The organism is Streptomyces sp. NPDC005648, assembly GCF_040605395.1.
Taxonomy (GTDB): Bacteria; Actinomycetota; Actinomycetes; order Streptomycetales; family Streptomycetaceae; genus Streptomyces.
The window spans coordinates 1-46,713 of the sequence record NZ_JBEXCS010000080.1 but is presented as its reverse complement, the minus strand read 5'-3'; the positions used below and the strand labels follow the sequence as shown (position 1 = coordinate 46,713).

The 46,713-nt window shown below is 71.6% G+C and carries 42 protein-coding genes and 2 pseudogenes; 21 read left to right on the top strand and 23 right to left on the bottom strand.

Annotated features, from left to right (window positions below; translation table 11 throughout):
• Positions 1-168 precede the first annotated feature (168 nt).
• The 3 genes from ABZT17_RS34235 to ABZT17_RS34225 all read right to left on the bottom strand — a co-directional run bounded on the left by ABZT17_RS34235 (position 169) and on the right by ABZT17_RS34225 (position 3,557).
• Positions 169-1,416 (bottom strand): aminotransferase class I/II-fold pyridoxal phosphate-dependent enzyme, encoded by a 1,248-nt coding sequence (locus ABZT17_RS34235; RefSeq protein WP_356354788.1) that lies wholly within the window; start codon positions 1,414-1,416, stop codon positions 169-171.
• Between the two features lie 120 nt (positions 1,417-1,536).
• A complete protein-coding gene (locus ABZT17_RS34230; RefSeq protein ID WP_356354786.1) occupies positions 1,537-2,541 on the bottom strand; it encodes a hypothetical protein in 1,005 nt (334 codons plus the stop codon).
• 221 nt (positions 2,542-2,762) lie between these two features.
• Complete coding sequence (locus ABZT17_RS34225) at positions 2,763-3,557, bottom strand: RNA polymerase sigma factor SigF (protein ID WP_356354784.1); 795 nt, start codon at positions 3,555-3,557, stop codon at positions 2,763-2,765.
• Between the two features lie 304 nt (positions 3,558-3,861).
• On the opposite strand from ABZT17_RS34225, the gene ABZT17_RS34220 reads away from it, so the two are divergent.
• From ABZT17_RS34220 to ABZT17_RS34205, 4 genes are all read left to right on the top strand, one after another.
• Positions 3,862-5,655, top strand: a complete 1,794-nt coding sequence (locus ABZT17_RS34220) for a thiamine pyrophosphate-requiring protein (protein WP_356354782.1) — start codon at positions 3,862-3,864, stop codon at positions 5,653-5,655.
• Positions 5,656-6,013: 358 nt separating this feature from the next.
• Positions 6,014-9,784 carry a hypothetical protein gene (locus tag ABZT17_RS34215; RefSeq protein WP_356354780.1) on the top strand — a complete coding sequence of 1,257 codons (3,771 nt, stop codon included), beginning with the start codon at positions 6,014-6,016 and terminating at the stop codon, positions 9,782-9,784.
• A gap of 416 nt (positions 9,785-10,200) precedes the next feature.
• Positions 10,201-11,067 (top strand): hypothetical protein, encoded by an 867-nt coding sequence (locus ABZT17_RS34210; protein WP_356354778.1) that lies wholly within the window; start codon positions 10,201-10,203, stop codon positions 11,065-11,067.
• 181 nt (positions 11,068-11,248) lie between these two features.
• A complete protein-coding gene (locus ABZT17_RS34205) occupies positions 11,249-12,226 on the top strand; it encodes a ribosome-inactivating family protein (protein ID WP_356354776.1) in 978 nt (325 codons plus the stop codon).
• Between the two features lie 115 nt (positions 12,227-12,341).
• On the opposite strand, the gene ABZT17_RS34200 is transcribed toward ABZT17_RS34205, so the two are convergent.
• Positions 12,342-13,040: a hypothetical protein gene (locus ABZT17_RS34200; protein WP_356354774.1), complete on the bottom strand. Its 699-nt coding sequence runs from the start codon at positions 13,038-13,040 to the stop codon at positions 12,342-12,344.
• Between the two features lie 822 nt (positions 13,041-13,862).
• On the bottom strand, positions 13,863-15,578 hold the full coding sequence (gene sulP, locus ABZT17_RS34195) for a sulfate permease (protein ID WP_356354772.1): 1,716 nt from the start codon (positions 15,576-15,578) through the stop codon (positions 13,863-13,865).
• A gap of 238 nt (positions 15,579-15,816) precedes the next feature.
• Here sulP and ABZT17_RS34190 point away from each other — a divergent pair, with 238 nt between their 5' ends.
• The 4 genes from ABZT17_RS34190 to ABZT17_RS34175 all read left to right on the top strand — a co-directional run bounded on the left by ABZT17_RS34190 (position 15,817) and on the right by ABZT17_RS34175 (position 19,396).
• Complete coding sequence (locus ABZT17_RS34190) at positions 15,817-16,446, top strand: hypothetical protein (RefSeq protein ID WP_356354770.1); 630 nt, start codon at positions 15,817-15,819, stop codon at positions 16,444-16,446.
• 115 nt (positions 16,447-16,561) lie between these two features.
• Entirely contained in the window at positions 16,562-17,473 is a 912-nt protein-coding gene (locus ABZT17_RS34185) for a universal stress protein (protein WP_356354768.1), read from the top strand.
• A gap of 22 nt (positions 17,474-17,495) precedes the next feature.
• Positions 17,496-18,518 carry a zinc-dependent alcohol dehydrogenase gene (locus tag ABZT17_RS34180; protein WP_356354766.1) on the top strand — a complete coding sequence of 341 codons (1,023 nt, stop codon included), beginning with the start codon at positions 17,496-17,498 and terminating at the stop codon, positions 18,516-18,518.
• Positions 18,519-18,523: 5 nt separating this feature from the next.
• Positions 18,524-19,396 (top strand): universal stress protein, encoded by an 873-nt coding sequence (locus tag ABZT17_RS34175; RefSeq protein WP_356354765.1) that lies wholly within the window; start codon positions 18,524-18,526, stop codon positions 19,394-19,396.
• A 17-nt stretch (positions 19,397-19,413) separates the two neighbouring features.
• Here ABZT17_RS34175 and ppk2 read toward each other — a convergent pair whose 3' ends face one another.
• Complete coding sequence (gene ppk2 / locus ABZT17_RS34170; RefSeq protein ID WP_356354764.1) at positions 19,414-20,217, bottom strand: polyphosphate kinase 2; 804 nt, start codon at positions 20,215-20,217, stop codon at positions 19,414-19,416.
• A gap of 36 nt (positions 20,218-20,253) precedes the next feature.
• Here ppk2 and ABZT17_RS34165 point away from each other — a divergent pair, with 36 nt between their 5' ends.
• The 7 genes and pseudogenes from ABZT17_RS34165 to ABZT17_RS34135 all read left to right on the top strand — a co-directional run bounded on the left by ABZT17_RS34165 (position 20,254) and on the right by ABZT17_RS34135 (position 28,311).
• Positions 20,254-22,635 (top strand): phosphoketolase family protein, encoded by a 2,382-nt coding sequence (locus ABZT17_RS34165; protein ID WP_356354762.1) that lies wholly within the window; start codon positions 20,254-20,256, stop codon positions 22,633-22,635.
• A gap of 170 nt (positions 22,636-22,805) precedes the next feature.
• Entirely contained in the window at positions 22,806-23,456 is a 651-nt protein-coding gene (locus ABZT17_RS34160) for an isoprenylcysteine carboxylmethyltransferase family protein (RefSeq protein WP_356354760.1), read from the top strand.
• A gap of 401 nt (positions 23,457-23,857) precedes the next feature.
• Positions 23,858-24,250, top strand: coding sequence for a DUF2795 domain-containing protein (locus ABZT17_RS34155; protein WP_356354758.1), 393 nt, complete (start codon positions 23,858-23,860; stop codon positions 24,248-24,250).
• A 278-nt stretch (positions 24,251-24,528) separates the two neighbouring features.
• Entirely contained in the window at positions 24,529-24,960 is a 432-nt protein-coding gene (locus ABZT17_RS34150) for a CBS domain-containing protein (RefSeq protein ID WP_356354756.1), read from the top strand.
• On the top strand, positions 24,957-25,610 hold the full coding sequence (locus tag ABZT17_RS34145) for a diguanylate cyclase (protein ID WP_356354754.1): 654 nt from the start codon (positions 24,957-24,959) through the stop codon (positions 25,608-25,610). Before ABZT17_RS34150 ends, ABZT17_RS34145 begins: the two co-directional genes overlap by 4 nt.
• A 6-nt stretch (positions 25,611-25,616) precedes the next feature.
• Positions 25,617-26,159, top strand: a complete 543-nt coding sequence (locus ABZT17_RS34140; protein ID WP_356354752.1) for a type 1 glutamine amidotransferase domain-containing protein — start codon at positions 25,617-25,619, stop codon at positions 26,157-26,159.
• Positions 26,159-28,311: pseudogene (locus tag ABZT17_RS34135) on the top strand (catalase). Before ABZT17_RS34140 ends, ABZT17_RS34135 begins: the two are co-directional and overlap by 1 nt.
• Positions 28,312-28,356: 45 nt before the next feature.
• On the opposite strand, the gene ABZT17_RS34130 reads toward ABZT17_RS34135, so the two are convergent.
• Positions 28,357-28,605 carry a DUF6158 family protein gene (locus tag ABZT17_RS34130; protein ID WP_356354751.1) on the bottom strand — a complete coding sequence of 83 codons (249 nt, stop codon included), beginning with the start codon at positions 28,603-28,605 and terminating at the stop codon, positions 28,357-28,359.
• 87 nt (positions 28,606-28,692) lie between these two features.
• Between ABZT17_RS34130 and ABZT17_RS34125 the strand changes: the two genes are divergently transcribed.
• Positions 28,693-29,808, top strand: a complete 1,116-nt coding sequence (locus tag ABZT17_RS34125) for a Vms1/Ankzf1 family peptidyl-tRNA hydrolase (RefSeq protein ID WP_356354749.1) — start codon at positions 28,693-28,695, stop codon at positions 29,806-29,808.
• Between the two features lie 91 nt (positions 29,809-29,899).
• Here ABZT17_RS34125 and ABZT17_RS34120 read toward each other — a convergent pair whose 3' ends face one another.
• Both ABZT17_RS34120 and ABZT17_RS34115 read right to left on the bottom strand, forming a co-directional pair.
• Positions 29,900-31,519, bottom strand: a complete 1,620-nt coding sequence (locus ABZT17_RS34120) for an ATP-binding cassette domain-containing protein (protein ID WP_356354747.1) — start codon at positions 31,517-31,519, stop codon at positions 29,900-29,902.
• A 46-nt stretch (positions 31,520-31,565) separates the two neighbouring features.
• Complete coding sequence (locus ABZT17_RS34115; protein ID WP_356354745.1) at positions 31,566-32,210, bottom strand: histidine phosphatase family protein; 645 nt, start codon at positions 32,208-32,210, stop codon at positions 31,566-31,568.
• 71 nt (positions 32,211-32,281) lie between these two features.
• Here ABZT17_RS34115 and ABZT17_RS34110 point away from each other — a divergent pair, with 71 nt between their 5' ends.
• From ABZT17_RS34110 to ABZT17_RS34100, 3 genes are all read left to right on the top strand, one after another.
• Positions 32,282-33,784, top strand: coding sequence for a phosphatase PAP2 family protein (locus tag ABZT17_RS34110; RefSeq protein WP_356354743.1), 1,503 nt, complete (start codon positions 32,282-32,284; stop codon positions 33,782-33,784).
• A 99-nt stretch (positions 33,785-33,883) separates the two neighbouring features.
• Positions 33,884-34,705, top strand: coding sequence for a methyltransferase domain-containing protein (locus ABZT17_RS34105; RefSeq protein WP_356354742.1), 822 nt, complete (start codon positions 33,884-33,886; stop codon positions 34,703-34,705).
• 42 nt (positions 34,706-34,747) lie between these two features.
• On the top strand, positions 34,748-34,918 hold the full coding sequence (locus ABZT17_RS34100; protein WP_356354740.1) for a hydrophobic protein: 171 nt from the start codon (positions 34,748-34,750) through the stop codon (positions 34,916-34,918).
• Between the two features lie 37 nt (positions 34,919-34,955).
• Here the strand turns inward: ABZT17_RS34100 and ABZT17_RS34095 are convergent, their stop codons facing one another.
• From ABZT17_RS34095 to ABZT17_RS34040, 12 genes are read right to left on the bottom strand one after another with little or no spacing between them, the layout of a single operon-like run.
• Positions 34,956-35,240 carry a gas vesicle protein K gene (locus ABZT17_RS34095; protein ID WP_356354738.1) on the bottom strand — a complete coding sequence of 95 codons (285 nt, stop codon included), beginning with the start codon at positions 35,238-35,240 and terminating at the stop codon, positions 34,956-34,958.
• Positions 35,237-35,425, bottom strand: coding sequence for a gas vesicle protein (locus ABZT17_RS34090; protein ID WP_356354736.1), 189 nt, complete (start codon positions 35,423-35,425; stop codon positions 35,237-35,239). The genes ABZT17_RS34095 and ABZT17_RS34090 overlap by 4 nt, the downstream gene beginning before the upstream one ends.
• Positions 35,422-36,189, bottom strand: coding sequence for a GvpL/GvpF family gas vesicle protein (locus ABZT17_RS34085; protein WP_356354734.1), 768 nt, complete (start codon positions 36,187-36,189; stop codon positions 35,422-35,424). The genes ABZT17_RS34090 and ABZT17_RS34085 overlap by 4 nt, the downstream gene beginning before the upstream one ends.
• Positions 36,186-36,527 carry a gas vesicle protein gene (locus ABZT17_RS34080; RefSeq protein WP_356354733.1) on the bottom strand — a complete coding sequence of 114 codons (342 nt, stop codon included), beginning with the start codon at positions 36,525-36,527 and terminating at the stop codon, positions 36,186-36,188. Before ABZT17_RS34080 ends, ABZT17_RS34085 begins: the two co-directional genes overlap by 4 nt.
• A complete protein-coding gene (locus tag ABZT17_RS34075; RefSeq protein WP_356354731.1) occupies positions 36,524-37,669 on the bottom strand; it encodes an SRPBCC family protein in 1,146 nt (381 codons plus the stop codon). The genes ABZT17_RS34080 and ABZT17_RS34075 overlap by 4 nt, the downstream gene beginning before the upstream one ends.
• On the bottom strand, positions 37,669-38,433 hold the full coding sequence (locus ABZT17_RS34070) for a DNA primase (protein ID WP_356354729.1): 765 nt from the start codon (positions 38,431-38,433) through the stop codon (positions 37,669-37,671). The genes ABZT17_RS34075 and ABZT17_RS34070 overlap by 1 nt, the downstream gene beginning before the upstream one ends.
• The gene (locus tag ABZT17_RS34065; protein ID WP_356354727.1) at positions 38,430-38,693 is read right to left on the bottom strand and encodes a gas vesicle protein GvpG; all 264 of its coding nucleotides are present in this window, start codon (positions 38,691-38,693) and stop codon (positions 38,430-38,432) included. Before ABZT17_RS34065 ends, ABZT17_RS34070 begins: the two co-directional genes overlap by 4 nt.
• A 4-nt stretch (positions 38,694-38,697) precedes the next feature.
• The gene (locus ABZT17_RS34060; RefSeq protein ID WP_356354725.1) at positions 38,698-39,471 is read right to left on the bottom strand and encodes a GvpL/GvpF family gas vesicle protein; all 774 of its coding nucleotides are present in this window, start codon (positions 39,469-39,471) and stop codon (positions 38,698-38,700) included.
• The gene (locus ABZT17_RS34055; protein ID WP_356354723.1) at positions 39,468-39,905 is read right to left on the bottom strand and encodes a gas vesicle structural protein GvpA; all 438 of its coding nucleotides are present in this window, start codon (positions 39,903-39,905) and stop codon (positions 39,468-39,470) included. The genes ABZT17_RS34060 and ABZT17_RS34055 overlap by 4 nt, the downstream gene beginning before the upstream one ends.
• A gap of 43 nt (positions 39,906-39,948) precedes the next feature.
• Positions 39,949-40,353 (bottom strand): gas vesicle protein, encoded by a 405-nt coding sequence (locus tag ABZT17_RS34050; RefSeq protein WP_356354721.1) that lies wholly within the window; start codon positions 40,351-40,353, stop codon positions 39,949-39,951.
• Between the two features lie 45 nt (positions 40,354-40,398).
• A complete protein-coding gene (gene ligD / locus ABZT17_RS34045; RefSeq protein WP_356354719.1) occupies positions 40,399-41,331 on the bottom strand; it encodes a non-homologous end-joining DNA ligase in 933 nt (310 codons plus the stop codon).
• Positions 41,328-43,184 (bottom strand): transketolase, encoded by a 1,857-nt coding sequence (locus ABZT17_RS34040; RefSeq protein WP_356354717.1) that lies wholly within the window; start codon positions 43,182-43,184, stop codon positions 41,328-41,330. The genes ligD and ABZT17_RS34040 overlap by 4 nt, the downstream gene beginning before the upstream one ends.
• A 186-nt stretch (positions 43,185-43,370) precedes the next feature.
• Here ABZT17_RS34040 and ABZT17_RS34035 point away from each other — a divergent pair, with 186 nt between their 5' ends.
• Both ABZT17_RS34035 and ABZT17_RS34030 read left to right on the top strand, forming a co-directional pair.
• Complete coding sequence (locus ABZT17_RS34035; RefSeq protein ID WP_356354715.1) at positions 43,371-44,330, top strand: LLM class F420-dependent oxidoreductase; 960 nt, start codon at positions 43,371-43,373, stop codon at positions 44,328-44,330.
• Between the two features lie 10 nt (positions 44,331-44,340).
• On the top strand, positions 44,341-45,432 hold the full coding sequence (locus ABZT17_RS34030; RefSeq protein WP_356354713.1) for an enolase C-terminal domain-like protein: 1,092 nt from the start codon (positions 44,341-44,343) through the stop codon (positions 45,430-45,432).
• Between the two features lie 33 nt (positions 45,433-45,465).
• Here the strand turns inward: ABZT17_RS34030 and ABZT17_RS34025 are convergent, their stop codons facing one another.
• Both ABZT17_RS34025 and ABZT17_RS34020 read right to left on the bottom strand, forming a co-directional pair.
• On the bottom strand, positions 45,466-46,521 hold the full coding sequence (locus tag ABZT17_RS34025) for an SDR family oxidoreductase (RefSeq protein WP_356354790.1): 1,056 nt from the start codon (positions 46,519-46,521) through the stop codon (positions 45,466-45,468).
• A gap of 6 nt (positions 46,522-46,527) precedes the next feature.
• Positions 46,528-46,713: pseudogene (locus ABZT17_RS34020) on the bottom strand (hypothetical protein); the annotation flags it as partial.

Sequence of the window (46,713 nt, the reverse complement as noted above, 5' to 3'; positions counted from 1 at the left end):
GATGCTGATGCCCAGCGGGACCACGGCGGCCGCGAGACCCTGCAGCGTACGGCCGGGGCTCGGCGAGCGGCGGGAACGCGGTCGCGAACCCTGGCCCGGACGCCGGATCGTCGGTGTCCCTGGTGGTCGTGGCGCTGGTCGTGGTGGTGGTCGACTCGGACTGCTGCGTCATCGAGGAGGCTCCCATCGCTGAGCGTCGTCGCGGAGATCGTCGAAGACCGACTTCACATGGTTCAACGCGCGTTGCACATGTGGCAGTTCCAACGGCGAGGGTGACATGAGGCATTCCGCGCGTTCGTCGTCCGTACGGCCCAGCAGCGGGCCGGTGGACAGGCGTACGCGCAGGGCGCCCAGTTCGTCGCCGAAGCGGTGGCCGCCGGGCGCGGGCATACCGAGCCGGGCGGCGAGGAACTCCTCCAGTTCCTGGGCGTCGCCGACGCCGTGGGCGGTGAGGGCGGAGCGCAACGGGCCGAGATCGGCGTAGAGATGACGGCCCGTCCGCGGGGGCCGGGAGAGCGGGCCGGCCGCCACCACGCGGGAGTGCAGCGCGGTGGCCACGCGCGCGTGGAGGTGGACGGCGGCCGCCACGCGCGCGGTGACCGGCTCGGGCTCCTGGAGCGCGTACGCGGCGGGAGCGGCGACCGGGCCCGCGATCCGGGCGCCCATCGCGGTGAGCACGTCGAGCACGCGTGCGTGGAGCGCGCGGCCGGCCTGGTCCGCCGGGAAGCGGGCCACCGCGGCCGGCCAGCCGGGCGGCAGCAGCGCCCCGGCCAGGTCGGTGACTACTGTGACCCGGTCGGGCAGCATCTCCGCCGGGCTGAGCAGCACGGTGTCGAGCGGGGCGTGCAGGGTGTCGCGCCAGGTCTCGTCGCTCACCAGGTGCAGGCCCTCGCCCGCGGCGGCCTCCACGCACGCGTGCAGCGCCTCGGGCGGGGCGACGGTGGCGGTCGGGTCGTCGGCGACGGACAGCACCAGCAGACGCGGGTCCCCGCCCTCGGCACGCACCCTGCGGACGGTCTCCAGGAGCGCGTAGGGGTCCGGGACGCCCCCGCACTCGGCCGGCGTCGCCACATGGAAGACGGGTCTTCCCAACAGGCGTGCGTACGGCGCCCACCAGGCCGCGCAGGGCCGGGGCACCAGGACGTCACCGCCCAGTGCCGCGGTCAGGGCGAGCAGCAGCGCGGGGGCGCCGGGGCCGGCGGCGACGCGGTCGGGCAGGGCGGCGAGTCCACGGCGGTCCCAGTAGGCGCAGGCGGCCTCCAGCAGCGCGGGGCCGCCGCCGACCGGTTCCCCGTCGGCGCGGGCGGCGGCCGCGGCGAGGGCGGCCGTGAGCTCGGGCAGTACGGGCAGTCCGTCCTCGGGAAGAGGTGGCCCGTAACGGACGGGGCCGTGGCCTTCCGGGTCCGTCCGCGGCATCCCTCGCTCCTCGGTCCGTGCGGTGCGGTTCGTCTCCCTGCGCTCTGAGTACCCCGTGACCCGTCGGCCCATGGGGCCCTTCCGGGTTGCGCCCGTCACACGCGCGACGGGGAGTGAACATCAGCGGTGGGGCCCGGTGTTCCGGTGTCGCAGCCGGTACCCGGCGGCGCCGAGCGCGCCCGCGATCAGGATGCCTCCGGCGACCAGCGCGGGCACGGAGTCGGTGAACGCCCCGCCCTCGCCGGCCTCGACCCCGCGCTGGATGACGGCGCCACCACAGGCGTCCCCCCGGGACCGGTCGCACGGCGGGGTCGCGCAGCCGGTGGGCCCGTCGAGGCACGGCTCCTTGCCGCAGTCGCCGTGCGCATCCGCGCAGGACCGGTCGGGGCAGTCGGTACGGGTCTCAGCGCACGGCCGGCTCGCACAGTCCGTACGCGCCTGTTCACACGCCTGGCTCGCGCAGTCCGTACGCGCCTCTTCACACGCCTGGCTCGCACAGTCCGTACGCGCCTCTTCACACGCCTGGCTCGCACAGTCCGTACGCGCCTCTTCACACGCCTGGCTCGCGCATACGGTGCGATCCTCGGCGCACGGCTGGCCCGCGCAGTCCGTGCGCCCATCCGTGCACGGCCGGCTGCCGCATTCGGTGGTCGACTCGCCGCACGGCCCGTCGCCGTCCACCCCGGTGCCGCCGTTCGCGGCGTCACGGTCCACCTGGAGCGTCGTGCTCCAGGCCGCGCCCTGTGTGCCGGGGGCCGCCGGGCAGGTGCCGTCGACGGTCCAGGCGGAGGCCGGGGTCACCGCGTCCGTGGCGTCGGCGGCGAGGTCGGTGGCCTGGGCGATACGGGCCGTGCCCCGGTAGGCGGGGCCGGAGGCCCGGTCGTCGCCCGGTACCCGGCGCAGTTCGACCGTGTCCTCGTCGAAGGCCTGTGAGGTGGCGTCGATGGTGGCGGGCGCCTGGCCCGCGACGGCGCCGCAGGAGACCGAGACGGTGACGCTGCTGCCCGGCGACACGGTGCTGGGGCTGACCTCCGCGGCCGGGTCCGCGGAGGCGGCCGTACCGGTGACGCCGAACGCGGCACCGGCCAGGGCCACGGCGGACAGGACACGGGCGGTGCGACGCATGGGGTGGGCTCCTTCGAGCGACGGCTGCGGGGGCACGCAGGGCGTGCCTCGTAGCCATCAGAGCCCGCCCAGGGGCGGGGCGCGCGTGGTCGGGCCCCATTCGCGGGACGGCGAGGGCCATGTGGGTGAGGGAGCGGCGTCCGCCGGGGACCCGGTGCCGCCCTCAGGTCGGACGGCCTTCGGAGCGGACATGATGTCGCGGCATGTGGCGCCGGCGCCGGCTACCCGGCCTCGCGCATGACCTGTTCGCGGACGCGGCTGCAGCAGCGGCTGATCAGCCGGGACACATGCATCTGCGAGATACCCAGCTGCTCGGCGATGCGGCTCTGGGTCATGTCGCCGAAGAAGCGCATGTAGAGGATGGCGCGTTCCCGCTCGGGCAGCGCGGCCAGCCGGGGCGCCACGGCCGCGCGGTCGACGACCGTGTCGAGGGCGGGGTCGGGTGAGCCGAGGGCGTCGCTGAGGGAGTAGCCGTCCTCGCTGCCGGGCAGTTCGGCGTCGAGGGAGAGCGCGGTGAAGCTCTCCAGCGCCTCCAGGCCGACCAGGACGTCCTCCTCGCTCATGCCCGCCTTCTCCGCGATCTCCGCGACGGTGGGCCTGCGGCCGGAGATCGTCTGGGAGAGGTCCTGGCCGGCGAACCGGACGCGGTTGCGCAGGTCCTGGACCCGGCGGGGCACGTGCAGGGTCCACATGTGGTCCCGGAAGTGGCGTTTGATCTCGCCGGTGATGGTGGGTACGGCGTAGCTCTCGAAGGCGTTGCCGCGTGCGGGGTCGTACCGGTCGACGGCCTTGACCAGGCCGAGGGCCGCTACCTGGCGCAGGTCCTCGAAGCTCTCGCCGCGGCTGCGGAAGCGTCCGGCGAGCCGGTCGGCCATGGGCAGCCACGCCTCGACCACCTGGTCACGCAGCATGTCGCGCCGCGGTCCGTCGGGGAGGGCGGCGAGTTCACGGAAGGCTTCGGCGGTGTCGGGGGCGTCGTCGTGCGGGTGGTGCTTCGCGCTCACTTTGGTGGGCATGGTGCGTCGCAACTCCCTGGAGGGTGCTCTGGGTTGGACGGTCACCGTGGGGGGAGGGCCGCGTGTGGGGACAGGCGCGACCGGGACGGCGCGATCGGCCGCTCCCACGGACGTGCCTCCTGTCCGAAGCACTGACACTGCGCCTGCCCCGGCCCTCTCCCGGCAAACACCGGCCGGTTCCGGGGTCCGGCAAGGACACGGGCCCTCCCTCGGCCCGGTCGGCGCATGTTTTCCCCGCAACCGTGGGGTGACTCGGCCCGCAGACGACTGCGCCCGTCCACGTCACGGCCCGGGAGGTCCGCACATGAGCACCAAGGTCTCCGACCACATCCTGCAGCGGCTGCGCGAGTGGGGGGTGGACCATGTCTTCGGCTATCCAGGGGACGGCATCAACGGCCTGCTCGCCGCCTGGGGCAGGGCCGAGAACAAGCCGCGTTTCGTCCAGTCCCGGCACGAGGAGATGTCCGCGTTCGAGGCCGTCGGTTACGCCAAGTTCAGCGGCCGTGTCGGAGTCTGCGCGGCGACCTCGGGGCCCGGCGCGATCCACCTGCTCAACGGCCTCTACGACGCCAAGCTCGACCATGTCCCGGTGCTGGCGATCGTCGGCCAGACGCACCGCACGGCGATGGGCGGCTCGTACCAGCAGGAGGTCGACCTGCACACCCTGTTCAAGGACGTCGCCTCCGACTTCATCGAGACGGTCACGGTCCCCGAGCAGCTGCCGAACGTCATCGACCGCGCGATCCGCACCGCCTACGCGCGCCGCTCCCCCACCGCGATCATCGTCCCCGGCGATGTGCAGGAGCTCGACTACTCGGCGCCCACCCACGAGTTCAAGATGGTCCCGTCCAGCCTGGACCGCAGTTCCTGGACCGCGATCCCGTCCGAGGAGTCCGTCCAGCGGGCCGCGGACATCCTCAACTCCGGTGACAAGGTGGCGATCCTGGTCGGCCAGGGCGCCGCGGGCGCGCGCGCCGAGGTCGAGCGGATCGCCGGACTCCTGAAGGCCGGCGTGGCCAAGGCGCTGCTCGGCAAGGACGTCCTCAGCGACGAACTCCCCTACGTCACCGGCTCGATCGGCCTGCTGGGCACCCGCCCGTCGTACGAGCTGATGCGGGACTGCGACACCCTCCTCACCATCGGATCGTCCTTTCCCTACACGCAGTTCCTGCCGGAGTTCGGCAAGGCGCGCGGGGTGCAGATCGACATCGACCCGCACATGGTGGGGATGCGTTACCCGTACGAGGTGAATCTCGTCGGCGACGCCAGGGCGACGCTGGAGCGGCTGATCCCGCTGATCGACGGGGAGCGCGGACGTGAGTGGTACGACCTGGTGTGCTCGAACGTGGCGCGCTGGCGCGAGGTGATGGAGCGGCGGGCGCAGCTGTCGGCCGACCCGATCAATCCGGAGTACGTCGCCCGGGTCCTGGACCCGCTGCTGCCGGACAACGCGATCGTCACCTCCGACTCGGGTTCGGCGGCCAACTGGTACGCCCGGCATCTGACGATGCGCGGCAGCATGCGGTCGTCCCTCTCCGGGACGCTGGCGACGATGGGGCCGGGGGTGCCGTACGCGATCGGCGCGAAGTTCGCCCACCCGGACCGGCCTGCGATCGCGCTGGTCGGGGACGGGGCGATGCAGATGAACGGTCTGGCGGAGATGATCACGGCGGCGAAGTACCGCGACCTGTGGGAGGACCCGCGGATGGTCGTCGCCGTCTTCAACAACCACGACCTGAACCAGGTGACGTGGGAGATGCGGGCCATGGAGGGTGCCCCGTCCTTCCTGCCCTCGCAGGCGATCCCGGACGTCCAGTACGCCGCCTTCGCCCGCTCTCTCGGTCTGACCGGCATCCGCGTCGAGAAGCCCGAGGACGTCGAGGCGGGCTGGCGGGCCGGTCTGGAGGCGGACGGGCCGGCGGTCGTGGAGTTCCTCACCGACCCGGCGGTCCCGCCGATCCCGCCGCACGCCACCTGGGAGCAGATGGAGGCGACGGCGGCGTCGGTCCTGAAGGGCGACGCGGACCGGGGCGCCATGGTCAAGCAGGGCCTCAAGGCGAAGATGCAGGAGTTCCTGCCGGGGCGGGAGAAGAAGTAGCGCGAGGAAATGTTGAACGGCCAAGCGGATTCTGTTTCACCCGGTAGGTGACGGTGTTCGTTGCCACGTGAAGCTGTTCGGCGACGGCCAGGCGGCTGCGTCCGGACACCAGATAGCGCAGGAGTGCGCATCCTCATCCACTACATGAAGGACGAAGACATTCCGCTGACCGCATCCGCCTGGAGTGAAGGCACGGCCCGCCGGGTGAAGACCGGCACGGAGGCGTTCGCGCCCCACCGAGTGGGTGGCGGTCGGCGCCGAGGGCGACGAGCGTTTTGGAACCGAAGGGCGTCATTGCCCCGTAACGACCAAAGGTTAGCTTTGCCTCCGCATTGTGAGGCGGGTGAACGGAGCGGTTGTGGGACGTCCTGAGCGGCCGGTGGATCCCCGGGCCGGTGCTGTGCAGCGTTTCGCCCATGAGCTGCGGGTGCTGCGCGAGGCGGCCGGGAAGCCGACGTACCGGGTGATGGCCGGGCAGGCGGGTTTTTCGGTGAGCGTGCTGGCGCAGGCGGCGTCGGGTGAGCGGCTGCCGTCGCTGGCGGTGGTGCTGGCGTACGCGCAGGCGTGCGGGGCGGACTCGGCCGAGTGGGAGCTGCGGTGGAAGGCTGCGGCCGAGGAAGCAGCGGACGAGGAAGCGGCAGCACGCGCGGAGGAGAAGGAGCAGCAGGCACCTTACCGGGGGCTGGTGCGGTTCGAGCCCGGTGACCACGGGCTGTTCTTCGGCCGCGACCGGCTTGTGGCGCAGTTGTCGGATCTGGTGCACGAGCACCGGTTCGCGGTGGTGTTCGGTGCCTCCGGCAGCGGGAAGTCCTCGCTGTTGCGGGCCGGCCTGATACCGCTGCTTCAGCGGACCGTGCGGGAACTGGGCGGCACGGCCGTACTCCGGGTGCTCACCCCGGGGGCCACTCCGGCGGCGACCCATGGCCGGCTGCTGGCCCCGCGGGAGGGCGAGCCGGACAGCTGGGTCGTCGTCGACCAGTTCGAGGAGATGTACACGCTGTGCCGGGACCAGGCCGAGCGGGCCCGGTTTCTCGATCTGCTCCTGGCCGCCCGGGAGCCGGGCAGCCGGTTGCGGGTGGTCATCGCGGTGCGGGCGGACTTCTACGGGCGGTGCGCCGAACACCGGGGGCTCGTGGACGCGCTGCGGGACGCCCAACTGCTGGTGGGGCCGATGACACCGGCGGAGCTGCGGGACGCGGTCGTCAAGCCGGCCGCGGCCGCCGGGCTGCTGGTGGAGCGTGCGCTGACCGCCAGGCTCGTCGAAGAGGTCGCCGATCAGCCCGGCGGGCTGCCGATGCTCTCGCACGCCCTGCTGGAGACCTGGCGGCGGCGCCGGGGCCGGACCTTGACGATGGCCGCCTACGAAGCGGCCGGCGGTGTGCACGGCGCGATCGCCGCCACCGCCGAACAGGTCTACGGACAGCTGTCGCCCGCACAGGCCAGGACGGCCCGGCAGTTGCTGCTTCGGCTCATCGAACCCGGACAGGGCGCCGCGGACACCCGGCGCCCGGTCAAGCGTGCCGAACTGGAGGAGTGGGCGGACCCCGAGGTGCCCGCGGTCGTCGAGGAACTGGCCGGCGCCCGGCTGGTGACCGTGGACGCGGACGGCGTGGAACTCGCCCATGAGGCCCTGATCAGCTGCTGGCCGCGGCTGCGCGGCTGGATGGACGAGGACCGTGAGCGGCTGCGCCACCACCGTCGCCTCACCGAGGCCGCCCGCGCCTGGGAGGAACTCGGCCGCGACTCCGGAACCCTGTACCGGGGTACCCACCTGGTACGCGCTGAGGAGTTCTTCGGGCGTCCCGGGCAGCAGGGCGAGCTGACCTCCTCCGAGCGGGCGTTCCTCACGGCCGCGCTCGATGCCCGCGAAGCCGAACGCCGGGCCGCCACCCGGACCACCCGCAGGGCACGTCGCCTCGTCGCCGCGCTCTCCGCCACCCTGGCTGTGGCGCTGATCGCCGGCCTGGTCGCCTGGCAGCAGCACCGGACCAGCCGGCAGGAAGCCACCGACACGGCGGCCCGCCGGGTCGCCGCGGTGGCCGACGCGATGCGGACGACCGACCCCAGGACCGCCATGCTGCTCAGCGTCGCCGCCTGGCGGATCGCCCCGCTCCCCGAAACCCGTTCGGCTCTGCTCGGCGCCGCCGCCCAGACCGAACTGGACGCCTTCACCGACTCCGGGTTCGGCAGCGGAGCCTTGCGCCTGCTCGTCGATTCCGGCCGTACGCTGCTCAGTTCGAACGGCCGGGAGTGGAGGACCTGGGACGTGGTCACGCACCGCCGTATCGCCTCGGGGCTACTGCCGGACGGCCAGGTGACGGGGGCCAGTCCGGATGGCCGGGTGCTGGCCGTCGATGCGGACAGCGGCGCGCGCCTGTGGGACGTGTCGGCCGGGAAGTGGACCGGTACCGGGCAGCGTCTGCCGTCGTCGGACATTCCCAGCTTCGGTGCCGGCAACCGCAGCTACCTGGTGAGCCACCTCGACGACGATCAGGTGCAGCTGCGTTCCGTCGCGGACGGCCGGGTGCTGTTCCGGACGGCGGCGGCCGACCCGACGAACGTGGCCCTGAGTGCGGACGACCGGCTGGTGGCCGTCTGCCCCCAAGGCGGTCCGATGACGGTCCGGGACATCGTCCGCCACCGCGGCCTCCCCGGCGGCTGGCGGAGTCCCGGAGCGAACCACTGTGACGACGACAACTCGTGGCTCGCGTTGGATGACGGCGGCGACCGGCTCGCCGCCGTCTCCCGCGTCGGCGTGCGCGTCTGGGACACCGCTTCCGGACGGCAATTCGCCGATATCGCCGAACCGGACATCCAGAACATCGCCTTCAGCCACGACGGGGCATTCCTGGCGGTCTCAGGACACGACGAGATCACGGTGTGGCGGCTGTCCGCCCCCTACGCCCCGGTGTTCCGCCATCCTCTGAACGGCCAGCTCCTACGCGGCGGTCTCGCCTGGGATCCCGGTCGCCCGATTCTGCGCTACCTCGAAGGCAGCACCGTCCACTCCCTCGACCTCGGGGCGGCCCTCACCGCCCCGTGGAGCAGCCACCCCCTGGAAAACGCGCTGCTCAGCCCGGACGGCGGCACGCTCGCCACCGCGGAGCGGTCCGCGAGCGGCTTCCGTTTCCAGTTGCGCGACACCCGTGACGGGCACCTGATGCGTACGCTGCCCTCGCCCCCGTTGCCCGCCTCCCTCGATCCCGCCGAGCCGGCCGTGGAGCTGGACACACAGGACACCATGTCGCTGATGGCCTTCAGCCCCGACAGCACGGCCTTCACCTACAGCGTCTCCGCCCCGGGCCGCGAAACCTCCCCCCAGCGGTTTGTCATCTGGGACCTGATCCGCAACCGCGAACGGACCATGCTGGACTTGGCGCACCAGTCATCCACCGAAGCGGTCCTCACGGTCGTGCTCGGTCCCGGCGGCCGGACACTGCTGGCCTCCAGGACGCGCGGCATCGGTCGTGTGAGCGGCGAGGTGTGGAACACCGCACACCGCAGCAGAGCGGCCATGCTCAACGACCTCGGCAGCATCCACCTGGCCGTCCGCCCCGACGGCCAGCTGCTCGCGGGAGACGTGGACTTCACCGAGCTGCCGTCCGGCCCGGTCACCCGGCGCACCCTCAGCCAGGGCGAGCAGATCAACGCCGTGGCCTTCAGCCCGGACGGCTCCCGCATGGCGGCGGGTGACATGACCGGCCGCGTAGCCCTGTGGGACGGAACCCTCCGCCACCGTACGGGTGTCCTGCCGAACCTCTTCCCAGCGGCGCTCGGTGACACCCCCGAAGCCGTCAACGCCCTCGCGTTCAGTCCCGATGGCAGGACCCTCGCCGTCGCCGGCGACTCCGGCACTCTCCAGCTCTGGGACACCGCCACCCAACAACCCCTCGGCGGCAACCTCACCACCCCCGGCGAGCCCATCAGCTCCCTCGCCTTCAGCCCCGACAGCGCCACCCTCTACGCCACCAGCGACCACACCCCGCTCCAGCGCTACCCCATCACCCCCTCCCACGCCATCACCCAGGCCTGCACACGCACCGGCACCACCCTCACCGCGGCCCAATGGCGCCTGTACATCCCCGACGCGCCCTACCACCCCGTCTGCGACACGCCCCGTCCACACTGACCACCGCTCCACCGCTCCACCGCACCGGCGCCCGCGAGGCGGTCCGCCTGTGGCCGGGCCGGTACCAGCTCCAGCTGGTGTCGATGACGAGCCGCGCCGCGTTCCCCGACGGCTGGCGTTCCCCGACGGCAGGCGGTCCCTGACGGCAGGCGGTCCCTGACGATGGCGTGACCTCCGCCCGCCGAGCAACCGTGTCGCCGGGCGGCCCGGGCACACGTATGCCGTTCCAGCCCTCTCGATCCCGCGCGTGACACGACGGGCCGGATTCCAGGGAGCACGTCGCTGACCTGTTTGTTTACGCCCATGAACTGGGTTGCCGGACAACTCACGGCCGCGAAGGATCACTCGCACCCGCATTGATCACCATCTACTCGATCTCACCCACGGTTGGTCTCACCGAGCTAAGGAACGCGAAAATGGTCCCCACCCCTGTCAAGAAGTGGCTGCTCACCATCGCAGCCTGCGGCCTGGCGGTCAGCGGCCTGGGCCTGGCCTCCGCCACGACCGCGAGCGCGGCCAACGAGACGGACCTCAACGGCAAATGGGACAACCTGCTCCCGAACATCTGTCAGGACGGCTCCAACCGGAGCGGCCAGAGCGTCTGGTACTACAACACCGTCACGCACGAGCTCCACGACAAGAGCTACCAGGGCAAGGCCCCGGTCTTCGACCGGATCGGCGACGCTCGCGCGGCCAAGGTCTACCTGAACCCGAACTGGAAGGAGCTCAAGGGCCACTGCTACTACCCCCAGTCGTCCTCCTGGACGTACGAGGGGGCCGAAACAGCCTGGTCCGAGCCGGCAAGCAACTGCGACAACGGCGGCCCCCTCAACTACAACGTCTCGCAGAGCTACACCACCACGACGACCACCACCAAGACGGTGGGCGGCTCCGTCAGTGCCGAGCGCTCCATCGGCAAGCTGTTCGATGCCGGCCTCGGCGCCGAGTTCTCGTACTCGTGGTCCTACGGCAAGTCCGTCGGCTGGTCGCGCACCGTCGGCATGAGCGTCCCGTCCGGCAGGACGGAATGGTTCGGCGCGAGACCCATCAAGCGCGTGGTGCGGATCAACCCGCACTTCTGGCTGGACAGCTACACGTGGAACACCATCAAGGACGGCAACGGCTACCACACCTCCCAGGTGTGGGGCGGCTACGGTTACCGGGCCCTCGTGGACCACGACTACTACTACGACGGCACGGCCAATGTCCTCAACAGCAGCAACCAGCCGCAGTTCCGCTTCATCCTCCACGGGCGCGCCAACAAGTACAGCGACTGCCACTGACACGTAGCGGCACCCCTGAGATCCGAAGTGCCCGCCGACCTCAGGCCGGCGGGCACTTCGCCCGGCCCCCGGATTGTTCTGAGTGATGAAAGAGGCTCGCCGGACAACCTTCCGGCCCTGACGATCGACAGGAATTCGGAATTCCGGATCCCGTCCCCCTCTCACGTAACGGAGACCTCCCATGGCCTCTCGCCTGTTGCAGCGCGTGGGCACGTCGCTCGCCGTGCCCGCGCTCGTGGTCGGCGCGTTCGCGCTGGCCGACCCCTCGCATACGCACTCGACGTCCTCGAAGGCGTCCAGCACTCTCAACCTGAGCACCAAGGACACCGAACTCTCGGCCTCGACCTGGTACCTCGCCCACTGGGACGTCGACGCCAGCGGGGAGGGCTACGCCCACACGATCAGCCACCTGCGGTCCATCATCGACGCGCACGGCGGTCACCGCGTGAACGTCCAGCGGGGCGGCCGTAACCTCGCCGTCGACGTCACCCCGGGCGCCGGCGCGGACCACGCGTACATCGACCTCACGGTGACGACAGCCGGTGCGACCATCCACCTGATCATCAGAGTCAGCGACATGTACGTCGTCGGGTGGCACTTCTATTCGCCCCAGGCCGGCAATGTGTACATCCCGCTCAGCCGCGACCACCCCGAGGACATACCCGCCGCCGTCCTGAGCCCCACGCAGAACGGATTCACGCAGTACGGCGACATGAACGGCCACGAGAACTACAACGACCTCGCCAGATCGGCCAACACATCGCTGGAGGACCTCAGCCTGAGCCACCAGAACCTCCGGCAGGCCGTCTTCGACCTGCATCAGAACCCGTCGCAGCCGCCGGCGAACTACGTGAGGAACAAGTCGGTCGGCGTCCTGCGCCTGATCATGGCCATCTCCGAGGGCACCCGCTTCCGCCCGATCGCCGCCGACCTCGGCCGTCAGCTCAACACCGGCGGCCAGACCCGCATGGCCCGCTACATCGAGTTGATCCGCAACTGGCGCGGCATCAGCCGGGTCTTCACCAACCCCGGCGGCGCCTTCAACTGGGTCCACACGGTCGGCTGGGGCGACATCCGCGACCGCACGGCCGCTGCCGCCGTCCTGATGGTCGCGCTCGCCGCCCGACCCGTTACTTCCAACATCAAGGACGAACTGTGAGGCCCACGGCTCACCGCCCTCGCCGCCTCGTCCCTTGACCCGGCATCGCCCCTCAGCTCAGCGCCCACCCCGCCCGCCGCAACGGGCGGGGTGGGCGGCGCTCACCGCGAGGTTTTCACCGCCGACGTTCATCCATTCCTGGGCCCTCGACGATCCCCATGAATGTCGTGCGCCCCCATTGGGCGGTGTAGTCCAGGGATATCCCGTAAGACATGAGACGCTCGTTGAGCCGCGCGGTCCTGGCCTGCAGCGCTCGGCGGCTCATCGGCTCCCAGGCTGTGCCGAGCAGCAGGCACAGATCATGGCAGCACCAGGGTCGCGAGGCGGAACTGAGGATGTCGAAAAGTACCTGCTGGGAGTACTGCCGTGGGCGCAGCGAGCGGTACTGTCGCGCATCCGGTGCAGGCCGTTGCGGTGAGTGCCGCATGTCCAGCCATCGCCGTTCCGCGGCGATTCTGCTGGCGAGCTCCCTGACAGGCGTGTCGCGGGGAATGACGTTGGCGGCGCCCGCCAACAGAAGCCCTGCGGGCTCCGAGTGGTCAGCAGGTACGAGCACCACCACGGATGAGATGTTGCTGAGCGCGTGCACGCGTTGCTCGAGTCCCTCGATCCACTGCGGACCGGGCACGTCCAGGACGGTGAGCGGAGTGTCGGCCTGGCGCAGCAGGACACCGTAGGCCTGTGCGGAGCCCCAGGTGTGGCTCAGGGCGGGCAGCACATGCTGACTGCGCATGGTGCGGAGCAGGGGCGCCGTCTGCTCGCGCTGAAGCGAGAGAACGATGCTTACGGGGTAGGTGACCTCCTCCTCGGCCATCGGGGAGTGGATGTTTCCTCTGCGGAGTTCAGCAATGGGCATGGAAATGCCTCTGACACCAGACCGGTGTTTTATCCACTAATCCGCTGCTCCTGTCGAGAAGCTGCTTCGTGCTGACGTTGTGGTACCAGAGGCTCTGGCTGTAGGCACGATGCTTGTCTTTTTTGCGCGTTGGATGTTGAGACCACACGGGTGAGCCCGGGGCGGTCGGTAGCCGTGAGGCGGCTGTGAGCAGTCTTCCTGGGCGCAAGTTGTCCACCAACCCCGTCCAGGGGAGTAAACAAACCACAGCTGTACCGGCTCAAGCGCTGCGACCTCCCGGTGGACCTGATCCGCTGGGCCGGGGCCGCCGGTTTGCGCACGGGTTCGCGGTGCCCCCGGCATCCAGGCACCGGTGCCCTCGTCGCGTGCGTACCGCGGGTGGGAGCCGTCGGTTATCAGCAGACGGACCCGGTGGCCGGCCTTGACCTGGTATGCGCACGAGTCCAGCCGCACGCCGCACGGTCTGCGCCTGGTCGAGGGGCAAGGTGGGATCCAGCCGGAGGCGTCGGCGCCCTCCGCCCCGGTTCGGGCTCGCGGCCATCGGGGCGCTGCCACCGGTCCCGGCGGAAGCGGAGTCGAGGAGCTCACGTCTGTCCCGCATTCGTTGTGCGCGAGGGAACGGATGCGGCGGCCACAGCGGGATACCGGCGCTGGTGGACCAGCTCGCCTTCGGCGCCAACAGCGACTGCGCATACCTGCGCTGACCGCTCGGCAGTGGCGAGGCCGTCAGGCGACCCGGTGCGATCATGGTCTGCGCACTGGAGCCCGGCGTGCGGCCGTTCATTGCGCGCCGTACACCTCGCGGTAGGCGGCCACGGCTGTCGGCAGGGTGGGGAAGATGCGGTCCGCGCCGACGGTGTCCGCGAGGCCGTACGCCCTGAGGTCGTCCATGAGGTCCTGTTTGACGCGGGCGAGGGCGAACACGACGCCGCGGTGGGTGAGTTCGCGGCGCAGTTCGTCCACCGCGTCGAGCGCGGTGATGTCGACCTCGACATTGGCCTCGGTGTTGAGGACGAACCAGCGCACCGGGTCGCTCTGTTCGTCGACGGCGGCCAGGGCGCGGCGGCGGAAGTCCTCCGCGTTGGCGAAGAACAGCGGTGAGTCGTAGCGGTACACCAGCAGGCCGGGGATGGTGCGGGCCTGCGGGTAGTCGTCGATGTCGTGCATGCCGGCCAGTCCCGGCACCAGTCCCTCGACGGCGTCGTGCGGGCGGGCCACCCGCGTCAGCAGCTCGGCCACGGACAGGCCGACGGCCACCAGCACGCCGTAGAGGATGTCGAGGGCCAGCACCCCGGCGAGGCAGCCGAGGGCGAGCAGCAGCTCACGGCGGCGGAAGGACGCGAGGCGGCGGAAGCCGGCGAGGTCGATCATGCGGACGGCGGCGTACACGACGAGTGCGCCCAGGACGGCCGAGGGGGTGCGCCGCAGCAGCGGGCTGAGGAACAGCAGGACCGCCAGCACCACCGCGCCCGCCACCAGGGAGTACACCTGGCTGCGGGCGCCCGCCGAGGAGGCCAGCGCGGTGCGGCTGGCGCTGCTGCTGACGGGGAAGCCGTGCAGCACACCCGCGCCGAGGTTGGCCGCGCCCAGCGCCAGGAACTCCTGGTCGGGGTCGAGCCCGGGGCCTTCGTCGTCCTTCCCGGAGAAGGCCCGCGCGGTGAGGATGAAGTCGGTGTACGCGACGATCAGCACGCCGAGGGCCGGCAGCACCAGTCCCGGGATCTCGCTCAGGTCGGGCCACGCGAGCCCGGGCAGGCCGGAGGGGACGGTGCCGATCACCTTGATGCCGTACCGCCCGTCGAGGTCGAAGACCACCACGGCGACCGTGCTGAGGGCGACGGCGAACAGCGGGCCGGGCAGGGCGGGGGCACAGCGGTACACCGTGAAGAGGAACACGAGTACGACGGCGGACAGTACGACGGTGGCCGGGTGGGCGTCGGTCAGATTGCCGAGGAACGACCACAGTTGGGGGAAGAACTCCGCGCCGGTCGTCTTCACCCCGGTGAGTTTGGGCAGCTGGTCCACCATCATGATCAGTGCCACGCCCGCCAGATAGCCGATCAGGACCGGGCGGGAGAGCAGGTCGGCGAGGAAGCCCAGTCGTACCGCTCGGGCCACCAGGCACAGCAGTCCGACCGTGACGGCGAGGGTGGCCGCCAGGGTGGCGTAGCGTTCCTCGTGACCGGCGGCGAGCGGAGCGACCACGGTGGCCGTCATCAGGGCGGTCGTGGACTCGGGGCCGACCGAGAGCAGCCGTGAGGACCCGAACAGCGCGTACAGGGCGAGGGCGGGCAGGATCGCCCACAGTCCGGCGGCCGGCGGGAGCCCGGCCACCCCGGCGTACGCCATGACCTGCGGCACCAGATAGGCGGCGACGGTGAAACCGGCCAGCAGGTCGCCCCTCAGCCAGGTGCGCCGATACCCCAGAAGGGCGACGGCTCCTGGCATCAGATCGCGCCACCCCGGAACATGTCTGCCCGTGCCGCCCTGGGACATGAGCCACCTTTCTCCGTTCGCTCGGTCCCAGGATCCACCGCCCGGCACCCGACCGCGACGGCTGAGCCTCCTCCGGCGCGTCGACGGCCGAGGACGCGCCCCAACGGGCCCTGCGGACAGGGACGTTCAGCCCGGCCACGGCGGACCTTCGGCATCCGGCCGCCGGCGCCCCGGGCGACGAGAGTGAGGGACGTCAGAGACCGAACGGACCGTCCCACCCCTTGAAGGGATCACCGCCATGGCCGTGCACGAGCACCCTCACCGGAGCCCGGGCCTCCACCTGCCGTCCTTCCGCAGGCACCGGACCGCCTCCGCATCCGACTCCGCCGTGTCGGCACGTGTCGGCACGGACACCGCGCGGGCCTATGCCTTCGCGTCGCTGCGCCTGCTCACGGGCTTCGTCTTCCTGTGGGCCTTCCTCGACAAGACCTTCGGTTTCGGCTACGCCACCCCCGCCGGGAAGGGCTGGATCGACGGCGGTTCGCCGACCAGGGGCTTCCTCGGTTCCGTCGCCGCCGGGCCGATGGAGTCCACCTTCCACTCCTGGGCCGGCGACACCTGGGCCGACTGGCTGTTCATGCTGGGGCTGCTCGGGATCGGTGTCGCGCTCGTCGCGGGCGTGGCGCTGCGCTTCGCGGCTCTCGCCGGCACCCTGATGATGGCGCTGATGTGGATCGCCGAGTGGCCGCCGGCCAGGCATCTCTCGGACGGCTCGGCCAGCATGTCGACGAACCCGTTCGTGGACTACCACGTCGTCTACGCCGTCGTCCTGATCGCCCTGGCCGCCGCCTCCGCCGGCGACACCATGGGCCTCGGCCGGCTCTGGGCACGGCTCCCCCTCGTCCGTCGCGGCCGCTGGCTGCGGTGAGCACGGCGGACACGGCAGGGCCGTTCGGTCCCGGGCCGGGACCTGCGGCCCCTGCCGTGCGCCGCGTCCGTGGACGAATCTCGAATCGGAACCCCCGATCCAGGAGGTGGAGATCATGACCCGCACCGTCACCGTAGGCCTCGACGGCTCTCCCGAGAGCCGTGCGGCGGCCGAGTGGGCGGCCCGCGAGGCACAGCTGCTGGCCCTGCCGCTGAAGCTGGTCCAGGTCTGGGAGCCGGTACCGAGCCCCATGGCGCAGGCACCGCTGCTCGGACCGGAGACGCATCAGCACTGGACCGAGCGCATTCCGCGCGAGGCGGCCGAAGGCGTTCGGTTGCGTCATCCCGGCCTCGCGGTGACCACGGAGCAGCTGTCGGGGCGGCCCGCCGAGGTGCTGGCGGACGTGGCGAAGGACGCCGACCTGCTGGTGCTCGGCTCCCGCGGGCTGAGCGGGATCGGCGGGTTCATGATCGGATCCGTCGGACTGTCGGTCGTGGCGCACGCCGAAAGCCCGGTCGTCCTGGTCCGGGCCGGGGAGCAGGCCGCCGACGAACACGAGATGGACCCGGTCGGCATCCCGTCGGCCGCGACCCCGTTCCGGCCCGTCGTCCTGGGCCTCGACATCGAGCACCCGGACGACACCCTGATCGAGTTCGCCTTCGCGGCGGCGGCCCGGCGCGGTGCTCCCCTGCGGGTCGTGCACGGCTGGAACCTGGACATGTCCCGCTACTACGCCTACGGCCCCGCGCCCGACCTCGAGGTCGCGGGCGAGCTGACGCGGCAGGAGGGCATCGCGCTGACCGAGCTCGTGCGGCCCTGGCGGGAGAAGTTCCCCGCGGTGGAGGTGACCGAGAACTCCGTCTTCGGCTCGGCCGCCGACCACCTCGTCGACGCCTCCCGTACGGCCTCCCTGGTCGTCGTCGGCCGCCGGGTCCGCCGGGGCACGCTCGGCGCCCACATCGGCTCCGTCACCCACGCCGTCCTGCACCACTCCGTCGCCCCCGTCGCCGTCGTCGCGCACGGCTGACCCGTCCCAAGGAGCAGAAACGATGAAGGCAGCGGTCGTACGAGCCTTCGGTGAACCCCTGGTCATCGAGGAGCGCCCCGACCCCGAGCCCGGCCCCGGCCAGGTCCGCGTCCGGGTCGAGGCGTCCGGGCTGTGCCACACCGACATCCACGCCGCCCATGGCGACTGGCCCGTCAAGCCGAACCCGCCGTTCGTGCCCGGCCACGAGGGTGTCGGCCTGGTCGAGCAGCTCGGCGACGGCGTCACCCACCTCTCCGTCGGACAGCGGGTCGCCGTGCCGTGGCTCGGCCGGGCCTGCGGGCGGTGCGAGCACTGTCTGTCCGGCTGGGAGACGCTGTGCGAGCAGCAGGTCAACACCGGCTACGGCTGCGACGGCGGATACGCCGAGAAGATGCTGGCCTGGGCCGACTTCGCTCAGCCCGTGCCGGACGGGGTCAGCGCCGTGGACGCCGCCCCGCTGACCTGCGCCGGTGTGACGACGTACAAGGCGCTCAAGGTCGCCGGTGTGCGGCCCGCGCAGCTCGTCGCGGTGTCCGGCGTCGGCGGGCTCGGCCATCTGGCCGTGCAGTACGCGAAGCTCGCCGGAGCGACCGTCGCGGCGATCGACGTCACCGACGAGAAGCTCGAACTCGCCACCGAACTCGGCGCGGACCTCGTCATCGACGCCCGCAAGGACGACGTCGGAAAGGTCCTGGGGCGGCACGGCGGCGCCCACGCGGCCCTCGCGCTCGCGGTGGACGACGCCGCCTTCGAGGCCGTGAACGCGGGGCTGCGACGCGGCGGGAAGCTCGTCATGGTCGCTCTCCCCGCGCACGGCACCGTCCGCGTGCCCATCTTCGACACCGTCCTGAACGGCACCTCGGTGATCGGCTCGATCGTCGGCACCCGCCAGGACCTCGCCGAGGTCTTCCAGTTGCACGCGGCCGGCCGGACCAGGGTCATCTGCGAGACCCGGCCGCTGGCCTCCGTCAACGAGTCCATCGACGAGGTGCTGCGCGGCCAGGTCAAGGCCCGCATCGTCTTCGACCTCGCCACCGGACGGTGAGGACGATGGACCTCCCGATCGTCGTGGGCGTCGACGGCTCCGAACCCAGTCTGCGGGCCGTCGACTGGGCGGCCGACGAGGCCGCCGTACGGGGGCTGCCGCTGCGCCTGGTGTACGCCTCGCTGTGGGAACGCTACGAGGGCGCCGGCCTCGCCGACGACCTGGGCGAGCCCTCGGAGGAGATCATGGCCGAGGACGTCGTCGGGGCCGCCGCGCGGCGGGCCCGGGCCCGCCGTCCCGGTCTGGCCGTCTCCACGGAGGTGCTGCCGGAGGAGCCCGAGTACGCGCTCGTACGGGAGAGCCGGACCGCCGCCCTGCTGGTGACGGGCACCCGGGGCCGCAGCGGCCTGGCCGAGGCGGTACTGGGCTCCGTGAGCCTGACCGTGGCCGGACACGCGCACTGCCCGATGGTCGTCGTGCGCGGCAGCCACGACAACCAGGCCCGGCGCGGGACGCACGGCCGGGTCGTCGTCGGGGTCGGCGAGGACGCCAAGGCCTCCCCGGCGGTGGCGTTCGCCTTCGAGGAGGCACGGCGTCGCGGTGCGGCGGTGGAGGCCGTACGGGCCTGGCGGTGCCCCGCGCACGAGAGCACCGACCATCCGCTGCTGGCCGGGGAGCCGGCCCGGCTGCACGAGCAGCAGGCGACGGAGGCCCTGGAGACGGCGCTGCAGAACGCCCCCGAGGACGTCGGGCTGGAGCGCCGTACCGTCGAGGGCCCCGCCCGCGCGGTGCTCGTGGACGCCTCCCGGGACGCCGACCTCGTCGTCCTCGGGGCCCGGCGCCGTACGCGCCACTTCGGGCTGCAGCTGGGCCGGGTGGCCCATGGCGTGCTGCACCACTCGGCCTGCCCCGTCGTCATCGTGCCCGAGCCGCTATGACGGCGCCGACCGGCTCCTCAGAGGCCCGCCGCGTGATCGGGGACGTAGGTCTGCAGGGTGCGCGGCGGCCGCTCGTAGCCGGTCGGCGCCGGCCGCTCGGGCAGTTCGAGGACCGGCGGCGGCACGTCGCGGTACGGCACGGAGTCCAGCAGGTGGGCGATCATGTTCAGCCGCGCCCGGCGCTTGTCGTCGCTCTCGACGACGTACCAGGGCGCCTCGGAGATGTCGGTGTGCACCAGCATCTCGTCCTTGGCCCGGGAGTACGCCTCCCAGTGGGTGATCGACTCCAGGTCCATCGGCGACAGCTTCCAGCGCCGCAGCGGGTCCTCGAGCCGGCGCCGGAACCGCTCCTGCTGCTCGGTGTCGCTCACCGAGAACCAGTACTTGCGCAGCACGATCCCGGCCTCGACCAGCATCCGCTCGAAGATCGGGCACTGGCGCAGGAAGAGCTGGTACTCCTCCCTGGTGCAGAAGCCCATCACATGCTCGACGCCGGCCCGGTTGTACCAGGAGCGGTCGAACAGCACGATCTCCCCGGCGGCCGGCAGATGCTCCACGTACCGCTGGAAGTACCACTGGGTGCGCTCGCGCTCGGTCGGTTTGGGCAACGCCGCGATCCGGGCGACACGCGGGTTGAGGTGCTCGGCGACCCGCTTGATCGTGCCGCCCTTGCCGGCCGCGTCCCGGCCCTCGAACACCACGACCACGCGGGCACCCTCCGCCCGCACCCACTCCTGCAGCTTCACCAACTCCGTCTGCAGGCGCAGCAGTTCCTTCTCGTACGTCTTGCGCGGCAGCGCCGCCGCGTTCTTGCCGGCCATGCCGCCTCTTCCCCTCGATGACTTGTGGAGTCACTCATGTCCAAGGTCGAACACCAGGACGCCACCGTACTTTCCGACGACGAACTGCGCACCCTGGACGCCCACTGGCGGGCCGCCAACTACCTGGCCGCGGGCCAGATCTATCTGATGGCCAACCCCCTGCTGACCGAGCCGCTGAGGCCGGAGCACATCAAGCCGCGGCTGCTGGGCCACTGGGGCACCTCACCCGGCCTGAACCTCGTGTACACCCACCTCAACCGGGTCATCAAGGCGCGTGACCTGGACGCCCTGTGCGTGTGGGGCCCCGGCCACGGCGGTCCCTCCGTCCTCGCCAACTCCTGGCTGGAGGGCAGCTACAGCGAGACCTATCCGGACGTGTCGCGGGACGCGCCCGGCATGGAGCGGCTGTTCAGGCAGTTCTCCTTCCCCGGCGGGGTGCCCAGCCATGTGGCGCCCGAGACGCCGGGGTCGATCCACGAGGGCGGCGAGCTCGGGTACTCGCTCTCGCACGCGTACGGCGCCGCCTTCGACCACCCGGATCTGGTCGTCGCCTGTGTGATCGGCGACGGGGAGGCGGAGACCGGCCCGCTGGCCGCCTCCTGGCACTCGAACAAGTTCCTCGACCCGGTGCACGACGGCGCGGTCCTGCCGATCCTGCATCTCAACGGCTACAAGATCGCCAATCCGACCGTGCTGTCCCGCCTCCCGGAGCACGAACTCGACGCGCTGCTGCGGGGATACGGCCATGAGCCGATCCATGTGAGCGGGGACGACCCGGCCACGGTGCACCGGGCGATGGCCCAGGCCCTCGACCGGGCGCTGGACCGCATCGCGGCGATGCAGCGCTCGGCCCGCGAGGACGGCGTCCCCGAGCGGGTGCACTGGCCGGTGATCGTGCTGCGCACCCCGAAGGGCTGGACCGGCCCCGCCGAGGTCGACGGTGTGCCGGTCGAGGGGACCTGGCGGGCGCACCAGGTGCCGCTGGCCGCCGTACGCGAGAATCCGGAGCACCTGCGGCAGTTGGAGTCATGGCTGCGCTCGTACCGGCCCCAGGAGCTGTTCGGCCCGGACGGCCGCCCCGTCGCCGACGTCCTCGCCTGTGTCCCCGGCGGTGCCCGCAGGCTGGGGGCCACCCCGTACGCCAACGGCGGTCTGCTCGTCCGCGACCTGCCCATCCGTTCCCTGGACGACTTCGCGGTGCCGGTCGACAAGCCCGGCGCGACGCTGCACGAGCCGACCCGGGTCCTCGGTGACCTGCTGGAACAGGTCATGCTGGACACCCGCGCCGACCGGAACTTCCGGGTGGTCGGCCCGGACGAGACCGCCTCGAACCGGCTCCAGGCCGTGCTCGACGCGAGCGGCAAGGCCTGGCAGGCCGAGCATCTGCCGGTGGACGAACACCTCGACCGGCACGGGCGGGTGCTGGAGATCCTCTCCGAGCACACCTGCCAGGGTTGGCTGGAGGGCTATCTGCTCACCGGTCGGCACGGACTGTTCTCCTGCTACGAGGCCTTCGTGCACATCGTCGACTCGATGGTCAACCAGCACATCAAGTGGCTGCGGACATCGCGGGAGCTGCCCTGGCGGGCGCCCATCGCCTCCCTCAACTACCTGCTCACCTCGCACGTCTGGCGCCAGGACCACAACGGCTTCTCGCACCAGGACCCCGGTTTCGTCGACCATGTCCTCAACAAGAGCCCCGAGGTCGTCCGGGTCTATCTGCCGCCGGACGCCAACACCCTTCTCTCGGTGGCCGACCACGCCCTGCGCAGCCGTGACTACGTCAATGTGATCGTGGCCGGCAAGCAGCCCTGCTTCGACTGGCTGTCGATGGACGCCGCCCGCGCCCACTGCGCCCGTGGCGCCGGCATCTGGGAGTGGGCCGGCACGGAGAACGGCGGCGAGCCGGACGTCGTCCTGGCCTGCGCGGGTGACGTCCCCACCCAGGAGGTGCTGGCCGCCGCCCAGTTGCTGCGCCGCAACCTGCCCGAGCTGGCCGTGCGGGTGGTCAACGTCGTCGACATGACCCGGCTGATGCCGCGCGAGGAGCACCCGCACGGCATGAGCGACTTCGAGTACGACGGCCTGTTCACCGCCGACAAGCCGGTGATCTTCGCCTATCACGGCTACCCGTGGCTCATCCACCGCCTCGCCTACCGCCGCACCGGCCACCCCAACCTGCATGTGCGCGGCTACAAGGAGTCGGGCACCACGACCACGCCCTTCGACATGGTCGTCCGCAACGACCTGGACCGCTACCGCCTGGTCATGGACGTCATCGACCGCGTCCCCGGCCTCGCCGTGCGCGCCGCCGCGGTACGCCAGCAGATGGCCGACGCCCGCAGCCGCCACCAGACCTGGATCCGCGAACACGGCACGGACCTGCCCGAGGTCGCGGACTGGACGTGGAACGCCTGACAACGGACCCGGGAGGTGGCGCACGGCAGGCGCGCGGGTTCGCTCCGGGCGCTCCACCCGCGGGTGGAGCGCCCGGGGCGGGGTGAGCAGGGGGCTCCACCCGCGGGTGGGAGGGGGGTTCAGCCCGTGGGTGGTGGTGGCCGGCTCCCCCGGCGGCGCACGCTGGAGGCATGGACTCGCCACTGCACTCCGCTCTGGTCGCACTCATCGCCGGGTGCGTCTTCGTGTTCGTCGCGGCGTGGCTCGTCGGCGCCGTCTGGTTCGGCCTGAAGAGAGGATCCGGGACGGCGGCGCTCGCGGGCGATCTGCGCCGGACCCTGCCCCGCCGGATCCTGCTGATCGCCGGCGCGTACGTGTTCAGCCTCCTGGTCCGGCACACCCCGGAGTCCTGGTGGCACCGTCTCGCCTTCTGGCAGCCGGAGCTGGCGCTCCTGGGCGCCCTGCTGGCCGTCGCCTCCACCGTCTGGCTGCTGTGGGCGCGCTGGGTGCTGGGCACCATGTGGGCGAGCATCCCGATGGTCCGGGACCACCATGAGCTGCGCACCGACGGCCCCTACCGTCTGGTCCGTCATCCCATCTACACCGGCCTGCTGGGGCTGGCCACCGGCGCCATGCTCGCCTGCGGATTCGGAGTGTGGGTGGTGATCCTCGCCGCCGCCGTCCCCTGGCTGCTGCGCCGGGTGCGGGTGGAGGACGGCATGATGGCCGACCGGTTCGGAGCCTCCTACGAGGCCTACCGCGCCCGTGTCCCGGCCCTCATACCCTCGATACGCCCCGCCTGGAACACCCTCCACCGCGCCGACGGCCACCGCCCGGGGTAGCCGGATGTCGGTACGGCCGCCAGGGCGCCGCGGACCGCGGCGGACCGGCTGCCGGCGCAGGGGACGGAGAGGTACGCGTCACCGCGGGCCCCGGTGCCGGCACGATTCTGATCGGAAGCGTGGCGACGAGCGGTCCGCCGCGGCCTTCGTCGCTTCCGTCGGCGTTCCTCGTCCTCGTCCTCGTCCTCGTCTGCAGCAGCAGCTCCTCGTAACGGCCCAGTGCGAGCACCACGCCGAGCATGAGGAGCGGGATGAACACGGCGAGCAGTGCCATGGCCGTTCCCTCCCGGAGATGGGAGTGGGGGGCCTGTGCCGGGTCTCCCGCCGTTCGCCGGGCAAACCCCGTGTCGGCCTCCGGTCATCGGGTACGCGGTCACGACCCCGAAGATCTGGAGGGAGTCATGCAGCGAGGCAGTGACCGGCTGAGCGTCCATCGAGACGAGGAGATGAAGCACGAACTCCAGGGTCTGCTCCGGTCCGGGCACCCCACGCGGACCGAGGAATGGCACGACCCGGAACCCGTCGCCGACGACGACCCCGAGGTCGCCGGCGGCCCGATCACCCCGGGACGCCCTACCGCGTCCCTGACGGCGGTACGCACGGAACTGACCCGCCATCTGAGCCGCCGGGCGTTCCCCGCGGGCCCCCGCGAACTCGCCCGGGCCCTGCGCCGGGCCTACGCCCCCGACGCCCTGCTGGAAGCGGTGGAGCACCTGCCACGCGCGGCGCGCTACACCACCGTCCAGGAAGTGGCCGAGGCCCTCGTGGAGGCGGGGCGCGGACGGCAGGGGTAGATCGCGCCCCGCACGAGCGAAGGCCCCGGCCCGACACGAGCGGGCCCGGCGAATCCGGTACGCGGGCGTGTCCAGCGGGAGGACCGAGAGGTCGCGTCGCTGGAGATGGCGCACGGGTTCGATTCGACCTGATCGGGGGGCTGCTCCGGCGTCCGGACGACGCCCGCCCGGTCGCTCGTGCGCATGGCCCGCCGTCCCACGGGTACTGCGGGCGGCGTCCAGGACCACGGCGGCCGAGGTGGTCACCTCGGCCGGGAACGGAGGAGAGGACCACAGTGATGCCTGATTTCGTACGGGAGGTCATGACGCCGGGGGCGGTCGCCGTTCGGCCGGACGCCTCGTTGGTGGAGGCGGCGCGACTGATGCGCGCGCAGGACATCGGCGATGTGCTGGTGGCCGACGGTCAGCGGGTCGTGGGCGTGCTCACCGACCGTGACATCACGGTGCGGGCGGTCGCCGAGGGCGTGGACCCGCAGACGGCGAGCGCGCGGTCCGTGTGTACGCCGGACCCGCTCGTGGTGAGCCCGGACGACCCCGTCGAGGCGGCCGTCGCACTGATGCGCGCGCACGCCGTGCGCCGGCTGCCGGTCGTCGAGGACGGGCTGCCGGTCGGGGTGGTGAGCCTCGGTGACCTGTCCGAGGCCGGGGACCCGGGCTCGGCGCTCGCCGAGATCAGCCGGGCCGAACCGGACCCCGGGGGCCGCGTATGAGCCCGGGCCGGACCTCCGAGATCGGCGCCGGCTCCTCCACGGTGGACGTCGGGGACGTGACGACCCGCTATCTCCTCTACGGGCTGCTGCCCGGCTGGTTCGTGCCCGGTCTCGCCGACTGGGTGATGCACCGCCGCACCCGTATCGAGGAGACGGCCGGCACCAAGGAGTCGCTGCTGCACTCCCTGATGATGGCCGAGGTGGGCGTGCCCATCGCGCTGACCCTGCGCTACGAGGTCAACCCCCTGCTGCTCTCCGTGCAGTTGGGCGGCGCCGCGGTGCACGAGGCGACCGCGCTGTGGGACGTACGGACGGCGGTCGAGAGCGACCGTGAGGTCAAACCGGTCGAGCAGCACATCCACAGCTTCCTGGAGTCGCTGCCGTTCGCCGCACTGGCCGCACTGACCTGTCTGCACGCCGACCAGATGAGGAAGCTGCTGCGCGGCGGCGACGGCGACCCGGAGGCCTGGCGGCTGGTGCCCCGGCGGCGCCCGCTGTCGCGCGGCTACCTCGCGGGCATCACCGCCGCGATCGGTGCCTGTGTGCTGCTGCCGTACGGCGAGGAGCTGCTGCGCTGCCTGCGCACGGGCCGCCGTCACCGCAAACGCGCCGAGGACCAAGCGAACTGGCATGCCGAGAAAGGACGTTGATGCATCATGCGTATCGCATTCCTGACCGCGCCCGAGGGTGTCGAGCAGATCGAGCTGACCGATCCGTGGCAGGCCGCGAAGGACGCCGGCCACGAGCCCGTGCTGGTGTCCACTGAGGCCGGTGAGATCCAGGCCTTCGACCACCTCGACAAGGCGAGCACCTTCCCCGTGGACGAGGTCGTCGGGGAGGCCTCCGCGAACTCCTTCGGCGGGCTGGTCCTGCCGGGCGGGGTGGCGAACCCGGACTTCCTGCGCATGGACGAGAAGGCCGTCGCGTTCGTGCGGGACTTCTTCGAGCAGGGCCGTCCGGTCGCCGCGATCTGCCACGCCCCCTGGACCCTGGTCGAGGCGGATGTCGTCCGGGGCCGGACGCTGACCTCCTGGCCGAGCCTGCGGACCGACATCCGCAACGCGGGCGGCACCTGGGTCGACGAGCAGGTCAAGATCTGCGACCACGGGAGCAACAAGCTGGTCACCAGCCGCAAACCGGATGATCTGAAGGCGTTCTGCGACGCGTTCCTGCACGTGTTCTCCGAGGGGGCCGGCTGATGACGTCCCCCGCCGACCGCAAGCAGGAACAGCGCGAGTCCTTCCACGCCGACGACCCGGCCGCGGGGCCGCTCACCACCGACCAGGGCGTGGAGGTCGACCACACCGACGACTCGCTGACGGCCGGCGAGCGCGGACCGACGCTGATGGAAGCCCCAGTGAACAATTGAAGGGCCACTTCCGGGAGAAGCTCACCCACTTCGACCACGAGCGGATCCCGGAGCGGGTGGTGCACGCGCGGGGCGCGGGCGCCTACGGCTACTTCGAACCGTACGAGTCCTGTGCGGAGTTCACCCGTGCGGCCTTCCTCCAGGACCCGTCGGTGCGTACGCCGGTCTTCGTGCGGTTCTCGACGGTCCAGGGCCCGAAGGGCTCGGCGGACACCGTGCGGGACGTGCGTGGCTTCGCCACGAAGTTCTACACGTCGGAGGGGAACTACGACCTCGTCGGCAACAACTTCCCCGTGTTCTTCATCCAGGACGGCATCAAGTTCCCGGACTTCGTGCACGCGGTGAAGCCAGAGCCGCACAACGACATCCCGACCGGGGCGTCCGCGCACGACACCCTCTGGGACTTCGTGTCGCTGCAGCCCGAGACCCTGCACGCGATCATGTGGCTGATGTCGGACCGGGCGATCCCGCGCAGCTACCGCATGATGCAGGGCTTCGGGGTGCACACCTTCCGCTTCGTGAACGCGGAGGGGCGCGGCACGTTCGTGAAGTTCCACTGGAAGCCGAAGCTGGGCGCGCACTCACTGGTGTGGGACGAGGCGCAGGAGTGCCAGGGCCGCAACCCGGACTTCAACCGGGCCGATCTGTGGCACGCGATCGAGGCCGGCGAGTACCCGGAGTGGGAACTGGGTGTCCAACTGGTGCCGGAGGAGGACGAGTTCGCCTTCGACTTCGACCTGCTGGACGCCACGAAGCTCATCCCGGAGGAGCAGGTGCCGGTGCGGCCGATCGGCCGGATGGTGCTCGACCGCAACCCGGAGAATTTCTTCGCGGAGACGGAACAGGTCGCCTTCCACACCGGAAACGTCGTCCCGGGCATCGACTTCACCAACGACCCGCTGCTCCAGGCCCGCAACTTCTCCTATCTGGACACCCAGCTGATCCGGCTGGGCGGTCCCAACTTCACCCAGATCCCGGTCAACCGGCCGGTCGCACCCGTCCGCACCAACCAGCGCGACGGCTACCACCAGAGCGCCGTCCACCGGGGCACCAACTACTTCCCCAACACCCTGGGCGGCGGCTGCCCCGCGCACGCGGGCGCCGACGGACACGCCTACACGCTCCCCCACACTCGAACAGACTCGCGCGGGGGCACCCCCATCGCGGAGCGGGTCGACGGCGCCAAGATCCGTAAGCGGAGCGAGAGTTTCAAGGACCACTACAGCCAGGCCGCGCTGTTCTTCCACAGCATGGCGGACTGGGAGAGGCAGCACATCGTCGATGCCTTCCGGTTCGAACTCGGCAAGGTCGACGCGATGACGGTCCGGGCCCGTACCGTCGAGCAACTGGCGCGGGTGGACGGCGAGTTGGCGGCTGCCGTGGCCCGCGGCATCGGTGTTCCCGAACCCGCGGCGCAGGAGACGCCGTACAAGCGGGAGTCTCCCGCGCTCAGCCTGGAGGCCCTGCGCGGCGACGGCTCGATCCGCACCCGGCAGATCGCGGTCCTGGTCACCGACGGCGTCGACGCCGAGCAGGTGACCTCCGTACGGGAGGCGCTGGCCGCCGAGGGCGCGATCGTGGAGGCGCTGGCGCCGACGGACGGCACGGTCACGGGAGCCGACGGCGAGCACTACACGGTCGACCGGGCCCTGCCGACGGTGGCGTCGGTGCTGTACGACGCGGTCCTGGTGCCGGGCGGACCGACCGGGACGCCGCCGGTGGCCGAGGACCCGGACGCGCTGCGCTTCGTCCGCAGCGCCTATCTGCACGGCAAACCGGTCGGCGCGCTGGGCTCGGGCGTCGGTGTCCTGTCCGCTCTGGAACCGCAGGGCCTCACGCTGTCCACGGGCGCCGTGACGGCCGACCGGGGCGTGGTGACGGACGCGTCACCGGGCAGCCGCGCGGACGGGGAGTTCGCACAGGCGTTCATATCCGCGACAGCGGCGCACCGCCACTGGGACCGGCCCCCGGTACGCCGCTGAGCGGTGCCGCAGGGAAGCGGCGTCCGAGGCGTCCGGGCACGGCGCTCAGGTGCGGGGAGTCACCGACTCCCCGCTCCGGCGTTCCCGGGCCCCCTCGCGGGTACGGCCCGCGGCCACCATGCGCCGCGGGTTGCGGCGCAGGTACTCGCCCTCCAGCCGGGCCATGCGATCGTTGTGGGCCCGCAGCGCGTCGGTCGAGCCGTAGAGAAGCGTGTCGTGGCGCGTGCGGTGGATCGTCTCCAGCTCCTTCATGAGCTGCTGGTCGTCCAGCCTGGTGGGGTCGACTCCGGCCATGGTGGTACCCCGCTCGTCGTGTTCGTCCCTGCGGTCCGGGTACCCGCCCGGGACGCACTACCCGCCGAGCGACACCGGGAGGGAACCATGGATCTCGCCTTTCTGCATCCACTCTACGAACATCACGGCCCCTGGGCCTCCGTGTACGTCGACACCTCCCGGCATACGGAGGACACGCCCCACGAGCGCCATCTGACCGCGGTGGCGCTGGCCCGGGACCTGGACGGGCAGGGCGCGGACGAGGCGACGTGCCGGGCCGTCCGCGAGGCCCTCGACGAGCTGCGGCACTCCTCCGAGCCGAACGGCCGGGCCCTGTTCGTCCACGCCGGCGAGGTCGTCCTGGACCCGCCGCTGGCCCGGCCCCCGATGAGCGACAGCGCCCACTGGGCGGCGCTGCCGCACACCGCGCCCCTGCTGGAGCTGGCGGGCGAGGACCCGGTGTGCGTGGTGGCGTACATCGACCGCAGGGGGGCGCGCTTCGAGCTGCGCGGCTCGTTGGGCACGCGGGAGGCCGGTTCGGTGACCGGGCGGCAGTGGCCGATGCACCGGACGCGGTCGGTCGACTGGTCCGAGCGGCACTTCCAGCTGGCGGTGGAGAACACCTGGGAGCACAACGCGGCCGAGACCGCCGAGGCCCTCGCCGCGTGCCAGGAGGAGACGGGGGCCGACCTGCTGGCCCTGGTGGGCGACGACCGGGAGCGCCGGTCCGTGCACGACAAGCTGCCGGGGCGGCTGCGGGAGATCGCCGTCGAGGCCCCGCACGGCACGGGCAGCAGGTTGCTGGACGAGGACGTCGAGCGGGTGCGTGAGCGGCATGTACGGCAGCGGGCGGAGCGCGAGCTGGAGCGCTTCCTCACGGCCCGCGAACCCGACGCCGAGGGACACGCCGGCGCGGCCGAGGGCGTACCGGCCCTGGTTGAGGCGGCCCGCGAGCACCGTATCGAGGAGCTCCTGATCCGCCCGGACGGCCCCGACGCGCACCGCGAGGTGTGGATCGGAGAGGACCCGGACCAGCTGGCGGTCCGCCGCACGGACCTCAGGATCCTCGGCGAGCAGCACTCGTGGTCGGCGCGGGCGGACGACGCGTTGATCCGTTCGGCGGCGGCGACGGGGGCGGCGGCCCTGTCGGTGGGCCCGGCGGCGGAGGCCACGGGCGGTCAGATACCGGCGGGGGGCCTGGGCGCGCTGCTGCGGTGGGCCTGATCAAGGTCACCGCCCGCGCAGCTCAAGGTCACCGCGCCCGCGTCAAGGCCATCGCCCCCGCCCCGTGGTCACCGCCCCCCGCCCCGCACGGTCACCGCACCCGCTCCACGCGCCGCTCGTCCCACACCGGCTCGTCGGTCTCACGGACCCGCCCGTCGCTGCCGAAGACCAGATAGCGGTCGAAGGAGCGGGCGAACCACCGGTCGTGCGTCACCGCGAGCACTGTTCCCTCGAACGCCTCCAACCCCTCCTGCAGGGCCTCGGCGGACTCCAGGTCGAGGTTGTCCGTCGGCTCGTCGAGCAGCAGGGCCGTGACGCCCTGCAGCTCCAGGAGCAGGATCTGGAAACGGGCCTGCTGACCACCGGAGAGCCGGTCGAAGGCCTGCTCGGCCTGGTTGGTCAGCTCGTAGCGGCGCAGGCGTGACATGGCCGCGCCCCGGTCCTGGGCGTGTTCCTTCCACAGGATGTCCAGCAGGGTGCGGCCCATCAGCTCGGGGTGGGCGTGGGTCTGGGCGAAGTGCCCGGGCACCACCCTCGCCCCGAGCTTCCACTCCCCGGTGTGCGCCACGTCCTCGCCGGCCAGCAGCCGCAGGAAGTGCGACTTGCCGGAGCCGTTGGAGCCGAGGACGGCGACCCGCTCGCCGTAGAAGACCTCCAGGTCGAACGGTTTCATCAGGCCGGTCAGCTCAAGTCCCTTGCAGGTGACGGCCCTTACGCCGGTGCGTCCGCCCTTGAGCCGCATGGTGATGTCCTGCTCGCGCGGCGGCTCCGGCGGCGGGCCGGCCTCCTCGAACTTGCGCAGCCGGGTCTGGGCGGCCTGGTACCGGGAGGCCAGCTCATGGCTGATGCTGGCCGCCTGACGGAGATTCAGCACCAGCTTCTTCAGCTGGGCGTGCTTCTCGTCCCAGCGACGGCGCAACTCCTCGAAGCGGGCGAAGCGTTCGCGCCGTGCCTCGTGGTAGGTGGCGAAGCCGCCGCCGTGCACCCAGGCGTCCGCGCCCGCGGGCGAGGGCTCCACCGACACGATCTTCTCGGCGGCCCGGGAGAGCAGCTCCCGGTCGTGGGAGACGAACAGGACCGTCTTGCGGGTCTCCTTGAGCCGCTCCTCCAGCCAGCGCTTGCCGGGCACGTCGAGGTAGTTGTCCGGCTCGTCCAGGAGCAGCACCTCGTCCGTGCCGCGCAGCAGTGCCTCCAGCACCAGGCGCTTCTGCTCACCGCCGGAGAGCGTGCGCACCTGCCGGAACTGCGCCTTGTCGTACGGCACCCCGAGCGCGGCCGTGGTGCAGATGTCCCACAGCGTCTCCGCCTCGTACCCGCGCACCTCAGCCCAGTCGGCGAGGGCCTGCGCGTACTTCAGCTGGGCGGCCTCGTCGTCGACGGTCATGATGAGGTGCTCCGCCTGGTCGACGGCCCGCGCGGCCTCCTGGATACGGGGCGGGGCGACCGACACGAGCAGGTCCCGTACGGTCGTCTCGTCGCGTACGGAGCCGACGAACTGGCGCATCACGCCCAGGCCGCCACCGACGGTGACGGTGCCGCCGTGCGGTTTGAGCTCGCCGGAGATCAGACGCAGGAGGGTGGTCTTGCCGGCGCCGTTGGGGCCGACCAGGGCGACGACCGCGCCTTCGCCGACCCGGAAGGAGACGTCACCGAGCAGCGGCCTTCCGTCCGGGAGGTAGTACTCGAGATGTGCCGCTTCCAGGTGTCCCATGGGCTCGCATTCTGGGGTTCGTCGTTCGGGGCGGGCAAATGGTTATCTACGCGGGCTGCCCGGTGGGACCGCTGTCGCCCGCCGGCGCCACCGTCGCCCCCTCCCATGACACGGCCTTCCAGCCGTCCGCCGGCGATCCCTCCAGGATCACCACTCCCGTGTTGTCCAGCGGACGGGCCTGTGCGAAGGCCACGTCCACGTTGTCCGCGCGGGCCGCCGTCCACATGCGGATCGCCGCGCCGTGGCTCACCATGGCCACCGTGCCGGCACCGGTCGCCGCCGCTTCCGCCACCACGGCGTCGTAGCGGGCCAGTGCCTCCGCGCCGGTCTCGCCGCCCGGCATACGCAGGGCCGTGTCGCCGGACGCCCAGGCGAAGACCGTCTTCATGTAGAGGGCGCCCTGCTCGGTGTCGCCGGGGAGCATCTCGAGGTCGCCCGCCGACAGCTCGCGGATGCCGTCGCGCACCCGGACCGTGAGGCCCCGCTCGGCGGCCAGCGGTGCGGCCGTCAACTGGGTGCGGATCAGGGTGGAGGCGTACAGCGCCTCGATGTCCTCACCGGCCAGGGCCCCGGGCAGCGCGGCGGCCTGTTGCTCGCCGAGGGGCGTCAGACCCGGGCCGGGGACGGCCGTGTCGAGGAGGTAGTCCACGTTGGAGGGGGTCTGGCCGTGGCGTATGAGGAGCAGACGCATACAGGGGCACTCCGGTTGTCGGTCACCGCCCGAAGGGCAGGAAACGGGCACTTCAGGGTACCCGGCGGCCCATGAGTCCAGATGTCGACCTCACTCTCCCCCGGCCCGGCCCGCGCCCCCTGCGCGACCGGCTGACGGCATGGGACCGCCGGCTCCTCGAGTTCGCCGCCGGGCACCGGTGGCCGTATGCGGAACGCTTCCTGCCGCGGTTGAGCCGGGGCGCGAACCACGGCGTGCTGTGGTTCGCGGCGGCGGCCGCCATGAGCGCGAGCCGTACGCCCCGCGCCCGCCGGGCCGCCGCCCGCGGTCTCGCCTCGCTGAGCCTGGCCTCGCTGACGATCAACACCCTCGGCAAGCGGTCCGTGCGCCGGACACGGCCCGCCCTGGACCCCGTGCCGCGGGCGCGGCAGCTGAAACGGCAGCCCATCACCACGTCGTTCCCGTCCGGTCACTCCGCCTCGGCGGCGGCCTTCGCGACCGGGGTGGCGCTGGAGTCGCCCGGCTGGGGTGCGGTGGTGGCGCCGGTGGCCTGGTCCGTGGCGCTGTCCCGGGTCTACACCGGGGTGCACTTCCCGAGCGATGTGGTCGCGGGCGCCGCGCTGGGTGCGGGTGCCGCGTTCGCCGTACGGGGCCTGGTGCCGACCCGAGGCCAGGCGGTGCCGCCGGCCCGGCCCCGCGCACGGGTGCCCGCGCTGCCCGACGGCGCGGGGCTGGTCGTCGTGGCCAACACCGCCTCCGGCACTTGCGACCGGGTGCGCGCCCTGCGCGACGCACTGCCGGCGGCGGACGTCGTCGAGTGCGGACCGGCCGCTGTGCGCGCCGAGTTGGAGAAGGCGGCGGGCCGCGCCCGGGTGCTCGGGGTGTGCGGCGGTGACGGCACCGTGAACACCGCCGCCGGCGTCGCCCTGCGCCAGGGCCTGCCGCTCGCGGTGCTCCCGGGCGGCACCTTGAACCACTTCGCCCACGACGTCGGCGTGGAGGGGGTGCGCGACTTCACGCGGGCCGTGGTGGGCGGCGAGGCGGTGCGGGTGGACGTGGGCCGGTTCGTGTGCGGCGAGCGGGAGGGGTTGTTCCTCAACACCTGCAGCCTGGGGGTGTATCCGGAACTGGTGCGGGAGCGGGAGCGGTGGTCGGGTCGTGTCGGCGGATGGGGTGCGGGTGTACTCGGAGCGCTGCGGGCGCTGCGGGCCGGCCGGCATCCGCTGGAGGCCGAGTTCCATGGCCGGGCCCGTCCCCTGTGGCTGCTCTTCGCCGGGAACGGCACCTATCACCGGACGGGCCTCGCCCCGGGCCGCCGGCACGACCTCGCGGACGGGCGGCTGGATGTGCGGGTGGTGCACGGCGGGCGGCACCCCGCGCTGCGTCTGCTGACGGCCGCCCTCGCCGGTCCGCTGACCCGCTCCCCCGCCCATGCGGCCGTACGGGTGAACCGGCTGCGCGTCGCGGGTGTCGCGCCCGGCACCCTCCTCGCCCATGACGGCGAAGTCACCGAGGTGGCGGGCGAGTTGACGCTGGAGAAGCTGCCGGAGGCGCTGGTCGTCTATCGGCCGCTGCCCGACGGCGACCATGACTGACATGCCGTCAGTCCACATGGCAAAACACGGGTCTCATCATTCGACATGCGCGCGTACGGTGTTGCGTACCGACGAAGCCTCGGACAGGGGAGTTCAGCCATGTCGAAGTCACGGGAGACCGCCGTCTACACGCACGGGCACCATGAGTCGGTGCTGCGTTCGCACACCTGGCGGACCGCCGCCAACTCCGCGGCCTATCTGCTCGACTCGCTGAAGCCTCATATGAAGATCCTGGACATCGGCTGCGGCCCGGGCACCATCACCGCCGACCTGGCGGCCCTGGTCCCCGACGGGCACGTCACCGGCGTCGACCACGCGCCCGGCATCCTGGACCGGGCCCGGGCCACGGCGGCCGGACGGGGCCTGACCAACGTCGACTTCGCGGTCGCGGACGTCCACGCGCTGGAGTACCCGGACGACACGTTCTGCGTGGTCCACGCCCACCAGGTGCTGCAGCACGTCGGCGATCCGGTGCAGGCGCTGCGCGAGATGGTCCGGGTGACGAAGCCGGGCGGGTTCATCGCGGCCCGCGACGGCGACTACGCGGCCATGACCTGGTATCCGGCGTCCCAGGGGCTGGACGACTGGCTGGACCTCTACCGGAGGGTCGCCCGCGCCAACGGCGGTGAACCGGACGCCGGACGGCGGCTGAAGGCATGGGCGCTGCGGGCCGGCCTGACCGACATCACCGCGACGTCCAGCACCTGGACGTACGCGACGCCCGAGGAGCGGGCGTGGTGGAGCGGGCTGTGGGCCGACCGGACCCTGGCCTCGGCGTACGCGGAGCGGGCCACCGAGGGCGGACACGCCACCGCGGAGCGGCTGCGGGCCGTGTCGGACGCCTGGCGGGAGTGGGGCACACAGGAGGACGGCTGGTTCAGTGTGCTGCACGGAGAGATTCTGTGCCGAAAGGCTGCCTGAATCTCCGTTTTCGGGATACCCGAAGAACAGGAGGTTCGGATTATGGTTGCTGTCCTGCTCGTATTGCTCCTGGCGCTGATTCTCTTCGGCGCGGGATTCGCAATAAAGATACTGTGGTGGATTGCGCTGGCGGTTCTCGTGCTGTGGCTGCTGGGATTCCTGGTACGCGGCACGACAGCGGCCGGAGGCAGGGGGCGCTGGTACCGGTGGTGAGGTAAGCATCGACACCGCGCCCCGCTTCCCCGGGAGTTCACTCCCGGGGAAGCAGCGGTCCCAGCGGCCCGAGGTCCAGATTCAGGTCCTCGGGCCGCAGTCCGTACCGCTCGCGCAGTTCGGTCATACGGTCGTCGAGGAGCATCAGCGTCAGGCCGATCCGCTCCTCCTGGTCCTCACTCAGCTCACCCGTGTCGAACCGGCGCAGCGCCTGCCGCTCCATCAGCTGACGCAGCAGCTCGACCACGGTCAGCACCAGTTTGACCAGGTCCCGCTCGACGGTGTCGGGTTCGAGGTCCAGACGGTTTCGGCGGGCGGTCACGGCAACTCCCCCCAGGGCGAGGGCACCTGTTCGTTGACGGAGCTGATCAGGGCGTTCAGATCGATGCGGACGAGGTCGACGTCCGCGATGCGCAGGGTGATGTCCCCGGTGATGACGACACCGCCGGCGAGGAGCCGGTCGAGGAGGTCCACCAGGGCGATCTCACGGCGTTCGACGACGGTCACGTCTCTTCCCCCGCAAACGAATAGGCGGCCCATGGGCCGGTGAGTTCGACCCGAATTCCGGGGATGCTCACCTTTGATTCGTCCTTGCTCCGGTCCACCAGTTCCACGAATTCCTCGGAATCATTGCGCGCCACCAGATAGGCGGCGTTCAGGACGTTCCGCCCGGGCACCCCGGACAGTGCGGGATTCTGCGGGGCGTGCAGCCGGGAATCATCGGCGTACGCCGAGAGGGCCGCGTGCAGATGGTCGGCGAATTCCTCCGTCTGGCGCCACAGGTCCTCGTTCGTCCGCACCCGGGTACGCCGCTGCCGCAGATAGTCCCGGCCCGACGCGGGCTTCGGCGCGGGCGCCTCACGCTCCTCGGGCTCGGCCTCCACGTACACCTTGACGCCCCACTCCACCCGCCCCGTCAGCCGGTCCAGGGTGCGCCGGAAGTCGTCCTCCCGGGCCTCCAGCATCACCCTCACCCCGCTGTCGTCCCGGAAGACGGTGGCCATCCGCAGCGGCAGCGGGGTGGTGACGACGGTGAGGGCGTCGATCACGCTCTGGTGGGCCCGCGCGGTCTCGGTCAGCCAGTCCAGGTCCTCGAGACGCCTGCGGAGCGGTTCCTCCGCGAAGTCCCGCTCCGGTACATGGCTGACCACGGCGATCAGGCCGTGGTGGGTCAGCAGTCTGGGCGGATCACCCGCGACGCCCTTCAGCTGGGACTGCAGCGGGGCACCGAAGGGGTGGCAGACGGCGTAGACGTAGCGCAGTCCGGTCATGGGGCCTCCTCGTCCTCGCGTGGGCGCACCGCGTGGCCGTTCTCCAGCTGGGCGAGCCGTTCGCGCAACTCCGCGTTCTCCCGGGCCAGTTCCTTGCGGCGGGCACCGGAGGACAACGCGGGGTCGTCCTCCCACCAGTCGATGCCCATCTCCTTGGCCTTGTCCACCGAGGCGACGATCAGCCGGAGTTTGATGGTGAGGAGCTCGATGTCGAGCAGGTTGATCCGGATGTCACCGGCGATCACGATGCCCTTGTCGAGAACGCGTTCCAGGATGTCGGCAAGGTTGGCGCCCGAACCCTGTCCATAGGGTTCGGGCAGCCGGCCGGCCATGGTCATCGACGGCCCCCGCCGTCGGCGTACTCGTACTCGGGCTCTTCCTCTTCCTCGTATTCGCCCTCGCCCGCGTCCTGGCCTTCGTCCTCGTCCTCCTCGTACTCGGCCTCGGGCTCCTCGCCCTCCTCGCCCTCGTCTTCCTCTTCCTCGTACTCGCCGCTTTCGTCCCGGTCCTCGTCGGCGCCTTCGTCCTCGTCCTCGTAGGTGTCCTCGCCCTCCTCCTGGGGCGACTCCTGCTCGGCGGACTCCTCCTCGGCGACGGCGTCCTCGTGGCTGGTCACGACCTCGCCGTCGCGTATCTCGCCGCGCCAGCCGTCCTCCGCCTCGCCCTTGAGGGTGATGAAACGGACGTAGTTCTTGAGGTCGAGCCGGGCCCGGCGGCCCTGGGCGCGCCAGATGTTGCCGGTCTTCTCGAACAGGCCCGAGGGGTAGTACTCGATCACCAGCAGGACACGGGTGAGGTTGTCGTCGAGCCGGTGGAACGAGACGACTCCCTTGGTGGTGCCCTTGGCGCCCTCCGAGGTCCAGGAGATCTTCTCGTCGGGCACCTGCTCGGTGGTCTTCGCCTTCCAGCTGCGGTTGGACCAGAAGATCTTCAGCTGCCAGTCGGACTGGGTGTCGTCGGAGCGGTTCGCGCTCTTGACGCCCTTGGCGAAGGTGCTGAAGTCCTGGTACTGGGTCCACTGGTCGTAGGCCGTGCGCCGGTCCACTCCCACGTCGACGGACTCGATGATCACCGTCGGCTTCTTGCCCGCCCCGCCCTTGCGCTTCCCCTTGCCCCCACCCAGGTTCTTGAAGGCTTCCACGACGTTCTCCTTGGCGCGCGAGGCGCCCACCTCCAGGGCGGAGCGCAGCGGGCCCTTGCCTTCGGCGAGCTTGCGTCCGCCGTCGAGGGCGAGCTTGGCGAAGCCGGGGCTGTTGCCCTCGGCGATGTCGTTGAGCTTGCCGGTGGTCTCGCCGAGCTTGCGGCCGACGCCGACGAGCAGCCGGGTGGCCTGTGCGGCGAGATAGTCCTGCACCTCGCCCTTGAGCCGGTCGGCGGCCTCGCTGTGGGCCACGTCGGTCAGCGGCCCGGTGGCCTTGCCCGTGGCCTTGCCGGCCGTACCGCGTGCGGCCGAAGTGGCCGATCCGAGTGTCTCGGTCATCACTCACCGCCTCCCTTCGCCAGGCGGCTGCGGGCTCCGCGGGCGCCGCCGCGGGCCGCGGACGTCTTGCGCGCCGCCGTCTTCTTCGCGGTCTTCTTCGCCGGGGCCTGCTTGCTCGCGGTCTTCTTGGCCGCCGCCTTCTTGGCCGGGGCCTTCTTCGCGGGAGCCCGCTTCGCCGCCGCCTTCTTGGCCGGGGCCTTCTCGGCGGCCTTCTTCGCCGGGCCCCGCCCGGATGCGGCCGGAGACTCCTCCTCGGCCTCCGACTCGTCGTCCTCCGAGTCGTCGTCCTGCGACGCGTCGTCCTCGGGCTCCTCGCCGCCGGACTCCGCGTCATCGGGCTCCGCGTCGTCCGACTCCTCGTCGTCGTACTCCTCGCGCGGCTCCTCGTCCTCAGTCTCCTCCTCCTCGGCCTCCTCGTCATCGCCGAGGCCGGGGACCTGGTCCGTCACGCCCGCGAGCTGGTCGCGGACCTCAGCGGTACGGCCGTGCAGCCGGTCGGCGAGGGCGTCGATCTGCCGCTCCACCATCGCCCCGGAAGCCGCCTTGCCGACGCCACGCAGGTCCTCGCGCAACTGGTCCCCGATCTCCTTGAACTGCGGGTTGTTCTGCAGCTGCTGGGACATCAGGTCGGCGAGCGCCCGCGGGGTCAGGTTCAACCGCTTGCCGGCCACCAACGATCCGACCGCGAAGGCCAGTTTCATCTTCTTCGTACGTCCGAGGACGTATCCGGCCCCTATCGCGAGGCCCAGTCCCACTCGGTTCATCGCGCCGTCCCGTCGCCTGTGGCCGCGCCACCGCGCAGGCCGATCTCCAGCCGGTCCAGAAGCTCGTCCTCCTGGCGGTCGAACTCCTCCTCGTCGATCTCGCCGGCCACCAACTGCTCCTCCAGCCGGGCGAGTTCGGCCCTGACGGTGGCGGGGTCGTAGTAGATCCGCTCCGCCTCGTCCAACACCTGCCCGATCACCCACGCGCTGCCGCGCACCGGGGCGAAGGGAAGCAGGACCACTTCCTTGATCAGTCCCACGGGCTCACCCCTCGGTGGTGCCCGGGCCGCCGGCGGCGCTGCCCGCGTGCTCGGCGGGTCCGGGTTCGACGAAGCTGTACGGCGGCAGCGGGCCGTTGACGCGCAGCTCGATGTGCGGATGACCCTTGCGGACCTGCTCGACCTCGGCCAGGAACTCCTCCGCCGCGTCGCGGTCCACCAGGAAGGAGACGTTGAACAGCCAGCCGCTGGACTCCGGCCCGGCGGCCACCGCGGCGGCGGCCGGCTCCAGGGTGCGCCGCAGTTCGGCCGCGTCCTCGCTCTCGCGGGCCTTGACGGCTTCCACCACCATCTCGCCCAGCCTGAGGCGCTGCTCGTAACTGCCGCCGCCCGACTGCCGGTTGGCCTCGGTCATGGCGCGGATCTCCGGGTTCTCGGACATCACCCGGTGCAGTACGGCCTCCTCCTGGTGCGTGGCCTTGACGTTGTACTCGACCTTGTGGTCGAGGGCGCGCAGACGCTCCTGGTAGTGGTCGGCGCGTTCGGCGAGCACACCGGTGACGGTGTCGTCGTCGGGGGCCACACTGCCGAACCGCATGGGCAGGACCGGTCCGCCCGCGCCCACCTCCGCGAGCACGGCCTGGTGGGCGAGCAGATCCTTGCGCTTGGGCCGCAGCCCTTCCGGGGCGTCGCTGACGACGGCCGCCAGCTCGCCCTGCTCGAGGACGCGGATCTTCATCGGTGGGTCGCCGACCCCGCCCAGGTCCTCGGGAAGCGCGGGGTGCGAGTTCGCTGTGATGCCGTAGACATACGTGCTCACTCCTGCTCCTCCTTCCTGCGCGAGGACGTGGTCTTGCGGGCGCGCGGACGGGACTCGGACTCCCGCTCACGGCCGCCTTCGTCACGTGCCTGCTTGAAGGCGTCGGATATGGTCTCGGCGGCTCCGGAGAGCGCGCCCTTCGACTTGCCGCGCGCACCGTTCTCGGTGATCTCGCCGACGAGGTCCGGCAGGCCCGGGTCCTTGCGGGGTCCCGCCTCCAGGTCGAGGCGGTTGCACGCCTCGGCGAAGCGCAGATAGGTGTCGACGCTGGCCACGACGACACGTACGTCGATCTTCAGGATCTCGATGCCGACCAGGGACACGCGCACGAAGGCGTCAATGACCAGACCCCTGTCCAGAACGAGTTCCAGAACGTCGTAGAGGCCGCTGCTGCCGCCTCCGCCGCCGGTCTGCTGTGCGGGGACTACGGTCATGCCGACCGTCCCTCCTTGTCTGTGTGAATGGCGGGAGGGCGGCCTACCGGCCGCCCGGCCTGTGTGCGTCGGCTCGCCCGCGCTCGTAGCGGCGGACGCGCCGGTAGCCGGTGAGCTGCCCCTCGGGGTCCAGATCGACCTGATAGCTGGCCATCAGGCTCATCGTGTCCGGGACCCGGGACAGCTCCAGCACCTCGATCTCGAGGCTCCAGCCGTCCTCCGTCCGTTCGAAGGACGACACGTTCTCGGCCGCCATGCCGGTGAGCTCCGCGAGCTGCGTGCGCGCGTGGCGCAGCACCTCCATGGGCTTCGGCTTCTTCTCCGCCGTGTGCTCTCTGCTGGAATGCCGCTTCTCGGAATGCTGATGCTCGGAGTGCTGATGTTCGGAGTGCTGATTGTCGGAATTCTGTGAATTTTGCGAATCTGGGGTGTCTTTTGTGTTTGCCATGGCCACCTCTGTGACCGGGTGGCCGCATTGGCGTGGGCCAAACCTTCAGGAGGCACGCAACGCGTCGAGCCTGCGCCGCGCGGGCCCCAGCGCCCGCGCCTTGCTCATGACACCGGCCCAGGGATCGGCACGGGCCTGTTCGACGGCGTCGGCGATGGTCCAGCGGCCGGCGTGCAGGCCCGGGTCGTCCAGCTGGCTCCAGTGGAGGGGGGTGGCCACGGGCGCGCCGGGCAGGGCCCGGACCGTGAGCGGGGCGACCGCGGTCTGGGCGTAGGCGTTGCGGCCGATGTCGAGGTAGAGGCGGTCGCCGCGGTCCTTCTTGCGGGCCGCGGTGGTGAGCCGGTCGGGGTGCGCCTCGGCGAGGATCTCGGCCACGTCGCGGGCGAACTCCCTTGTCCTGTCGAAGTCCTGACGGCCGTTCAGGGGCACGGTCAGATGCAGTCCGCGCGAGCCGGTGGTCATCAGGGCGGAGGGGAGACCCAGCTCGTCGAGCAGTTCGCCGAGCAGCCGGGCCGCCTCGCGTACGGCGGCGAAGTCGTCGCCGGAGGCCGGGTCCAGGTCGAAGACCATACGGTCGGGCCGGTTCTCGCGGCCGACCCTGGACAGCCAGCGGTGCAGGGTGAGGGAGGCCTGGTCGGCGAGGTAGACGAGAGTGGCGGAGTCGTCACACACGGTGTGGCAGACCGTGCCGCCCTCCTTGGTCTCCTCCACGCGCCTGATCCAGTCCGGATAGGACTCCGGGGTGTTCTTCTGCATGAAGCGGGGCCCGTCGATCCCGTCCGGATGCCGTTCCAGCATCAGCGGACGGCCGCGCAGATGGGGCAGCAGAAGAGGGGCGGCCGACCGGTAGTAGTCGACCAGATCACCCTTGGTGTACTCCTTCGCACCGCCGCCCCCGGGGAAGAGCACCTTGTCCGGCCGGTGCACCTCGACCGTGCGACGCCCGGCCCGCACGGTCCGCACGCCGTCGTCACTCACCGCACGACCGCCTCCTCCACCAGGAGTTTCCCGGCGGCCGCGATCGACTCGGCGTCGATGCCGGCGGCGTGCAGCTGCTCGTCCGGCGATGCCGAGCCCGGCATGTCGCGGACGGCGAGCCGCACCAGGCGCGGCACGGGCCGGCCGTCGAGGAAGGCGTCGAGCACGGCGTCGCCGAGCCCGCCCTCCTCGTGGTGGTCCTCCACGGTGACGAGGCAGCCGGTGTCCTCTGCGGCCCGGCGCAGGGTGCGCCGGTCGACGGGCTTGACCGAGTACAGATCGATCACCCGGGCCCGGATGCCCTCCCGTTCCAGCGCGTCGGCGGCGGTCAGCGCCTGCCGCACGGTGACCCCGGCGGCGACCAGGGTGAGCCGGTCCTCGTCACTGGAGCGCAGTACCTTGCTGCCGCCGACGGGGAACTCATCGTCGGGTCCGTAGATCACCGGGCTCTCGCCGCGGGAGGTGCGCAGATAGCGGACGCCCTCGCAGCCGGCCATCTCGGCGACCAGCTTCGCGGTCTGGTTGGCGTCGCACGGATACAGCACGGTCGAGCCGTACACGGACCGCATCATCGCCAGGTCCTCCAGGCCCATCTGGCTGGGCCCGTCCTGCCCGATCGCGACCCCCGCGTGCGAGCCGACGAGGTTGATGCCGGCACCGCTGATCGAGGCCATGCGCACGAAATCGTACGCCCTGCTCAGAAACGCGGCGAAGGTCGAGGCGTACGGCACCCGGCCGCGCGCGGCGAGCCCGACCGCCGCGGCGACCATCTGCTGCTCGGCGATGTAGCACTCGAAGTAGCGGTCGGGGTGTTCCTTGCCGAAGAACTCCGACCGTGTGGAGTCGCCGACCTCGCCGTCGAGGGCGACGATGTCGCCGCGCGCGGTGCCGAGCGCGGCGAGGGCCTGGCCGTAGGCGTCCCGGGTGGCCACGCCCTTCTCGGGATCGCCCTTCTCCCACCGGGGCAGTTCGAGGTGCCCGGCGCGGACGGCGTGGAGCATGCGGGCGGCGGGCGGCTCGTGGACCTGGACGCGGAGGTCGCGCCGGCCGCCGAGTTCCTGGATGGCCTCGTCGGCGTCCGGGAGGGGTTTGCCGTGCAGGCCCTCACGGTCCTGGACGGCCTCGACGCCCTTGCCCTTGAGGGTGCGGGCGAGGATCGCGGTCGGTTGTCCCGAGGTCGAGATCGCCTCGCCGTACGCCCGGTCGACGGCGTCCACGTCGTGCCCGTCCACCTCGATGGTGTGCCAGCCGAACGCCTGGAAGCGGCGGGCGTAGGCGTCGAGGTCGTGCCCGTGCCGGGTCGGGCCCCGCTGTCCGAGCCTGTTGACGTCGACGATCGCGGTGAGGTTGTCGAGATGCTCGTACGCCGCGTGCTCGGCGGCCTCCCACACGGACCCCTCGGCCAGCTCGCTGTCGCCGGTGAGCACCCACACCCGGTAGCCGGTGCGGTCCAGCCGCTTGCCGGCCAGGGCGATACCGACACCGACCGGCAGTCCCTGGCCGAGCGACCCGGTGGCGGTCTCGACCCACGGCAGCTGCCGGGGCGTCGGATGCCCCTCCAGCCGGCTCCCGAGCTTGCGGAAGGTCAGCAGCTCCGCGTCGTCGATGGCACCGGCGGCCTTGTAGGCGGAGTAGAGCAGCGGCGAGGCGTGTCCCTTGGAGAGGACGAAGCGGTCGTTGCCGGGGTGCGCCGGGCGGTCGAAGTCGTAGCGGAGGTGGTGGGCGAGCAGTACGGCCATCAGATCGGCGGCGGACATCGAGGACGTCGGATGTCCGGACCCCGCTGCGTCGGCGGCCCGCACGCTGTCGACGCACAACTGCTGGGCGAGCTCGGTGAGTTCGGCGGTGTTCATGAATCTCCTTCCGCGGGGTACCGGAACGGTCGAGCCACGGTTCGCCTCCGGCGCTGTCGTGTGCGTCGTACGGAGCCTTCCGCGTCCCCCTGCTCAGGACCGCCAAACGTGCTCGGTTGCCCCCGTGGCCGCCGGGTACCCGGACGCCGACCAGCCCTCGCGTCACCGGCTTCGGAGGTGCTCCCCATGCCCGAGTACGGCTACTTCCTCTCCTGTGAGGAGTTCGGTCCCGCGGATCTCGTCGAGCAGGCGAGGATGGCCGAGCAGGCCGGATTCCGGTCGCTGTGGATCTCGGACCACTACCACCCGTGGAACGAGGCTCAGGGCCAGAGCCCCTTCGTGTGGTCGGTGATCGGCGCGCTCTCGGAAGCGGTTTCGCTGCCCATCGAGACGGCGGTGACCTGCCCGACCGTGCGGATCCACCCGGCGGTGGTGGCGCAGGCCGCGGCGACCTCGGCGGTGATGACGGGCGGCCGCTTCCGGCTCGGCGTCGGTACCGGCGAGGCCCTGAACGAGCACATCCTCGGCCATGTCTGGCCGCCGGCGAGCGTGCGGATGGAGATGCTGGAGGAGTCCGTCCAGATCATGCGGCGGCTGTTCACCGGCGAGGAGGTCAGCCACCACGGCACCCACTACACGGTGGAGAACGCCCGCCTCTACACGGTCCCGGACGAGCCCGTCCCGATCGACATCTCCGGCTTCGGCCCGGCCGCCACGAAGCTGGCGGCGCGGGTGGGAGACGGTTACATCACGATGATGCCCGAGGAGTCGATGGTGGAGCAGTTCCGCAAGGGCGGCGGGGGCGGCAAGCCCGTGAGCGGCGGCACCAAGGTCTGCTACGGCACCGACCGCGACGACGCCGTCCGGCTGGTCCGCGAGCGGTGGTTCAACCAGTTCCTACCGGGCGAGATGGGGCAGATCCTGCCGTCGCCGAGCCACTTCGAGCAGCTGGAGCCGCTGGTCACGGAGGAGATGGTGCGGGAGAAGGCGGTGTGCGGCGACGACGTCGACGAGCATGTCTCGGCGCTGCGGGCCTTCGCGGACGCCGGCTTCGACCGGATCTACGTCAACCAGATCGGCCCGGACCAGCGCGGCTTCTTCGACTTCTACCGCACCAAGGTGCTGCCGCGGCTCGAACAGTCCTGAGGAACCGGCGATGAAACTCCACCGGCCGCTGGTCTCCGTCTACACGGTGCCGACCGACGCGCCCGAGGCCGACGGCACACTGGCCTGGGAGTCCACGACGATGGTGATCGCGGAGGTGACGACGGGCGACGCGACCGGCACGGGCTGGACGTACGGCCCGCCGGCGGTCGGCGACTTCCTGCGCGACAGTCTGGCCCCGCTCGTCGAGGGCCGCAGCGCCCTGGACGTCCCCGCCACGCACGACGCGATGTGCCGCTCGGTCCGCAACGCGGGCCGGCCGGGCATCGCCGGCTGTGCGATCTCGGCACTCGACATAGCGCTCTGGGACCTCAAGGCCCGGCTCCTCGAACTCCCCCTGGCCCGGCTCCTGGGCGTGTGCCGGGAGCGGGTCCCGGTCTACGGCAGCGGCGGCTTCACGACGTACCACGACACCCATCTGGCGGCCCAGTTGAACGGCTGGGTGCACGGCCAGCACATTCCGCGCGCCAAGATCAAGATCGGTGAGAGCCGGGGCCGGGCGGTCGAACGCGACCTCGCCCGGGTCCGCGCGGCCCGTCAGGTCATCGGCGACGACGCCGAGTTGTACGTCGACGCGAACGGCGCGTACACCCGCAAGCAGGCGGTCCGGGTGGGCCGGGCCCTCGACGAAGAGGGTGTCGGCTGGTTCGAGGAACCGGTTTCATCGGACGACCTGACCGGTCTGCGGCTGGTACGCGACGCCTTGGTCTGCGATGTCACGGCCGGTGAATACGGTTACGACCTCCCGTACTTCGCCCGGATGGTCGCCGCGGGCGCGGTCGACTGCCTCCAGATCGACGCGACGCGCTGCGGCGGCATCACGGAGTTCCTCCGCGCGGCCGCCCTGGCCCAGGCGCACGGCCTGGAGGTCTCCACCCACTGCGCTCCGCACGCGCACGCGGCGGCGGCCGCCTCCCTGCCCAACATCCGCCACATGGAGTGGTTCCACGACCACGTCCGCATCGAGGACATGTTCTTCACCGGGGCGCTGGATCCGACGGGCGGTTCGGTACGGCCGCTGAGCGGCACCGGCCACGGCCTGACGCTGCGGGCGGAGGAGGTGGAGGAGTACCGGGTGGGCTGAGCGGGCGCACACGCCAAACGCCTTAGAAGGGCCCTAGGTCCGTCGCAACGGCGCCCAGCCGCGGCGGCGGAGTCCGGCGGTCACCGCCGCCCCCAGCCCTCCCGCCACCAGCCCCATCCCCATACGGGTCCGGTTGCGTGAGACCCAGTCCTGGGGGCTGTCCGCGACCGCCTCCTCGTCGAAGCGGCCGTGCGCCCCGAAGTCCCGGCCGTGCGGTCCGTCCGCCGGCGACCACAGATTGCCCGGCCCGCCGCGCTCGCCCTCGTCCTGCTGGGACTCGAAGCCGGTCCTCGCCAGGTACCGGTCCAGCACCCCGGGGACCACCGCGTTGGCGATGAGCGTGGCAGCCGTGGAGCCGCCGACCCAGTACTCGCGCCGACGGGCGTGCGAGGCCGCGTGCACGATCGCGCGGGCCGCAACCTCCGGCTGGTAGACGGGGGGAACCGGGCGGGGCCGCCCCGGCATCCGGTTCAACACCCATTCGAACTGAGGGGTGTTGAGGCCCGGGAGCTGCACCATCGTCGTACGGACGCCACTGCGCGCGTGCAGCAGCTCGCAGCGCAGCGACTCGTTGAACCCCTGGATGGCGTGCTTGGAGCCGCAGTACGCGGACTGCAGGGGTATGCCGCGGTACGCCAGCGCCGAGCCGACCTGCACGATCGTGCCCCGGTCGCGCGGGAGCATGTGGTGCAGGGCGGCCCGGGTGCCGAACACACAGCCCAGGTACGTCACTTCGGTCACCCGCCGGAACTCGTCGGGCGTGATCTCGGTGAACGGTGCGAAGACCCCGGCGAAGGCGTTGTTGACCCAGACGTCGATGTGCCCGAACACGTCGGCGACCTGCTGGGCCGCGTCGTCGACGGCCTTCGCGTCCGCCATGTCGACACTGACGACGAGCGCCTCTCCCCCGGCCCGCTGCACCTCGTCGGCGGCCGCGGCGAGACCCTCGCGCCCCCGGGCCAGCAGGGCGACCCGGTCGCCCCGGGCGGCGAAGGCCAGGGCCGTGGCCCGGCCCACGCCGCCGGTCGCCCCGGTCACCACGACGGTCCTGCGGCGCCGGGGCACGTGCGTCTTCCCGCGCTTGCGCACCACGTTTCACGCCCGGTGGTGCGGCTGCTCGGGGTCGGTTTCGTCGCGGCCCGGCGCCGCCTCACCCATGCCGGGGGCCGGGATGCCCGCGCCGGGCATGCCGGCGGGCGGGGCCGAGGGAGCCGGCGGGTAGGGGGTGCCGAGCGCCGGGCGTACGGCTGGAGGTGGCGAGCCGGAGGGGCGGCGCCCGAC

What these genes read in the sequence shown, in the direction of transcription:
- ABZT17_RS34220 (WP_356354782.1), top strand. Translation starts at nt 3,862, where the DNA reads ATGAGCACCAAGGTCTCCGACCACATCCTGCAGCGGCTGCGCGAGTGG.
- ABZT17_RS34165 (WP_356354762.1), top strand. Translation starts at nt 20,254, where the DNA reads ATGTCCAAGGTCGAACACCAGGACGCCACCGTACTTTCCGACGACGAA.
- ABZT17_RS34115 (WP_356354745.1), bottom strand. Translation starts at nt 32,210, where the DNA reads ATGCGTCTGCTCCTCATACGCCACGGCCAGACCCCCTCCAACGTGGAC.
- ABZT17_RS34225 (WP_356354784.1), bottom strand. Translation starts at nt 3,557, where the DNA reads ATGCCCACCAAAGTGAGCGCGAAGCACCACCCGCACGACGACGCCCCC.
- ABZT17_RS34125 (WP_356354749.1), top strand. Translation starts at nt 28,693, where the DNA reads ATGGATCTCGCCTTTCTGCATCCACTCTACGAACATCACGGCCCCTGG.
- ABZT17_RS34110 (WP_356354743.1), top strand. Translation starts at nt 32,282, where the DNA reads ATGAGTCCAGATGTCGACCTCACTCTCCCCCGGCCCGGCCCGCGCCCC.
- ABZT17_RS34080 (WP_356354733.1), bottom strand. Translation starts at nt 36,527, where the DNA reads ATGACCATGGCCGGCCGGCTGCCCGAACCCTATGGACAGGGTTCGGGC.
- ABZT17_RS34130 (WP_356354751.1), bottom strand. Translation starts at nt 28,605, where the DNA reads ATGGCCGGAGTCGACCCCACCAGGCTGGACGACCAGCAGCTCATGAAG.
- ABZT17_RS34150 (WP_356354756.1), top strand. Translation starts at nt 24,529, where the DNA reads ATGCCTGATTTCGTACGGGAGGTCATGACGCCGGGGGCGGTCGCCGTT.
- ABZT17_RS34230 (WP_356354786.1), bottom strand. Translation starts at nt 2,541, where the DNA reads ATGCGTCGCACCGCCCGTGTCCTGTCCGCCGTGGCCCTGGCCGGTGCC.
- ABZT17_RS34205 (WP_356354776.1), top strand. Translation starts at nt 11,249, where the DNA reads ATGGCCTCTCGCCTGTTGCAGCGCGTGGGCACGTCGCTCGCCGTGCCC.
- ABZT17_RS34085 (WP_356354734.1), bottom strand. Translation starts at nt 36,189, where the DNA reads ATGACCGGACTGCGCTACGTCTACGCCGTCTGCCACCCCTTCGGTGCC.
- ABZT17_RS34100 (WP_356354740.1), top strand. Translation starts at nt 34,748, where the DNA reads ATGGTTGCTGTCCTGCTCGTATTGCTCCTGGCGCTGATTCTCTTCGGC.
- ABZT17_RS34120 (WP_356354747.1), bottom strand. Translation starts at nt 31,519, where the DNA reads ATGGGACACCTGGAAGCGGCACATCTCGAGTACTACCTCCCGGACGGA.
- ABZT17_RS34145 (WP_356354754.1), top strand. Translation starts at nt 24,957, where the DNA reads ATGAGCCCGGGCCGGACCTCCGAGATCGGCGCCGGCTCCTCCACGGTG.
- ABZT17_RS34075 (WP_356354731.1), bottom strand. Translation starts at nt 37,669, where the DNA reads ATGACCGAGACACTCGGATCGGCCACTTCGGCCGCACGCGGTACGGCC.
- ABZT17_RS34035 (WP_356354715.1), top strand. Translation starts at nt 43,371, where the DNA reads ATGCCCGAGTACGGCTACTTCCTCTCCTGTGAGGAGTTCGGTCCCGCG.
- ABZT17_RS34055 (WP_356354723.1), bottom strand. Translation starts at nt 39,905, where the DNA reads ATGACCGTAGTCCCCGCACAGCAGACCGGCGGCGGAGGCGGCAGCAGC.
- ABZT17_RS34050 (WP_356354721.1), bottom strand. Translation starts at nt 40,353, where the DNA reads ATGGCAAACACAAAAGACACCCCAGATTCGCAAAATTCACAGAATTCC.
- ABZT17_RS34040 (WP_356354717.1), bottom strand. Translation starts at nt 43,184, where the DNA reads ATGAACACCGCCGAACTCACCGAGCTCGCCCAGCAGTTGTGCGTCGAC.
- ABZT17_RS34175 (WP_356354765.1), top strand. Translation starts at nt 18,524, where the DNA reads ATGGACCTCCCGATCGTCGTGGGCGTCGACGGCTCCGAACCCAGTCTG.
- ABZT17_RS34105 (WP_356354742.1), top strand. Translation starts at nt 33,884, where the DNA reads ATGTCGAAGTCACGGGAGACCGCCGTCTACACGCACGGGCACCATGAG.
- ABZT17_RS34180 (WP_356354766.1), top strand. Translation starts at nt 17,496, where the DNA reads ATGAAGGCAGCGGTCGTACGAGCCTTCGGTGAACCCCTGGTCATCGAG.
- ABZT17_RS34190 (WP_356354770.1), top strand. Translation starts at nt 15,817, where the DNA reads ATGGCCGTGCACGAGCACCCTCACCGGAGCCCGGGCCTCCACCTGCCG.
- ABZT17_RS34160 (WP_356354760.1), top strand. Translation starts at nt 22,806, where the DNA reads ATGGACTCGCCACTGCACTCCGCTCTGGTCGCACTCATCGCCGGGTGC.
- ABZT17_RS34070 (WP_356354729.1), bottom strand. Translation starts at nt 38,433, where the DNA reads ATGAACCGAGTGGGACTGGGCCTCGCGATAGGGGCCGGATACGTCCTC.
- sulP (WP_356354772.1), bottom strand. Translation starts at nt 15,578, where the DNA reads ATGTCCCAGGGCGGCACGGGCAGACATGTTCCGGGGTGGCGCGATCTG.
- ABZT17_RS34210 (WP_356354778.1), top strand. Translation starts at nt 10,201, where the DNA reads ATGGTCCCCACCCCTGTCAAGAAGTGGCTGCTCACCATCGCAGCCTGC.
- ABZT17_RS34200 (WP_356354774.1), bottom strand. Translation starts at nt 13,040, where the DNA reads ATGGCCGAGGAGGAGGTCACCTACCCCGTAAGCATCGTTCTCTCGCTT.
- ppk2 (WP_356354764.1), bottom strand. Translation starts at nt 20,217, where the DNA reads ATGGCCGGCAAGAACGCGGCGGCGCTGCCGCGCAAGACGTACGAGAAG.
- ABZT17_RS34140 (WP_356354752.1), top strand. Translation starts at nt 25,617, where the DNA reads ATGCGTATCGCATTCCTGACCGCGCCCGAGGGTGTCGAGCAGATCGAG.
- ABZT17_RS34185 (WP_356354768.1), top strand. Translation starts at nt 16,562, where the DNA reads ATGACCCGCACCGTCACCGTAGGCCTCGACGGCTCTCCCGAGAGCCGT.
- ABZT17_RS34030 (WP_356354713.1), top strand. Translation starts at nt 44,341, where the DNA reads ATGAAACTCCACCGGCCGCTGGTCTCCGTCTACACGGTGCCGACCGAC.
- ABZT17_RS34155 (WP_356354758.1), top strand. Translation starts at nt 23,858, where the DNA reads ATGCAGCGAGGCAGTGACCGGCTGAGCGTCCATCGAGACGAGGAGATG.
- ABZT17_RS34235 (WP_356354788.1), bottom strand. Translation starts at nt 1,416, where the DNA reads ATGCCGCGGACGGACCCGGAAGGCCACGGCCCCGTCCGTTACGGGCCA.